Source organism: Streptomyces sp. NPDC054783 (assembly GCF_053611725.1).
On the sequence record NZ_JBSHAY010000048.1, the window covers coordinates 1 to 51,530 of the forward strand.

A 51,530-nucleotide genomic window follows, 5' to 3' on the forward strand; every position below is an offset into this window, starting at 1 on the left:
CGTCGACGGAACGTTCCGTCGACGGGCGCCGGAGGGTCGTAAACCAGTCACGCCGGTGAAAGGCGCGGTTCAGTCAACCGTCCGCTGCTGCGGACCGTTCAGTGGATGATCCCCGTGCGCAGGGCCACGGCCACCATGCCGGCCCGGTCGCCGGTGCCCAGCTTGCGGGCGATGCGGGCGAGGTGGCTCTTGACGGTCAGGGCGGACAGGCCCATGGAGACGCCGATCGCCTTGTTCGACTGGCCCTCCGCGACCAGCCGCAGCACCTCGACCTCGCGGCCGGACAGCTCGCGGTAGCCGCCCGGGTGGCTCGGGGCACCCGGGGGGCGGCGGTGCATCCGGGTGGCGCCGAGGGGAGCGGCGCCGGGCCGGGTGGGCAGGCCGAGGTTGGTACGGGTGCCGGTGACGACGTAGCCCTTGACCCCGCCCGCCAGCGCGTTGCGCACCGCGCCGATGTCGTCGGCGGCGGACAGCGCCAGCCCGTTGGGCCAGCCCGCGGCGCGGGTCTCGGACAGCAGGGTCAGGCCGGAGCCGTCGGGCAGATGGACGTCGGCGACGCAGATGTCGCGCGGGTTGCCGATGCGGGGACGAGCCTCCGCGATGGACGAGGCTTCGATGACATCGCGCACGCCGAGCGCCCACAGATGGCGGGTGACGGTGGAACGGACGCGCGGGTCGGCCACGACCACCATGGCGGTCGGCTTGTTCGGGCGGTAGGCGACCAGGCTTGCGGGCTGCTCGAGGAGAACGGACACCAGGCCTCCTGGGTGGGGGGACGGGGCCGGCTTGTGGGGAAGAAGCCGGGACGAACCGTGCTTTCAAGGTCACAGTCGTCTTCGGCAGCAAACTCGTCCGCCTTTAGAGAATGATCACGATCTAGTGAGTAACAATCTGTGCAATTCGGACACGCGATCGATCATCGGAAGATCGAGTCGGTTCAAGCCGATGCGATTCGGGGACGGAAAGTGGCCGTATCGACAAAGAGATGGTCAATAAGGCGCCCATGCGGATGAAACCCCGGTCCGACCGGTTCGCTCACCGTGACTGCGGGCCCCTGCGCTGTGGCAGGGTCACCACCGAGGCGTCGCCCGGACCGGCCGGCGGCAGCCCCGCGACCTGGGCCAGCAGATCGCACCAGGAGGCCAGGTGGGAAGCCGTGTCCGGCACCCCGCCGAGGCCCTCACGGGGCGTCCAGGACGCCCGGATCTCGATCTGTGAGGCCGCCGGCCGCTCGGCCAGCCCGCCGAAGTAGTGCGAGCTCGCGCGCGTGATCGTCCCGCTCGGCTCGCCGTAGCCGAGCCCCCGCGCCTGCAGCGCCCCGGTCAGCCACGACCAGCACACCTCGGGCAGCAGCGGATCGGCGGCCATCTCCGACTCCAGCTCCGCACGCACCAGCGTCACCAGCCGGAAGGTTCCGCGCCAGGCGTCGTGCCCCGCCGGGTCGTGCAGCAGCACCAGCCGGCCGTCGGCCAGTTCCTGCTCGCCGTCGATCACCACGGCCTCGAGCGCGTACGCGTACGGGGCGAGCCGCTGCGGGGCGGGCGTGGGTTCCACCTCGACCTGCGGCCGCAGCCGGCTGCTGCGCAGGGCGTCGACCGCGGCCCGGAAAGCCGGCGGGTCCGGAGTACCGGAACGCCGGTCCGCCTCCTCGGTGTCCTTCACGTCGTCCATTCCGTCAGCGCTGTCCGACATTCGTCCGTGAGCCGCAGCCATGCGGGGAAGAGTAAGGGGAACCGCGGCTTTGTGCAGGGCAAGACACAGCAGGTGGCCGCGGGCAGTCGTGCCATGGGCCGGCGACCCCGGCACCGCGCGAGGCCCGCTTCTGCGGCATGCGAAACTTGCCCCGTGACCGCCAAGACCAGCATGCAGCCGACAGCGACGTACGACAGTGCCTTCCTCAAGGCGTGCAGGCGCGAACCCGTGCCGCACACGCCGGTGTGGTTCATGCGCCAGGCCGGCCGCTCCCTGCCCGAGTACCGCAAGGTGCGCGAGGGTATCCCCATGCTCGAGTCCTGCATGCGGCCCGAGCTGGTCACCGAGATCACGCTGCAGCCGGTGCGCCGCCACAACGTGGACGCGGCGATCTACTACAGCGACATCGTCGTCCCGCTGAAGGCCATCGGCCTCGGCCTCGACATCAAGCCGGGCGTCGGCCCGGTCGTCGAGGAGCCCATCCGCACCCGCGCCGACCTGGCCCGGCTGCGCGACCTCACGCCCGAGGACGTCTCCTACGTCACCGAGGCGATCGGCCTGCTCACCAAGGAACTCGGGCAGACCCCGCTGATCGGTTTCGCGGGCGCGCCTTTCACCCTCGCGAGCTACCTGGTCGAGGGCGGTCCCTCTCGCACGTACGAGAACGCCAAGGCGATGATGTACGGCGACCCCGAGCTGTGGGCCGACCTGCTGGACCGCCTCGCCGACATCACGGCCGCCTTCCTCAAGGTGCAGATCGAGGCCGGCGCGAGCGCGGTCCAGCTGTTCGACTCCTGGGTCGGCGCCCTCGCCCCGGCGGACTACCGGCGCTCGGTCATGCCCGCCTCCGCGAAGGTCTTCGAGGCCGTCTCCGGCTACGGCGTACCCCGCATCCACTTCGGCGTCGGCACCGGTGAGCTGCTGAAGCTCATGGGCGAGGCCGGCGCGGACGTGGTCGGCGTCGACTATCGCGTCCCGCTGGACGAAGCGGTGCGCCGCATCGGGCCCGGCAAGGCGCTGCAGGGCAACCTCGACCCGACGGTCCTGTTCACCGGCAAGGACACCGTCGAGGCCCGGGCCCGCGAGGTGCTGGACGCGGCCGCCGGTCTGGAGGGCCATGTCTTCAACCTCGGCCACGGCGTGCTGCCGAACACCGACCCGGACGCGCTGACCCGGCTCGTGGACTACGTCCACACCGCGACCGCCCGCTGACTCACCAGGTGTAACGGGGCCGCGCCCGCCTGCCGAACAGCAGGCCGCGCGGCTCCGGCGGGGGCGGCGTGCCCGGCTTGAGCGGCCAGGCCAGCAGCATGCCGGCCACGAATCCGACCACGTGCGCCGCGTACGCCACCGTGCCCGCCCCGGACACGCCGTGTCCGGACGAGTAGACCGCCTGCAGCAGGAACCAGAAGCCCAGCACCAGCCAGGCGGGCAGCCTGAGCGGAAGGAAGACCAGGAACGGGACGAGGACCCACACCCGCGCCCTGGGCCACAGCACGATGTAGGCGCCGAGCACCCCCGCGATCGCGCCGGACGCGCCGATCAGCGGGTCGCCCGAGGCGTCGTTGAGCAGCGCGAAACCGTATCCCGCCGCGTAACCGCAGACTACGTAGAAGAGGAAGAAGCGGATGTGGCCCATCCGGTCCTCGACGTTGTTGCCGAAGATCAGCAGGAAGAGCATGTTTCCGAGCAGGTGCAGCCAACTGCCGTGCAGGAACATCGCCGTGAAGACCGACAGCGGCGGCGACTTGTCGTAGTGCGGCGGTCCCACGACACAGCCCGGGCCGCGCGGGCCCACGCCGACGCCGCCGGTCGGGACCAGTCCGGGTATCTGATGGTGGATCAGCTCTCTGGGGACCGCCGCGTAGTGGTCCATGAAGGCGTGCAGATGGCACAACTGCGCCAGGTCGCTGCCGCCGGCCACGGAACCGGCTATGCCGGGCGTGCTGACGAACACCAGGACGTTCGCGGCGACGAGGGCGTACGTCACCCAGGGGGTGCGGCGCACCGGGTTCACGTCATGGACGGGGATGACCACACAGAAGTAGTGCCCGGGATGCGGCGGGCGAATCGGTGAACGGCGCGGGGCGGGGGTGCGTATCTCTCCTCAACCGACGTGAGGACAGGCGATGAGCGAACGAATCACTCCTCCGATGCATGCGCTGCCCGACGGCGAGGCGGAGGTCTCCCTGGTCGTACGGCTCCCCTGGGAGGACGTCGCGCGGCTCGGCCAGGAGGCCGGACGGCTGGCTTCGCAGATGCAGCGGCCCGTGACACTGGACGAGGCGGTCAGCTACCGGTTGCGGTCGGCCCGGCCGACCGCCACGCACGCGAAACCGGCGGGGGAGCAGCCGCAGGCGGCCGTCTCCGCGCTGCCGCGCATCAGCGGAACCGCCTAGGAGACGCGTACCTTCGCCGCCGCCTTTCTCGCCGCCACCAGGACCGGGTCCCACACCGGGGAGAAAGGCGGGGCGTAGCCCAGGTCCAGGGCCGTCATCTGTTCCACCGTCATCCGCGCGGTCAGCGCCACCGCGGCGATGTCGACCCGCTTCGCCGCCCCCTCCCTGCCGACGATCTGGACGCCGAGCAGCCGGCCCGTGCGGCGTTCGGCGAGCATCTTGACCGTCATCGGCGAGGCGCCGGGGTAGTAACCGGCGCGGCTGGTGGACTCGATGGTGACGGTCTCGTACCGCAGGCCCACCCGGTCGGCGTCCTTCTCGCGCAGACCGGTGCGGGCGATCTCCAGGTCGCAGACCTTGCTGACCGCCGTGCCGACCACGCCCGGGAACGTGGCGTAACCGCCGCCGGCGTTGGTGCCGATGACCTGGCCGTGCTTGTTGGCGTGGGTGCCGAGCGGGACGTACTGGTCCTGGCCGGAGACCAGGTTCAGCACCTCCACGCAGTCGCCGCCCGCCCAGATGTTCCCGTAGCCGCGCACCCGCATCGCGAGGTCGGTGAGCAGGCCGCCGTGGGCGCCGAGGGGGAGGCCCGCGGCCCTGGCGAGCGCGGTCTCCGGGCGGACACCGATGCCGAGGACCACCACGTCCGCCGGGAACTCGGCGTCCTGCGTGACCACCGCGCGGGCCCGGCCGTCCTCTCCGGTGAGGATCTTGGTCACCTCGGCGTCGTTGACCATGGTGATGCCGAGGCCCTCCATGGCCCGGTGCACCAGGCGCCCCATGTCCGCATCGAGCGTCGACATGGGCTCCTTGCCGCGGTTGACGACCGTCACCTCGTAGCCGCGGTTGATCAGCGCCTCGGCCATCTCCACGCCGATGTAGCCGGCGCCCACGACCACCGCTCTGCGGCCACGCGTGCGTGTCAGCGTTTCCAGCAGGGCCTGGCCGTCGTCCAGGGTCTGCACGCCGTGCACCCCGGGGGCGTCCACGCCGGGCAGGCCGGGGCGGACCGGGCGCGCGCCGGTCGCGATGACGAGCTTGTCGTACGACGTCCAGGACTCGGCGCCGGAATCGACGTCACGCGCGCGTACCCGCTGTCCGGCCGCGTCGATCTCCGTGACCTCGGTGCGCAGCCGCAGATCGATGCCGCGCGCCCGGTGCTCCTCGGGCGTGCGGGCGATCAGGTCGTCGCGCCCGGGGACGTCGCCGCCCACCCAGTACGGGATGCCGCACGCCGAGAAGGAGGTGAAGTGGCCGCGTTCGAAGGCCACGATCTCCAGCTCGTCGGGCTTCTTCAGCCGGCGTGCCTGCGACGCCGCGGACATGCCCGCGGCGTCGCCGCCGATCACGACCAGTCGTTCCGTGCCGCCCCGCCCGTCACCCATGCTCATGGGAACACGCTACGGGGCCCGGGCATTTCAGTCCCGGTCCGGCCGCTCCTCGGCAGGTTCCGGCGCCGGGCGGGCCGACGGCAGCGGGCCCGGAGCGGTCGTCGCGGGCGCGGGCCCCCGGCGGTGCGGCAGCCGGGTCCGTACGACCCGCAGCCACAGCAGCGTCAGCAGCGCCGTGCACACCGCGAACGGCAGGGCGGCGCCGAGCGCGAGGACGATCCGGCGCAGCATGGTCACGAACACGTGCCAGCCGCCGGACAGGGCGTCGACGACGCCGGGGGAGCCGTCACCGGACGCCTTCTCCACCGGCGTCCCGGACAGCGACAGCGTGATGGTGGCGAGGCTCGTGCGGTCCTTCAGGGACGCCTGCCGGGCCGGCAGCGCTTCCAGGGCGCCCTGACGGCTGCTCAACTCGCCCTCCAACTCGCCCTCCAGCTCGACCACATCGCTCAGCCTGTTCGCCCGGGCCATCAGCGCACGGATCCGGTCGACGCCGGCCCGCTGCGGCCTGACGCGGCTGTCGACGTCACACCACCTGGTCGGTGACGTCCTCCGCCTGGGCCGTACGGTCGATCAGCCGGCCCGTCCCCTGGAGTCCGGCGAGCACCTCGTCGTACTTCGCGCTGGGCACGCGCAGCACGACCCGGGTGTGCTCATGGCAGTGCGGATGATCGCGTTCTGGGTGAGCCGCGGTGTCCTGGGTGCCACCGGCTTGGCGCCGTCGGCCGCGCCCGGTCCGGCGGCCGCGTCGGCGCCGTTCGCCGCCGACTTCCCCGAGGCACCGCCGCCCGGGTCGTCCGCGCCGCCGCATCCGGCGAGGGCGAGGGCGGCGGCGAGCAGGATTCCCGCCAGGGCCCTGGCGGGGCGTGCGGGCCGTGCGGAACGTGAAGTGCGCATGGGCGGTACCCCCGAGGGCTCTGCGGCCGATGACGCTCCTACGACGGCCGGACGTGCCGGAACGTTCGGCCAACGGCCGCCGGTGCGCAGGACCTCCGGCCCTGGCTGGAGTGTCGGTGGCGTCTGAGAGAGTGGGAGGCATGAACGCAACGGGTTCACGTACGGGGCATGTCGTCGTCATCGGAGCCGGTATCGCCGGACTGGCCGCCGCCCACCGGCTGCTCGGGCGCGGCACGCGCGTGACCGTGCTGGAGGCCACGGACCGGGTGGGCGGCAAGCTGCTGCCCGGCGAGATCGCGGGCGTGCGGGTCGACCTGGGCGCCGAGTCGATGCTCGCCCGCCGCCCCGAGGCCGTGACCCTCGCCCGCGAGGTCGGCCTGACCGAGCGGCTCCAGCCGCCGGCCACCGCGACCGCCTCGATCTGGACCCGCGGCGCCCTGCGCCCCATGCCCAAGGGCCATGTGATGGGCGTCCCCGGCACCGCCGCCGCGCTCGCCGGCGTGCTCTCCGACGAGGGCCTGGCCCGCATCGATCGCGACGCCGACCTGCCGCGCACCGAGATCGGCGACGACGTGGCCGTGGGGGAGTACGTGGCCGCACGCCTAGGCCGCGAGGTCGTCGACCGCCTGGTCGAGCCCCTGCTCGGCGGGGTGTACGCCGGCGACGCGTACCGCATCTCGATGCGCTCGGCCGTCCCGCAGCTCTTCCAGGCCGCCCGTACCCACACCTCCCTCACGGAGGGCGTCCGCGAGATCCAGGCCAAGGCGGCCGCCAACCAGCAGACCGGGCCGGTCTTCATGGGCATCGAGGGCGGCGTGGGCACCCTGCCGCTCGCGGTCGCGGAGTCGGTGCGCGCGTGCGGCGGAGAGATTCTGACCGGCACGCCGGTGCGGGAACTGCGCCGGGCCGGCACGGCGGAGCCGAGCGCCGCGCGCGAGTCGTCGGCCGCCGGCCGTGCGGGCGTGCCGGGGGGCGCTGGTGCGTCCGAGGGCCCGCACGCGGCATGGCGCGTCGTCGCCGGGGACCGGGTGCTGCACGCGGACGCGGTCGTCCTCGCCGTCCCGGCCGGTGCGGCCGCCGGCCTCCTGCGTGCCGAGGCCCCGGCCGCGGCGGCCGAGCTCGCCGCCGTCGAGTACGCCTCGATGGCGGTGGTCACCCTCGCCTACCGGCGCGCGGACCTGAACCTGCCGGAGGGCAGCGGCTTCCTCGTGCCTCCCGTCGACGGCCGCACCATCAAGGCCTCGACCTTCGCCTCCCAGAAGTGGGGCTGGATCGCCGAGGAGGACCCGGACGTGTTCGTGCTGCGCACCTCCGTGGGCCGCCACGGCGAGACGGAGATCCTCCAGCGGGACGACGCCGGCCTGGTCGAGGTCTCCCGGCACGACCTGCGCGAGGCCACCGGCCTGGACGCCGTACCCCTCCGGACCCGGGTCACCCGCTGGACCGACGGCCTGCCGCAGTACCCGGTCGGGCATCACGCGCGCGTGGCCCGCATCCGCGAGCACGTCGCCAAGCTGCCGGGCCTCGCGGTGTGCGGCGCGCAGTACGACGGCGTCGGCATCCCGGCATGCATCGCCGGCGCGTACGCGGCCGTCGACCAGCTCGACGGCGACCTGAGCGGAATCCGGGAGCTCACGGCCAACCCGGTGCAGAGCCTCCACGGCGGAGCGGGAGAATAGGGACCATGAGTGACGACGCCCCCACCACCGAGTCCGGCAGGATCCCGAACAAGGGCAAGCTGGCCAAGGACCTCAACGAGGTCATCCGCTACACCCTCTGGTCGGTCTTCAAGCTGAAGGACGTACTGCCGGAGGACCGCACGGGTTACGCCGACGAGGTCCAGGAGCTGTTCGACCAGCTCGCCGCCAAGGACGTGAAGATCCGCGGCACCTACGACATCTCCGGCCTGCGCGCCGACGCCGACCTCATGATCTGGTGGCACGCCGAGACCAGCGACCAGCTGCAGGACGCGTACAACCTCTTCCGCCGCACCAGGCTGGGCCGCGCCCTCACTCCGGTGTGGTCGAACATGGCGCTGCACCGCCCCGCCGAGTTCAACCGCTCGCACATCCCGGCGTTCCTCGCCGACGAGACGCCCCGAAACTACGTCAGCGTCTACCCCTTCGTGCGCTCCTACGACTGGTACCTGCTGCCCGACGAGGACCGCCGCCGCATGCTCGCCGACCACGGCAAGATGGCCCGCGACTACCCGGACGTGCGCGCCAACACGGTCGCCTCGTTCTCCCTCGGCGACTACGAGTGGATCCTGGCCTTCGAGGCCGACGAGCTCTACCGCATCGTCGACCTCATGCGCCATCTGCGCGGCTCCGAGGCCCGCATGCACGTCCGCGAGGAGATCCCGTTCTTCACGGGCCGCCGCAAGGACATCGGCGACTTGGTGGCGGGCCTGGCCTGAGGCGCCCGCCCCGCAAGGGGCGCGGGGCTGTGTCGATATGCGGCTCCGCCGCGTGGGCAGTCAGCTCCGGCCGCTCTTCGCAGAGGCTCGCTTGGACTGTTTTGCCGGCCCGACCGCCGGAGGCAACCGGTGCGGCGCGCACGACGCGCGCCGCCCGGAGACGCGGCCCTCCAGCAGGTAGGCGTCGAGGTGACCGTTGACGCACGTGTTGGGCCCGCCCCCGATCCCGTGCGTCCCCGCGTCCCGCTCGGTCACCAGCACCGAGCCGGCCAGCCGCCGGTTCATGTCCAGCGCCCCCGGGTACGGCGTCGCCGCGTCCCGCTCGGCCGCCAGGATCAGGACCGGCGGCAGTTCGCCCCGCCCCGTCCGCACGTCCAGGGGCCGCTGCCGGGGCGCCGGCCAGTAGGCGCAGGGCAGGTTCATCCACGCGTTGTCCCACGTCTCGAACGGCGCCACCCGGGCGAGCCTGGTGTTGTCCCGGTCCCACACCTTCCAGTCCGTGGGCCAGGGCGCGTCGTTGCACTCCACGGCCGTGTAGACCGCGTTGATGTTCTCCGCCTCCGCGGCCGCCGCGGCGCTCGGCGCGGCCAGCCGGACCAGCGGCTTCGCATCGCCGCGCAGATAGGCCGACAGCGCCTCGGCCCGGCTGGGCCAGTAGCTGTCGTTGTACCCGGCCTGCAGGAACGCGCCCTGCAGCTGGCCGGGACCGACCTTCCCGCCGGCCGCCTTCCCGGCCAGCCGCTCGCGCGCGGTGTCGTAGCTGCGCTGCACCTTCTCGGGGGTGTCGCCGAGTTCGTAGACGTCGTCGTGGCGGGCGATCCAGTCCCGGAAGTCCGCCCAGCGCTGCTCGAACGCGGCCGACTGGTCGAGGTTGTTCCGGTACCAGATCTTCTCCGGGGCGGGGTCCACCGCCGAGTCCAGCACCATGCGCCGTACGTGCGAGGGGTACATCGCCGCGTACAGCGCGCCGAAGTAGGTGCCGTACGACGCTCCCATGAACGTCAGCCGGTCCTCGCCCAGCGCGGCCCGCAGCACGTCCAGGTCCCGGGCGTTGTTCAGTGAGGTGTAGTAGCGCAGCTTGCCGCCGGAGCGCCGGTCGCAGCCGCGGGCGTACGCCTTGGCCTGGGCGATGCGCTGCCGCTTGTACGTCTCCGTCGGGCGCGCCGGCGACGCGGTGGGCCCCTTGACGAAGCTCTTCGGGTCCTCGCAGGACAGCGGCGCGGAGCGGCCCACGCCGCGCGGGGCGTAGCCGACCAGGTCGTAGGCGGCGGCGATCCGCTGCCACTGCGGGACAGCGCCGACCAGCGGGAAGTACATGCTGGACCCGCCCGGGCCGCCCGGGTTGTAGACGAGGGCGCCCTGCCGGGGGACCCTCCGCTTGCTGTTGTGCGGGTCCTTCTGCGACGCCGGGATCCGGCTGACGGTCAGTTTGATCTGTGTGCCGTCCGGGTGGGCGTAGTCGAGGGGGACGGTCACCGTGCCGCACCGCACACCGCTGGGCGCCTTCGGCACGTCGGCCGGGGAACACGTGCCGAAGTCGATGCCCGCCGCCCGGGAGCGCGCCACGGCCACCTCGGTGCCGCGCAGCTCGGCCGTGCCTGGGGCACCGGGCGCGCCGGCCGCCCCGCCTGCCGGTGCGGCGGCCAGGGTGGTCAGGAGCAAGGACCCGGCGGCCGAGTACAGAGCGGCAGCTCTCATCGCGTATCCCTTCGGTGCGGAGGCGGCGATGGCACGGCTGCCATGTCCCGCGACAACAAAAGGGATATTTCGTTCGGCTGTCGGCGAAGGCAAGCACCACCCGGCCGGTGTCGGCGCCAATGCCCCCTATGCGCCCCTCGGAGAGGCTCTCACTCCCGCCAGGGCTGGTCGCGGTGGGTGAAGGCGGCGCGCAGCTGCGGCTCGCCGATCGCGCGGATCCCGCGTACGGCGACCGAGGTGAGAAACGACCGCTCGTCGCCGGCGGGCCTGCGTACCAGCGCGCCCAGCAGCCGCTGTCCGGCCGGGGAGGCCCAGCGCGAGTACGGATGCACCTCGAACCGGGCGATGGCGAGGCAGCTCAGCGAGAGGATGAGGGGCAGGGCGAACCACAGTCCGACCAACAGCCGTGGCGTCCCGGTCCGGACGGGCAGCAGCAGCGCGGTCACCCCGAGCACCGCCACGGCCGGCACGGCGGCGCGCACCTGACGGACGGCGGCGCCCACGGTCGCACCGGCGCCGTCGGGGACGGCGAGACCGGCGCGCACCAGCCGGTCGGCCAGGCGCCGTACGGCGTCGGCGCCGGCCGCCCGGGCCCGCGCGGGTGCGATGCGCGACTGCCCTTCCGGGCCTATGGCCCCTATGACGGACTGCTCCATCTCGTCGTGTCCCTCGGGGTCCACGACGGTGGCCCAGCCGGTGTGCGCGAGCAGCAGGCGTCGCTGGCGGGCCATGGAGACCATCGTCACATCGGCGACCCGGGCCGGGCCGCCGGAGAGGAAGGCCGCCTCGTACAGCGTCAGATCGTGCTCCCGGTCCGCCGTCATGGCATGCGCGTCCAGGGCTGCCGCGCGGACGGCCGCCAGGCACAGCCGGGTGCACGCCGTACCGGCGAAAGCCCAGGCCAGAAGCAGGAGAAGGACCCAGAACATGACGTGTTTCTATGCCAGAGGCCTGGGTGAACGCCATGCCCTGTTCATCATCCGGACACAGTGTTAGCGGTCTGTGACGTTCCGTTTCCCGCCCAGGTCAGAAGCCGCTCGCCGTCGTCGGCGGCGGCGGGCTGGTGGTGGCGGGCGGCAGGGAGTACGACTCGGCCGGCGACGGGGTGACCGGCACGGCGGCACTCGGGTCGACGGCCGGCGGCGTCGGTACGGGGGTGGGCGAGGAGGCCAGGTCCCGCGCGAGCGCGGCGAAGTCGACGTAACCGGTCGCCTCCAGCACCTTGATGTGGTCCAGGATCGTCGCGTTCGCGTCGTCGGCGAGATCGCGGACCAGGGAGTTCTGGGTGCCGGCCCGGACCTGGGCGGCCAGCGCGAGGACCCGGCCGTGGGCGAACCGCACGAGGCCGGCGAACCGGCGGTCGAAGTCCTGCCCCTGCGCCGTCTTCAGGGTGGCGAGCCACTGCTGCTGCTGTTCGTCCGGCTCGTTGGGCAGCGGTACGCCGAGCTGGGTGGCGACGGTGCGGACATGGGCGTCCAGCGAGGTGTGCCCGTCGACCAGGTGCCCGCCCGCCGTGCGTACGGCCGCCGTGGTCCCCTTGCGCTCCGCCAGCTCGCCGGCGGGCAGCCCCCACAGTCCCGCCAGCCGGACCTTGGCGATGAAGTCCCGGTCCTGCGCGGACAGGGGGCCGTAGGGAGTCGTCACGGTCTGGGCGCTCAGGACGGTCGCACCGGCCGCCGGGCTCGGGCGGTCGGCGTAGGACCAGAGCGGGTAGAGCAGCGCCGCCGCGGTTGCCGCGAGGGCCGCGATGACGAGGCCTGTGCCGCTGAATATGCCTCGGCCCTTGATCGGGGGTCGGGGTCGCATGACGCCTCCTGTAGCGCACCACACGCGAGTGTGCAGGGGGGTGGGGTGCGGGCGGCATATTACTCGGCCTCGTCCGGCGGCTGCCGGGCTCGGGTGGGTGATGCGTGGCCGCCGTCGGGGTGCGGGGCGTCGGCGACTGCGTATGCGTTGTGGCTGGTCGCGCCCACGCGGGCGAAGCCGGGGGCCCTGGGGTTGCAGTCGTCGCACCCGCATGCGCGCCGGAGCCGCGGGCAGTCGTGCCGCTGGGGGCGGCACGGGCGGGCGCAGCGGCACCCCGCCGGCGCCGGTAAACGGCCCCCACCCCGGCCCAGCCGCCGGCCGGGCACCCGCTCACGCCGTTCTCAGTACTCTCCGTGCCAGCCGGGCCACCCGTCGTCCGGGCCTCGGGCTCGGGCCCGCCCGGTCCAGCCACCACTCCCGGAGCTGCCGACGGGCCTCCGCGTCCTGCGGCCGGCCGGACCCGAGCAGGTGCCCGGCGAAGTCCAGGGCATCCCGGCGGTAGCCCCCCGTCATCGGCCGCACCCGGGCGTACTCCAGGAACGCCGCCCGGTACCCGTCGCCGAGAACGACCGGCAGCTCGGGTGCCACCTTCGCCACCACGTCCGCCCGCTTCGAGGCGAGGGCCCGTGCCTGCACCCCCATCCGCACCCGGTCGAACCCCTCGGGCACCGGCGTCCCGGCCACCAGTGAGGACAGTACGGCGGCCTGGGCGACAGCGAGCCGTTCGCGCGCACGGACCGTCGGCCTCGCCAGGACGGCGACACACCCGCCGCCCGCGCCACCGGCCGCACCGGTCCCCGTACCGCCGTCGGCCCGCCCGCGCCCAGCCGTCACCGCTTCCCGGATCATCGTCAACTCCCGCTCCAGCTCGGCCGGTTCGGGGAAGTTCTCGTCCCGCTCCAGGAGGACGCCGGGCGGCGCGGTGCGGGAGGCGAGGTCGGTCAGGATGTCGAGCACCGGGCGCGGCACGGGGTGGGCGTGGCTGTCGTGCCAGACGCCGTCCCGCTCGAAGCCGCCCGCGACATGGACGTAGGCGATCGCCTCCACGGGCAGCGCGGCCAGCGCCTCGGCCGGGTCCTCTCCCCGGTTGACGTGGTTGGTGTGCAGGTTGGCCACGTCGATCAGGAGCCGTACGCCGGTGCGCTCGACCAGTTCGGACAGGAACTGCCCCTCGGTCAGTTCCTCGCCCGGCCAGGAGAACAGCGCGGCGATGTTCTCCAGGGCCAGCGGCACGGGAAGGGCGTCCTGCGCGATGCGCACGTTCTCGCAGAGCACGTCGAGGGCGTCCCTGGTGCGCGGCACCGGCAGCAGGTGCCCGGCCTCCAGGTGCGGGGAGGCGGTGAGCGGGCCGCCTGCGCGGACGAATGCGATGTGCTCGGTGACCAGGGGAGAACCGAGGGCCTCCGCACGCTCCGCCAGTGCCGTCAGCCTCGCCTCCTCGGGGCGGTCGGCGCCGCCGAGGCCGAGGGAGACGCCGTGCGGGATCACGGTCGCGCCGCGCTCGCGCAGCCGCAGCAGCGACTCGGGAAGGTGGCCGGGGCAGACGTTCTCCGCCACGACCTCCACCCAGTCGATGCCCGGCATGCGCTCCACGGCGTCCGCGATCTCCGGCCGCCAGCCGATCCCCGTGCCCAGTCGCCGCATGGTCCCCCTCCTCCGAGTGACGTGCCCTCCCTGGCGAATGACGGGGGTATGGCCCCGGCGGCCGGACCCGAACCTCCTCCGTGCCGTGTTCAGAGCAACATTTGAGCTTCAGCCCCGGACCGGCCACCGCTCCGGACGGCGCCCCAGCAGGCGCAGCGCCTCCTCCAGCGGGCCGGAGCCCTCGGGCACCTCCAGCGCCGGGGCGAAGGGGGAGCCAGGGCCGCGCCGGGCCGGGTCGGTCGGCACCCGCCGGGCCACGCCGAGCGCCGCGACGCTGACGGCTTCGGGGAATGCCGGCGTGGTGCCGAGGGCGGCGGCGACGTCCCAGGCGTGCACCACATAGTCGACGAAGTGGAAGCCGACGGCTCGGCCGCCGGGGATGCCACCGAGGTCCGGCAGCATGAACTCCCTTTCCTTCACGCCCGGTTCGGCGAAGGCCGCGAGCACTGCGGCCGCGGCCGACCGGTGCGCCCGGGCGGGCTCGCCCGTGTCGTCCTGCTCCCGCCAGTACTCCGGCTCCCGGCCCGCTCCGCGCGCCGCGGCGGCGAACCCGAGGTGCTGTGCGGTCATGTGCGCGACCAGCCGTCGCAGGGTCCAGCCCGCGCAGGGGGTGTCCCGGGCCCAGTCCGTGTCCGTGGCCAGGTCCACCACGCGCACCGCCTCCTGGACGGCGATCCGGTCGAGTTCGACGAAGTCCGCTCCGGTCAGAGTCATGACCCGAGCATAAAACAAAGCGAACGGACGTGCTTATTCTTTTTCGCCGTGCTGCCCCTGAACTGCACCGGGCATCAAGGGACTTGGGGAAGTGGGAAACCCTCCGCAGCCGCACCGCGCAGCCGCTCCGCGATGGCCACCCGTGCCCTGCCGTACGCGCTCTCCTCGTCGTGCAGCACCGACAGGGCGTTCGCCGTCTCCAGCAACGCGACCAGCTCGAAGGCGAGTTGCGCGACATCGGTGCCGGTGCGCAGCTCACCCGCCGTACGGGCCTCCTCGACGGTGCGCTCGACATGGGCCGACCAGTCGCGCTGCGCACGGACCACGGCGTCGTGCATGGGCCCCGTCCGCGCGTCGAACTCGGCCATGGCGCCGTAGAAGAAGCAGCCGCCCGGGAACACCCGGCTCCGCGAGTACTCCAGCCACAGCTCGCACAGCCGCCACACCCGGCCGAGGCCGGGCGGGGTCTCGGCGGCGGGCCGGAGCACCCGCTCGGTGTAGATCCGGGCGGCCTCCCGAACGGTGGCCAGCTGCAGTTCCTGCTTGGAGCCGAAGAGCGCGAACACCCCGCTCTTGCTCAGCTCCAGCTCGGCGGCGAGACGGCCGACGGTGAGCGCCTCCAGGCCCTCGACCGAGGCGATGTCCACCGTGCGGCGCAGCACCAGCCGGCGGGTGCGGTTGCCCCGTTCGACCCGCCCGTCGACCCGTGTCATCGGCCCTCCTGGCGCAGCGCCGGGTGGTCGGCGACGACCGTGCAGCTGCCCGGCGCGATCTCCGTGAAGCCGGCGTCCCGGACGAGCGGCAGCCCGCTGCCGGTCAGCCGTGCCCAGTCGGCGGGGTCGGCCGTACGCACGGCCAGCGCGAAGCCCGCGTCCCGCCAGGTGGCGCGCTCGGCGTGGGAGAGCGCCCACCAGGCCAGCTGGGCGCCGTGCCCGGCCTGCGCCATCGCCTTTCCGGCCGACATCTCCAGCCCGGGGTTCAACCACAGCACCGGCTGGGCCGGGTCGGCGGCGACGGGCGGCTCCGGGTCGTCCAGCTCGGTGCCGGACACCTGGAGCTTGGCCAGGTCCTTGGGCCAGCCGTCGAGCGGGATCGGCGGGAACACACGTACCTCGGCGGCCTTGCCGGTCATCGTGATCCCCGGCAGTGCCTCGGCCCGCCGCCACTCGGCGCCCCGGGCCCGCCGGACGACCTTGCGGATCCGCGCGTCCTCCCAGCTCCGCACCGCCTCGGCCCACGCGCCGTCCCCGTGCGCCCGCTCGTCCCCGAGCAGCACCAGCACCGCCCGCGCGGCCGTCTCCAGCGCGTCGGTACGCGCCGGCGGCGCGCTCTTCTCGATCCGTACGACGAGGGGCAGCACGAACTGGGGGGCTTCGTCGCGTGGATTGCGCTCGGAGGTGAAGGGACTGTCTCCGGGGGAGGCTGAAACGTGGCTCACACCAGCCAACCTTAAAGGGGGTGGGACGGTCCCGGTCCCCGGCTCCGCCGCGCGGGCTCGACCAGCCACAATGCCCCCATGCAACATGACCTACGACTGACCGCCGTAGGCCGCCGCTACGGCATCCGCGGCCCCTGGGTGTTACGAGGCGTCGACCTCACCCTCACCCCCGGAACCCTCACCCGCATAGAAGGAGCGAACGGCACCGGAAAGTCCACCCTGCTCCGCCTGCTCGCCCGCCTGGACGCGCCGACGGAGGGCCGCGTCACCGGCCGCCCCCGCACGGCGTTCGTCCCGGAACGCTTCCCCTCGGCCCTCCCCTTCACCGCCCTCGGCTATCTCACCCACCTCGGCACGGTGCACGGCCTGACCCGCCGGACGGCACAGCGCGCCGCAGGAACCTGGCTGGAGCGCTTCGGTGCCGGGGCGTACGCCGGTACGCGCATGGCGCAGCTGTCGAAGGGCAGCAGCCAGAAGGTGGCCGTCGCGCAGGCCCTGCTCGGCGATCCGGAGCTGCTGGTGCTGGACGAGGCGTGGACCGGACTGGACGCGGCGGCGCGGGCCGAGCTGGAGCGGGCGGTGGCCGAGCGGACCGCCGCCGGGGGCGCCGTGGTCTTCGTCGACCACGACCCGCGCCGGCTGGCCGGGGCGCCGGAGGCGACGTACACCGTGCTCGACGGCGGACTCAGGCTCCGTACGGACTCGGGGAGTTCACCGGCCGGGCCGCTCACCCTCGTCACCGTGCGCGGACCGGCCGGGGGGCAGCTGCCGCCCGACGCGGCCCGGGCCGCCGCCTCCGCCGAGGAGACCGCTCCCGGCACCTACCGCCTCGGCGTCGCCGCCTCCCGCTCCGACGTCGTCCTGCGCACCCTGCTCACGGCGCGCCCGCCCTGGCACGTCGTGAGCGTCGCCCCGCCCCCCGACGACCCCGCACCGAACCCCGGAAGCCGCCCATGACCGCGCTTCTGCGCTACCAGGCCGACCTGCTGCTGCGCTCCCAGCGCTGGCTGCCGCCGGTGATCCTGTACGCCGCGTTCCTCGGGATCGGCGTGCAGAGCGGCCAGCCCGTCCTCGACTCGCTCGGTTACACGGCCGCCGGTCTGCTTCCGGTGGCCGCGTGGCTGGTGCGGATCTGTGTCACCGGCGAGCCGGACGCGGCCCGCGCCTGTGTCGCCGCCGCCCGGGGCCCCGCCCGGGCGCACCTCGCCTGCCTGCTGACCGCGCTGCTCGCGTCGGTGACGCTCGGGGTGGTGGCGACCGTGGTGGTGACGCTGATCAGCGATCCGGCGAGCAACGGGCACCAGATCCGCGTACCCCTGCTGCGGGCGGCCGCGGCCGGACTGCCGGCCACGCTCACCTGTGCGCTGCTCGGCGCGGCCGTCGGCGCGCTCACCAACCGGCCGCTGTTGCGCTCCACCGGCCGCGCGGTGCCCGCGATGCTGCTGGGCGCGCTGCTGGCGGTGGTGCTCACCGGCTCCCCGGCGCAGGCCGCGGTCAGCGGCCTGGTCGGCGGTTCGCGGACCGGCCGGGCGCCGCTGCCGCTGCTGCCGCTGGCCGGCGCCGCCCTGCTCACGGCCGTGGCCTTCGCCGTGGCGGCCCGGCTCACCGCCCGCCGGTCACCGTGAACAAGCCGTGCGCTGCGCCTCCCGCCACTCGCACACCGGGCACAGCGTGATGCCCTTGTACGACTCCGGGTACTCCGTCGGCTCCCGGCACAGCACAGTCCCCCACTCCCGGCTTCGCTCGAGCGGGGGACCCCCATGGCATACGGCGGCCCGTCCGCCGTGGGCGGTGTCGCCGCCTGGACGACCGTGCAGTGGTCCTCGTCGCTCATGCCTCCGGCGCAGGACCGTCAGCGGTGTCCGCTGGTCTCGCCGATCAGCTCGGAGACCTTCACGAACCGGTAGCCGCGCCTGCGCAGTTCCGGTACGACCGCGCGGACGACCCGCTCGGTCGTCGGGGCGGCGCTGCGGGTGCAGTGCATGACGACCACCGAGCCGGGCTTCACCCCGTCCAGCACCTGCCGGGTCACGGCGTCGGCGTCGGTGGCGAACGCGTCGCCGCTCACCACGTCCCACTGCACCGCGGTCACCCCGAGCCCGCTCAGCGCGCGCAGCGCCCGCCCGTCGTAACAGCCGCCGGGGAAGCGGAAGTACGGCAGCGGGTGCGGCACACCCGCCTTGCGCAGGGAGGCGTACGCCCGCTCCACGTCCGACCGCATCCTGCCGGCGTCGACGACCGGCAGGCCGTAGCAGTCGGCGGTGAACGCGTAGTGGCTGTAGGAGTGGTTGGCGACCTCGAACTGCGGGTCGTGGCCGAGGCTGCGGGCCTCGGTCGGGTACTCGTCGGCCCAGCGGCCGGTCATGAAGATCGTCGCCGGCACCTTCAGCGCGCGCAGGGCCCCGATGAGGTCCGGGTTGTCGAAGTGCTCGCCGGCGGCGGCGCGGGGCCCCTGGGCGGCGGTCATGTCGGCGTCGAAGGTCAGCGCGACCGTCTTGCCCAGGGTGCGCGGGCCGTGCGCGAAGACCGGGGTCAGGCCGGCCGGGCCCGGGGCCAGCACGGGCGGGCGCGAGGCGGACGGGGAGGCGGAGACGAGGGACGGTGCCGGGGCCTGACGGACACTGCCCGCGGGGCCCGCGCCACCACAGGCGGCGAGAGCCGCGCCCAGGACACAGACGGCGGTGATACGGCGTACTCGTGGGGTCACCGTATGAACGTAGGACTGAATGACCAGTTGTATGGTGATATGTCCGGTGTTGCGGTGGCGGGGTCACCCGCGCGGCCTCACAGGTCACGCCGCTCCAGCGGTCGCACCGCCGGGCCCTGGAGCACCGTGCCGTCGACGGCGAAGCGCGAGCCGTGGCAGGGGCACTCCCAGGCGCGTTCGGCCCGGTTGAAGGCGACCAGACAGCCGAGGTGGGTGCAGCGGGCCGAGACCGCATGCAGGGCGCCCTCCTCGTCCCGGTGCACCGCGAGCCGGCCGCCGTCCGCCCGGACGACCGCCCCGTCGCCGGGCGCCAGGTCGTCCACCGAAGCGGGCGGTTTCAGCCGGTCGCCGACGAAGTGCCGGGCCACCTCCGCCTGTGTCCTCAGCAGCGAAGGCGCCTCGCGCACGACCGACTTCAGCCGCCGCGGGTCGTACAGCTCGCGCCAGGCGCAGCCCCGTCCGGTGATCAGCGAGGTCAGCAGTAGCCCGGCCATGATGCCGCCGCTCAGTCCCCAGCCGCCGAAACCGGTGGCGACGTAGGTGTGCCGGGCGGCCGGGTGGAAGGGGCCGACCAACGGCACGGTGTCGGTGGAGTCGTTGTCCTGGGTGGCCCAGGCCTGGTCCAGGTCCACCCCCGGGAAGTGCTCCTCGGCCCACGCGGCGAGGCCGTCGAAACGGGCCCGCACATCGCCGGTGCCGGGCGTGAAGTGCTCCCCGGTGACGACCAGCAGCCGCTGCCCGTCCGCGCCGTAGGGCGCCGTACGCACCGAGCGGGTGTTCTCTTCCGGCGTGATGTACATGCCCTGCGGATCGGGGCCCTCGCCGAGCGGGCCCGCGACGACCAGCTCCCGGCGCGGGGAGAGCCGGGCGAAGAGCAGGGCCCGGTCGAACACCGGGTAGTGGGTGGCGATCACGACGTCCCGGGCGGTGACCGTGTGGCCCGCCTCGGTCGTCAGGCGGCAGGGCTCGCCGCCCTCCTGCAGGCCGACGACCCGCGTCCGCTCGTACACCTGACCGCCGCGCGCCACGAGGTCGTCGGTGATCGCCCGCAGGTACTTGACCGGGTGGAACTGTGCCTGCCCGGTCACCCGGACCGCGCCCGCCACCGGGAACGGCAGCCCGGTCTCCGTCGTGAACGCGGCCGGCAGCCCCGCCTCCCGCGCCGCGTTCGCCTCGGCCCGCACCTCGTCCACGCGCGACCGGTCCCGCACATACGTGTACGCGTTCCGTGTCTCCCACTCGCAGTCGATGCCCAGCTCGGCCACCAGTGCCGCCGCGTGCTCGATCGCCTCCGACTGCGAGCGGGCGTACAGCCGCGCGCCCTGAAGGCCGCGGGTACGCCGCAGCCGGTCGTAGACGAGGGTGTGCTGGGCGGTCAGCTTGGCCGTGGTGTATCCGGTGACCCCGGCCGCCGCCCGCCCGGCCTCCAGCACCGCCACCCGCAGCCCGGCCCGGGCCAGTTCGTGCGCGGTGCTCAGCCCGGCGATGCCCGCGCCGACGACGGCCACCTCCACGTCCAGGTCCTCGCTCAGCGCGGGACGGGACGGCCCCGGTGCGGTCCGGAGCCAGTACGAGTCGGTGATGTGCCGCCACGTCTGCATGGCGGCCGGGTACCCGCCCGGGCGTGCCGCTCACCGTGTCCGGGCGGCGCCGCGCCGCGGGGTGGTCCAACGGGCGCGGCGACCCCACGCGCGCATGATGGATGCTCCACCGTGCATCCCGTGCGCGCGTGAGGTCGCCACACATTCCATGCCGGCGGCGGGTGGGGGGCCGGCCACCGGATGCCCGGCCCGCCACCGCTGTCCGCCGTCATGGGGTCTGAGTCGGCCCGTTACCTGCCGGCGCTGTTGTTGCAGCCCATGGTCGAGCCGATGTGGGTGGCCTGGGCGCCCGGGTCGCCCTCGCCGTTGAGCGCGTTGCCCAGCAGACCGTTGAGGATGCCGACCTCGCCCAGGACGTCGAGGTTCAGGTCGTGGTCCTTGCAGTTGGAGCTCTGCAGGACCTTGCCCTCGTCGTCGTGCCCGCCGCCGGCGTAGGCGGGGCCGGCGGGCAGGAGGCTCACGCTGCCGAGCGCGGCGAGCAGGACGGCGGCCTTGCGAAGTCTGCGCATGTCATCTCCATGGGTGTGAGTGTGGATGCGGTGCGTAATGGGTCGACCGCTTACAGTCATGGAGATTAGTGTGAAAATATCGCGAAATGTGCAGCGACGCGCCGGTTTCAGGCACCCTTCAGCAGCCGCTCCCGGCACTCCGCCACGTCGAAGCCGGACTGCGGATAGCGCGGGTCGAGCTCCTCCAGGTGCTCCAGCAGCAGGCGGTTGATCGCCCAGTTCCGGTACCACTTGCGGTCCGCCGGGATCAGGTACCAGGGCGCGTACGGCGCCGCGCAGCGCTCCAGGGCCAACTGGTACGCCTCCTGGTAGGCGGGCCACAGGGCGCGCTCGTCGATGTCGCCGGGAGCGAACTTCCATTGTTTGTCGGCGCGTTCCAGGCGGCGCAGCAGCCGGCGCCCCTGCTCCTCGTAGGACAGGTGGAGGAAGCATTTGACCAGGGTCACGCCGTCCTCGGCGAGGGACCGCTCGAAGTCGTTGATGAGGCCGTAGCGGCTGCCGATCTCGGCGGGGCGGGCGAGATGCCGGACGCGGGCGATGAGGACGTCCTCGTAGTACGAGCGGTCGAAGATGCCGATCTCGCCGGGCCGGGGCAGGGCCGCGCGCACCCGCCAGAGGAAGTCGTGCCGCCGCTCCTCCTCGGTGGGCGCCTTGAACGCCTGGATCCGGCAGCCGGCCGGGTTGAGCCGACCGGTGACGTGCTTGACCGTGCCGCCCTTGCCGCTGGTGTCCATGCCCTGCAGCACCAGCAGCACCCGCCGCCCGTCCCCCGCCGTGCTCGCCGCCCACAACCGCACCTGCAGCTCGGCCAGCCGCTTCCCCGTGGGCGCGGTGTCCTTGAGGGCCGCCGCCCTTCCGGCGGGGGCACCGGGGGTGGCCCGGGTTCCGTACGCGCTCAGGTCGATCGGCTCCCCGGGCGGGAGGCGCAGCGCCTCTCGCAGGTCCCTGCCGTTCTTCTTCGTCACGGCGCTCCTTCCCTCCGGATTCCCGCATCCGAAAGAAGGCCCGGTACGGCGCTATCCCCGGCCGTATCGGCCCGTCAACGTGCCCTCGGCGAGCGTGTGCCCGGAAAGCGCCCGCAGCAGATCCGCCGCCGAGGCACCCGCGCCCGGCGACACCCGGCGGTCCGCGGCGTACACCGTGAGGACATAGTGGTGCGGCCGGTCCCCGCGCGGCGGGCAGGGACCGCTGTACCCGGTCTTCCCGAAGTCGTTGCGACCCTCCGTCGCCCCCGGTGGATGCTCCCCGGCGGACAGCCGCGTGGTGTGCGGGGCGACGTTCCACACCAGCCAGTGCGTGAACGTGCCGTGCGGGGCGTCGAGGTCCCGCAGGAGCAGGGCCAGCGAGGCCGTGTGCGCGGGTACGGCGCCGAGGGCCAGCGGAGGCGAGACGTCGGCGCCGTCGCAGGTGTTCCGGCGCGGGACGGTGCCGCCGTCGGCGAAGGCCGTACTGGTGACGGTCAGCCGGCGGGCGGCGGTGGGGGAGGGTGAGTCGGCCGGCGTGCCGCCGTCGCCGCAGCCCGCCACGAAGGCCGTCGCGGCCACGGCGATCACCCAGCTCCTGCGCATACCCGGCACGTTATCCGGAGCGGAGCTCTCCGCCATCGTCCGGCGCGGTCTGCTGCTCGCCTGTCTGCAGGCGGAGTTCCCCGTCGTCGTGCGGCACGGTCTGCTGCTCGCCTCTCTCCCCGCGGAGTTCCCGGTCGCCGTCCGGCCCGGCCTGCCGGTTGCCGCGCTCGAGGAAGTGCAGCAGCTCCACCGGGATGGGCAGGACCAGCGTGGAGTTCTTCTCGGCGGACACCGCCATCACCGTCTGCAGCAGCCGCAGCTGGAGGGCCGCGGGGGTGTCGGCCATCTGCTGGGCGGCCTCGGCCAGCTTCTTGGAGGCCTGGAACTCGGCGTCCGCGTTGATGATCCGGGCCCGGCGCTCCCGGTCGGCCTCGGCCTGGCGGGCCATGGACCGCTTCATCGTGTCCGGCAGCGAGACATCCTTGATCTCCACCCGGTCGACCTGGATGCCCCAGCCGACGGCCGGGCTGTCGATCATCAGCTCCAGCCCCTGGTTGAGCTTCTCGCGGTTGGAGAGCAGATCGTCCAGGTCGCTCTTGCCGATGATCGACCTCAGGGACGTCTGGGCCATCTGCGAGACCGCGAACTTGTAGTCCTCCACCTTCACCAGCGCGCTCTCCGCGTCGACCACCTTGAAGTAGACGACCGCGTCCACGCGGACGGTGACGTTGTCGCGGGTGATGCCCTCCTGGGCGGGGATCGGCAGCGTCACGATCTGCATGTTGACCTTCTGCAGCCGGTCCACGAAGGGGATGATCAGCGTCAGGCCCGGTGGCCGTGCGTCACTGGCGACGCGCCCGAGGCGGAACAGCACGCCCCGTTCGTACTGCTTGACCACGCGGGCCGCCATCGCCAGGTACACCAGTCCGGCGCACCCCGCCCCGGCGATCGCTCCCAGCAGTTCCTGGACCATGATGACCTCCTCACCGAGAGGCCTGTGTTTGTCCGCTGCTGTAACGATATGCCACTTCCGCCCGAACCGAGTCAGGGGGGTACCAGGGGCCGGAGCACCCTGGTACCGCCACCGCGGGCGAGCTACCCCACCGGCACCGTCAGCCTCACCGGCTCCGTCCCCACCGCGCTGTGCCGCTCGGCCCAGTTCTCCAGGGCCGTACGGCAGGCGTGGTCGAGGTGGTGCAGGCCGGACAGGTCCAGGCGGACCGGGCGGTCCTGGGGCAGCGACTCCAGGCTGTCCAGGATCTTCGGCAGCCGCAGGAAGGTCGCGTTGCCCGAGAGGTGGGCCTCGACCGGGCCCGCGCCCTTGTCGACGACCTCCAGCCTGACGTGCGAGGCCTGCCAGGCCGTCTTGACCACGGCCATCGCCAGGCCGATCAGCACACCCTCGAACATGCTGACCGCCACGATCGAGACCGCCGTCACCGCCAGGATCAGCGCCTCGCCCCGGTGCTCGCGCCACAGCACCGCCAGCGCCCGGACCGGGACCAGCTTGACGCCCGAGTGGATCAGGATGCCCGCGAGGGCCGGGATCGGGATGTGGGCGAGCACGGCCGGCAGCAGCGCCGCGAACAGCAGCAGCCACACCCCGTGCAGGACGCGGGAGGCCTTGGTGCGGGCGCCCGCCTGGACATTGGCCGCGCTGCGCACGATCACCGCGGTCATCGGCAGCGCACCGAGCAGCCCGCACACCGTGTTGCCGGCGCCCTGGGCGAGGAGCTCCTTGTCGTACTCGGTGCGCGGTCCGGAGTGCAGCCGGTCCACGGCGGCTGCGCTGAACAGCGACTCGGCGGAGGCGATCAGCGTGAACGCGACGATCGTGCCGAGCATCCCGACGCCCGCCAGCTCGCCGAACGCGCTCAGCGGCGGCGGCTGGACCGAGCCCAGCAGACCCCGCACCTCGACCGTGGCCACCGGCAGGTCCAGCGCGAACACGGCAACCGTGGCGAGGCCGACCGCGGCCAGCGGGCCGGGCAGCGTGCCCAGCCTCGCCGGGACGTGCTTCCACAGCAGCAGCACCGCGATCGTGCCCGCGCACACCGCGAGCGAGGCCACCGCCCTGCCGTCACCGAGGGCGTCCAGGAACGCCCCGGGCAGCCCGGCGATCTTGTCCAGGCCGGAGTCGGGGGCCTTGGCCGCCAGCGCCGGATACAACTGCCCGGCGACGAGCACCAGTCCGATTCCGGCCAGCATGCCCTCGACGACGGAGACCGAGATGGCACGGAAGTAGCGGCCCAGCCTCAGCAGCCCCATCGCCACCTGGAGGAGCCCGGAGGCGAGCACGATCACGCCGAGCGCCGGCAGCCCGAACTCCTTGACCGCCTCGAAGACGAGCACGGTCAGGCCGGCCGCCGGCCCCGACACCTGCAGGCTGCTGCCCCGCATCAGTCCGGTGACGAGGCCGCCCACGATGCCGGTGACCAGGCCGAGTTCGGCCGGGACACCGGAGGCGACGGCCACGCCCACGCACAGCGGCAGCGCGACCAGGAAGACGACGAGGGAGGCGGTGAAGTCCTGCCGCAGATACGGGAACCGGGATATGAGGGTGGTGTTCTCACTGGTCATCGGCGCGCTCACAGGGACTCGAAGGTGTCGGTCTGCGGGCGGTGCGCCCGTACGGTGCCGGTGTGCACCTCGTAGTACCAGGCGTGCAGGCGCAGTTGACCTCCGGTCAGCTTGCGCTCGACGCACGGGTAGGAGCGCAGCCGCAGCAACTGGGTCAGCACATGGGCCTGTACGCCCTCGGCGACCTCCGGGTCCTCGGCCTGGCCGGCCGGGCGCGGGGTGGCGTGGGCGAGCCAGTCGCGTACGGCGGGTACGGCGTCGAGGTCGTCGCCGCGCACCAGTGCGCCGACCGCACCGCAGTGCGAGTGACCGCAGACCACGATGTCGCGGACGCCGAGCACCTCCACGGCGTACTCGATGGTGGCGGCCTCGCTGGTGGGGTGCTGTGAGGTGTGGGGCGGGACGATGTTGCCCGCGGTGCGCAGCTCGAAGAGCTCGCCGGGGCGGGCGCCCGTGATCAGGGCCGGGACGACCCGGGAATCGGAGCAGGTGATGAACAGCACCTGCGGGGACTGGCCTTCGGCGAGCTTGGCGAACTCCTCAGGGCGCTGTCCGAAGGTACGGGCGTTGTCGATGAGGGGCTGCATGTATGTGGTTCCTCCTGGCGCGCCTGAGCGGCGCGTCGGACTTGAACGACGGGTTGTGGGGGTAAGGCTGAGCGCCTGTCAGCAGCGGAAGACCTGAAGTGCTGCCGGGGCGTGGGCTCTGGAGGCTGTGGGAGCCGGGCCGCGCACGGTGCCGGGTGTGTGTGAGGGGCCGGCACCGGCTGCCCGGCCGGCTATCAGCGGGTGGTGCCGCGCGCAGCGGGAGGCGGGGCCGCGGACCGCGTCCGCCTCGTCGCCCGCCGGCAGTTCGGACGACGCGGTTCCGGCCTCGGCCTTGGCCGTTGCTTCACCGAGAGTGTGCGCAGGTGCGAAGGATTCCGTGGGTGCCGGGGAGAGCAGGGCGAGCAGGATGACGGTCAGGGCGACGAGCACGGTCCTGGTCGTCGTACCTCGGAACATGCGCCCCCCTTCCGGAAGTCCACGTCTCTCGCGCGCGCCAAGCATTGGTCAATGCTTGGTCAAGAAACACATTAACCCTGCAAAGTCCTTTGCAGGGTTAACCGCGCGTTACGCGCGCAAGAGAGCGTGAAAAGTGCCGGTCGGTGGCGTGATCTCGCCCTTGACTAGGAGCCGACGAGTCCCTTCCCGTCGCGGGCCAGCGCGGTGAGCCGGGATATCGCGCGGAAGTACTTCTTGCGGTAGCCGCCGTTCAGCATCTCCTCGCTGAACAGCTTGTCGAACGGCAGCCCCGAGGCCAGTACCGGGACCTCGCGGTCGTAGAGCCGGTCCGCGAGCACCACGAGCCGCAGCGCCGTCGACTGGTCCGGCACCGGCCGCACATCGGTGAGGCACACCGCCGTCACCCCGTCCGTCAGCGCGCCGTACCGGCTCGGGTGGACCTTGGCCAGGTGCTCCAGCAGATGAGGGAAGTCGTCCAGCGAGGCGCCCTCGGTGGCGTAGGCGGCCTTCGTCACCTCTTCGTCGGTGAAGGGCTGCGGTGCCTCGGGCAGGCCGCGGTGGCGGAAGTCCTCGCCGTCGATGCGCAGGGCGCGGAAGTGGGCCGACAGGCCCTGGATCTCGCGCAGGAAGTCGGCGGCCGCGAACCGGCCCTCGCCCAGCTTGCCCGGCAGCGTGTTGGAGGTGGCGGCGAGCGCCACGCCCGCCTCGACCAGCTTGCCGAGCAGGGTCGACACGAGGACCGTGTCGCCCGGGTCGTCCAGCTCGAACTCGTCGATGCACAGTAGGCGGTGGCCGGAGAGGGTCTGCACGGTCTGCTGGAAGCCGAGGGCGCCGACCAGGTTCGTCAGCTCCACGAAGGTGCCGAACGCCTTGAGCGCCGGCTCGGCGGGGGTGGCGTGCCACAGGGAGGCGAGCAGGTGGGTCTTGCCGACGCCGTAGCCGCCGTCCAGATAGACCCCGCGCGGGCCGGCCGGGGTCTTCGGCGCCCTGGCCCTGCCGAAGCCGAAGAAGCCGCGCCTGCCGGCGCCGGAGGCGTGCGCCCCGCCGAGCCCGCCCGCGAAGCCCTCGAGCACCTGCACGGCCTCGCTCTGGCTGGGCTGGTTCGGGTCCGGTATGTACGTCGAGAAGCGGACCGAGTCGAAGCGTGGGGGCGGGACCATCTCGGCGACCAGCCGGTCCGCGGGGACATGCGGCTCGCGGGTGCACAGGGACTGGGGGCCCGCATCGGTCAGAGGGCTGGATCCGGGGGCGGTGATGGAGGACGACACGGTTATCCATGCTAAGCGCCGTGTCACACTGCACGACATGCGACGCCTGTTCCCTGTGACCGACGAAACAGCAGCCCAGGCCTCCGGCGGGACGGCCGAGAGAGAGGGGACGAGGGGGGTTGCCGGGGCGCTGGTGGCGCACGTGCCCGGCGGCGCCGGCGGCCACGTGGACCATGACGCCCACGTCGATCGCGAGTGGAGCCTCGGCGAGCTGGCCGCCGCCTACGCCTACCCGGAGCCGCCGGGCCCCCCGCGGCCGTGGCTGCGGGCCAACATGGTCTCCACGCTCGACGGCGCCGCCCAGCACGAGGGTCGTTCCCAGCCCGTCTCCAGCGCCGCCGACATGCGGATCTTCGGCACGCTGCGGGCGCTCGCGGACGTGGTCGTGGTGGGCGCGGAAACGGTGCGCCAGGAGGGGTACCGCCCCGCACGCGCGCGTGCGGAGTTCGCCGAGGCCCGGGAAGCCGCCGGACAGGGCCCGGCCCCGGCGATCGCGGTCGTCACTGCGAGCCTGGATCTGGACTTCTCGCTCCCGCTGTTCACCTCGCCCCTGGTGCCCACGCTGGTCCTGACCGGCTCCGGGGCCGCCCCCGACCGTGTCGCCGCCGCGGAGAAGGCCGGCGCCAAGGTGGTGATCGCCGGTGAGGGTGGCGGTGTCGACCCCGTGCGGGCGGTGCGGGCCCTGGCCGGCCTCGGCCACACCCGGCTGCTCACCGAAGGCGGTCCCCGGCTGCTCGGTCAGCTGGTCGCCGCCGAGGTGCTGGACGAGCTGTGCCTGACCCTGTCGCCCATGCTCACGGCGGGCGACGCCCAGCGCATCGCCGGAGGGCCGTCGGTCGCCGTGCCGCACCGGTTCGAGCTCGTGTCGCTTCTCGAGGACGCCGGATTTCTGTTCGGTCGTTACCGTCGGTCCTGAAAACAGCGGAATATACCGTTCCGTTTAGCTTCCGGAGGGCAGACTTAGTCCGGCACAATCCGTGCGATCACGGGGCAGGATGGTTTCCGCAGGGGCCTTGTCAGGGCCCACGGAGGAGAAGAGGCGTTTGGTGTTCACCAGCGTTCTGATGATCGAGAAGGCTTTGACGTCCGCCGACGTGGAGTTCGTCACCACCTTGCACGGAGACGAGCCGGTCGCTTTCCATGTGCTCCTCCAGCCGCGTGGCGACCAGGCGGACCGCCTGCTGCGGGCCATCGACGACATCGCGCTCGGCGAACTCGACGAGGCGGTCCGCGAACACGAGACGCCCGAGGGGGAGGACGCCAGGAGCGTCGGACAGCAGGCCCTGGACGTGTCGGTGCAGGCGCTGCGGGCCGCCGGGAGCCAGGCGGAGGGGCAGATGGTGGAGGACCATCCGCTGGACGCGCTGAAGTCCCTCGTCGCCGAGGTGAGCGCGGACGAGGTGATCGTCCTCACCGACCCCCACTACGTGGAGGAGTTCTTCCACCGGGACTGGGCCTCCCGGGCGCGGCACAGGGTGGGGGTGCCGGTGCTGAAGCTGTTCTCGCACAGCAAGGCGTAGCGCCGCCGCCCTTGCTGCTCCGCCGCACACCTGGCACTCCGCCGGCACTCCTGGTGCGCCTAGTGCTCCGCCCGGCTCCTCGCCTCCGCCTCGGCAATGGTCCGGGCCTCCGCCTCGGCCAGGGCGATGGCCACGCCGAAGGCCTGCGCGATGTGGCTCGCGGCCGACATCACGCGCGCCGTGCCGACCACGGGGGCGATCGCGACCAGGACGTCCTGGAGCTGTTCCACGGTCAGCTCCGCCTGGATCGCGGGATCGACGTGTGCGAGGTAGGACACCGGCGGTGCGTCCATCGCCACGAGCGCGGCGATGCGGGTCAGGATGAGCGTGCGCTGGTCCAGACCGCAGCGTTCGATGGAGTCGATGGTCATGGCGGCGAGTGTGTCGAGGACGGGAGCCTCTGATGCGGTGGCCATGTCCGGACCGCCTTCCTTGGCGTGTCGACTGCTTGCTCGGCCACCGTACGAGCCCGCCGCGCCTCCTCGCCTCACCCCTGCCGGGTGAAGGCAGGCCGCGGCCTCGGGTGGTGCGATACCGGCATGAGCGGGACCGGGGATCGGCCGGCGGCGTCGGCGCCGGAGAGCCGTCCGGGTGCGGACGGCCTCGAACGGGCCGTCGCCGTGGGTGTCACGCGCGTGGTCGTGGGCCTCGCCGACATGGCCGCGCAGGCGGTCGCCGTGGCGCGCCCGCGGGCGCTGCAACCACCGGGCGGGTCGGCGTCCCTGCCGGACGCCGTGCTCGGACTCGCTCTCGCGGTCCAGCGGCGATCGGTGTCCGCGGCCCTGGACACGGCGGACCGGGCCGGGAGCTGGGCGCGTGCCGCGACCCGGGCGTTCGTGCCGCCGGCCGTGCGGGGCACGGTGGTTCGCCGGATCCGCGACTGGGGTGTGCGGGGAGCCCTGGAACGGGCCCAGGCGCGGGAGGAGGCGCGCTCCGTCGCGCGGGCGCTCGTCCGGACCCTGACGGCGGCCGTGGTGGACGAGATCGACCTCGACGCCGTGGCCGACCGGCTGGACGTCGACCGCGTGGCGCGGCGCATCGACCTGGACGCCGTTCTCGGGCGCGTGGACGTGGGTGCGGTGGTGGACCGGGTGGATGTGGACCGCGTGGTCCGGCGCATGGATCTGGACGCGTTGCTGGCGCGCGTGGACCTCGATGCGGTCCTTGCCCGGGTCGACCTGGACTCGGTCCTGGACCGGGTCGACTGGGACGCCGTCCTTGCTCGTGTCGACGTGGACGCGCTCCTCGGCCGTGTCGACGTGGCGGCCCTCCTGAGCCGTGTCGACGTGGATGCCGTTCTCGGTCGCGTGGACGTGGGTGCGGTGGTGGACCGGGTGGATGTGGACCGCGTGGTCCGGCGCATGGATCTGGAGGCCCTGACGGCGCGCGTGGACCTCGACGGGGCTCTTGCCCGGGTCGACCTGGACTCGGTCCTGGACCGGATCGACCTGGACGCCGTCCTCGACCGCATCGACCTGGACGCGATGGTCGACCGGCTGGACGTCGACCGGGTGGTACGGCGGGTCGACGTCGACGCGGTGCTGGCCAGGGTGGATCTGGTGAGCTGGGCGGAGCGGGTGCTCGAAGAGGTGGACCTCGGGCGGATCGTCAGGGACACCGGCGGCAGCATCACGGCGGAGACGCTGGACGCGTTCCGTGAGCGGAACGCCCGTGCCGACGGGCTAGTGGACCGGATGACCGACCGGCTGCTGCATCGCGACGGGCCCGACGGGGCGGCCCCGCGGCCGGGCACGGGGAAGAAGGCGTCATGACCTCGGTGGCCCGCCCTCGGGGCCCGGTGGCCGTCCAGGGGCGGCCGGCCGGGATCGTCACGCGCCTGGTCGCGGCCGGCGTCGATCTGCTCGTCGTACTCGCGACGGTCGCGGCCCTGGATCTCGGCTACGCGGCACTGAGGTACCTCCTGCTCGGGCCGCCGTTCGTCCTGCCCGACCTGGGCCCGTGGGGGGCCCTGGGATACGGGGCCGCCGTCATGGCGGGCTATCTCGCGGTCAGCTGGGGCACGGCCGGGCGTACCGTCGGCGACCACGTGCTGGGCGTGCGGGTGACGAGCCGGTCGGGGGCCCTGCTCACTCCTGTCGCCGCGGTGCTGCGGGCCGTCCTGTACGTGATCTTCCCGCTCGGACTGCTCTGGGTGGCCGTCGGCCGGCGCCGGGACTCCGTGCAGGACCTCCTGGTCCGCAGTGTCGTGGTGTACGACTGGTACGGCCACGCCGGGGCCACCGTGGCCCGTCCGCACGCCTGAACCCGGGACCGGTGATGTCCGGGCCGTCCCCCGGTCCGCCCGGCCGGCCCAGGTGCGCGGTTCCACGCGGATGTGTGGAGACAGCGCGCGCAGGAAGTCCCGTGCCGGGAACATCGCGCCCGCGGAGGCGACACCGACCGTCGGGGTCCGCCCCGTCAGGATCCGGTGCACCGCCTCCACCACGAGCGGCGCCGTGCCGGCGTGGATGTCCCGCCCCCGGGCCACGGCACGCCGTTCCGCGCCGCCGGAGCGGACCACGACGTAGACGAGGAAGGTCTGCGCGGACCGCCCGCGTGGGGTCGGCCGGCACCGGGGCCGTGTGTCCGGGTCCGCCAGGCCCTCGCCGCCTCGGCGGACGTATGGCCGACGTATAGACGTATGGCCGACGTATAGGTGCACACCTCGGGGACCGGCAGATGACTCGGCACCGTGACGACATCGGCCATGCCGAATTCCCCGATGACCGGCCGGGGCCCCAGCGGCGCGGGAAACTCCCAGGTCAGCGTGGGCGCGTCGCCGTCCCGGTACTCCAGCCGGCGGATCCGCCGCGCCCAGAACTGCTGGAGGCCACCGACACCGGCATCGAGGCCATCGCGACGGCCACCGGCATGGGCACGGCCACGACACTGCGCCGCCACTTCCACCGCACGGTCGGCGTGGCCCCCCGGACACCTTCCGCCGCACCTTCCGCGCACGCACCCCGGAGCCGGGCGAGCCGCGGCCGGCATCGCGCCTCGCCCCTTGCACGGGGCCCGGCACCCGAGCGCATAGGCTAGGGCGCGCTCAGCCCGTACCGGAATCTTGGGGAGAACCACATGGCACCCGGCCTTCCTACCGCCATGGACCGACCGCACTTCATCGGCATCGGCGGCGCCGGGATGTCGGGCATCGCCAAGATCCTCGCGCAGCGCGGGGCGAAGGTCGCAGGCAGCGACGCCAAGGAGTCGGCGACCGCCGAGGCGCTGCGGGCGCTCGGCGTGAGCGTGCACATCGGGCACGCCGCCGAACACCTCGCCGACGACGCGAGCTGTGTGGTCGTGTCCTCGGCGATCCGCGAGGACAACCCCGAGCTGGCCCGCGCGGCCGAGCTGGGCATCCCCGTGGTGCACCGCTCCGACGCGCTCGCCGCGCTGATGGAGGGGCTGCGCCCGATCGCCGTGGCCGGCACCCACGGCAAGACGACGACCACCTCGATGCTGGCCGTCTCCCTCACCGAGCTGGGCCTGAAGCCGTCGTACGCCATCGGCGGCGACCTCGACGCGCCCGGCTCCAACGCGCTGCACGGCGAGGGCGACATCTTCGTCGCCGAGGCGGACGAAAGCGACCGCAGCTTCCACAAGTACGCGCCCGAGGTCGCCATCGTCCTCAACGTCGAACTCGACCACCACGCCAACTACGCCTCGATGGACGAGATCTACGAGTCCTTCGAGACCTTCGCCGGGAAGATCGTCCCGGGCGGCACGCTGGTGATCTCCGCCGACCACGAGGGCGCACGGGAGCTCACCCGGCGGCTCGCGGGTGCGGTGAGGACGGTGACGTACGGCGAGGCCGAGGACGCCGACGTACGGGTCCTGTCGATCGTCCCGCAGGGGCTGAAGAGCCAGGTCACCGCGGTCCTCGACGGGCAGGAGCTGACCTTCACGGTCTCCGTGCCCGGCCGCCACTACGCCCTCAACGCCGTCGCCGCGCTCACCGCCGGTGCCGCCCTCGGCATCCCGGCCACCGGCCTGGCGCCCGCGCTCGCCGCCTACACCGGCGTCAAGCGGCGTCTGCAGCTCAAGGGCGAGGCCGCCGGGGTGCAGGTCATCGACTCCTACGCCCACCACCCCACCGAGATGACCGCCGACCTTGAGGCCATGCGCGCCGCCGCCGGCGGCTCCCGGATCCTCGTCGTCTTCCAGCCGCACCTGTTCTCCCGCACCCAGGAGCTGGGCAAGGAGATGGGCCAGGCCCTCGCCCTCGCCGACGCCTCCGCGGTGCTCGACATCTACCCGGCCCGCGAGGACCCGATCCCGGGCGTGACCAGCGAGCTGATCATCGAGGCCGCGCGCGGCGCCGGCGCCGACGTCACGGCCGTGCACGACAAGGACGGGATCCCCTCGGTGATCGCGGGAATGGCGAAGCCCGGCGATCTCGTTCTCACCATGGGCGCGGGCGACGTGACGGACCTGGGCCCGCTGATCCTGGACCACCTGTCGCAGTAAAGGGGCTGAGGCTCATGTCGTACGACGTCGAGAAGCCGGACGAGCAGTGGCGCGCGGAGCTGAATCCGGCCGAGTACGCCGTGTTGCGCCAGGCCGCCACCGAGCCGGCCTTCACCGGTGAGTACACCGACACCAAGACCAGGGGCGTCTACTCCTGTCGCGCCTGCGGCGCCGAACTGTTCACCTCCGACACCAAGTTCGCGTCGCACTGCGGCTGGCCGTCCTTCTACGACCCGAAGGACACCGACGCGGTGGAACTGGTCGAGGATCGCTCCCACGGCATGGTCCGCACCGAGGTGCGCTGTGCCCGCTGCGGATCGCACCTCGGGCACGTCTTCGAGGGGGAGGGGTATTCGACCCCGACCGACCAGCGGTACTGCATCAACTCCATCTCCCTGCGGCTGGCGCCCACGGAGGACTGACCCGTCCTTGATCCCCGCTCCGATCGATCGACACTCCGAATCTGGCAAAACGCATCCTCGACAGGGCTCGTCCGGTCGAAGATGAACCCCGTCGGATACCGGAGCGGGGCTCATGTTTTGTGCTGGGGCCCGCCGAGGGCACTGGGACGGAAGAGGCTGGTGCCCGACTTGCTCCGGTTTGAGATTCTGTGAGGGTGTTGGGTGTGGCGCGCTGGATCCAGTCCCGTCGCAGGCCTGTGCCCGCCGACAGCGGTCGCCACCGCGGGGACGAAGGCGGGCACGACGCGACGGCGATATCCGCGCGGGCCGGTGATTCCGCGGGTGTGGGGGGCTCCGCTGATGTCGCGGGACCCGCTGATGCCGCGGCCCCTGCGGAGGCGGCGGGCCCTGCGGAGGCGGCGGGCTCTGCGGGGGCGGCGGGCTCTGCGGGGGCGGCGGGCTCTGCGGGGGCGGCGGGCTCTGCGGGGGCGGCGGGCTCTGCGGGGGCGGCGGGCCCCGCGGAGGCGGCGCAGACCGTGCCGGCCTCCGATGCCATGGCGGCCGGCGGCGAACCGCTGAGCCTGCTGCGGGACGCGCTGGCCGGGATAGGCACCACCCTCGACGAGGCCACGACCTGCGCCGAGCTGACCCGGATCGCCGTACGGCTGGCCGGCGGCACGGCCGCCGTGCTGCGCCTGACCGGCCAGACCCTCTCCGGATACGAGGCGATCACGGGGGACGCCGACGCGCTGCCCGACGCCCGGTGGGCCACCGCGGCGGCCCGCGAGGCCGGGATACCGGCGATCGACGCACCGCCGGAGCCCTGGCTGGAGTACGTGGGCGCCCCCCGCTCCCGGATCGCGCTGTGCACGCCGCTGACCAGCGGCGAGGACGGGTACGGCGTCCTGGTGTGGGCCCGCTCCGGGCAGCCGCTTCGCCGCGCGGAGGCCGAGCTGCTCAGCCTGCTCGCCGAGCGCGCCGCCTCCCACATCCGGCACGCCCGCGCCTACGCGAGCATCAACCGCACCGCAGGCGACCTGCAGCGCGCCCTGCTCGCCGAGCCCGGCCGCCCGCACCCCAACCTGGACGTCGCCATCCGCTATCTGCCGGCCGGCGGCGGCGTGCTGGTCGGCGGCGACTGGTGCGAGACCGTACGGCTGCACTTCGGGCGGACCCTGCTGGTCGTCGGCGACGTGATGGGCCACGGCCTGGAGGCCGCCGTCGACATGAGTGCCTACCGTTCCTCCCTGCGCTACATCGCCTCCGCCGACCTTCCCCCGCACCGGGTGCTGCGGCAGATGGACGAGATCGCCTCCCGAGAGGCGGACCTCAGGCCCGCCACCTGCCTGCTCGCCCGCGTCGACCCCGGCCGCCACCAGGTCACGCTGGCCAGCGCCGGGCATCTGCCGCCCGCGCGGATCACCTCCGGCGGTGAGGCCTCGTTGCTGAACGTCCCCGTGGGACCACCGCTCGGCACCGGACTCGGCGGCTACGAGTCGGCCACCCACCCGCTGGCCGAGGGGGAGACGCTGGTGCTGTTCACCGACGGGTTGGTGGAACGGCGCGGGGAGGACATCGACCAGTCCCTGGCCCGGCTGTCCGCCCTGCGGTTTCCCGGCGGCGACGGACTGGAGAACGTGCTGGACCTGATCCTCAGCCGGTTGGACGCGAGGCATGCGGAGGACGATGTCGCTGCGTTGGCCTGCCGGCCGCACCGCCGACAGGGGCCGTCGGCCGACGCGGTCTCGCCGTAGGGGGTGCGGTCGTGCGGCGACTTGCGGTCCGTTGTGGTTGCCCGCGCAGTTCCCCGCGCCCCTTCAGGGAGTTGCAGTCACCGGCAGTCGTAGTGTGAACGCCGTCAAGTCGGCCTCCCGGGCCAGGCGCAGTGCGCCGCCCGGGCCGGCCGAGAGGGTCACGGAGACCTTCGTGCCGGGCGGGGCGGCGACGCCGTCGCGCGCGGTGAGGAACACGACCGGCACCGTCGCCCCCGAGCGGCGCAGTCCATCCAGCACGCCGAAGCCGTCCACCTCGGGCAGCATCAGGTCCAGGACGACGGTGTCCGGCCCGAACTCGGCGGCCCGGGCCGGCGCCTCCTGCCCGGAGTACGCGGTGACCGCCTCCCAGCCCTCGTAGCGCGCGACCGTGACCACCAGGTCGGCGATCGGCGGGTCGTCGTCCACGACCAGCAGTCGTACTTTCTCCACCCGCCCATCCTCGTGCACCCGTCCGGCCCAGCCGGAGCTGCCGGCCCCCACCGGTCACATCGATACTCAAGTGAAAGTCGTCCGACAGGAAAACGGCAACAACCCCGGGCGAAGCTCGTCATCCAGGACCCGATCAAGGAGCCGCGTCCGTGACGACCCTCCAGACACGTCTCGAACCCCCCACGACCATCCGCCCCCGAGTCGTGGCCCGCACCGGCCTGTACACCCTGCTGGCCGTCAACGCGGCCGTTGTGGCCTGGTTCTTCGTCCAGGCCGGATTCGCCTCGAACACCCTCATCGTGCTGGGCCGCCTCGCCGGCCTGAGCGGCGCCCTCCTCATGGCCTTCCAGCTGCTGCTGGTGGCCCGGCTGCCCTGGCTGGACCACCGGATCGGCATGGACCGGCTGACCTCCTGGCACCGCCGCACCGGCTTCGGCATCCTGTGGACCCTGCTCACGCACGCGGTGTTCATCACCTTCGGCTACGCCCAGGCGTCCTCGATGGACCCGGTCAACCAACTCGTGAACCTCGCCGAGACCGTCGAGGGCGTGCTGCGCGCCGTCGTCGCGCTCGCCCTGATCGTCCTGGTCGGCGCCGTCTCGGCCCGCTGGGCACGCCGCCGACTCGCCTACGAGACCTGGCACTTCATCCACCTGTACACCTACGCCGCCGTGGTCCTCGCCTTCACCCACCAGGTCGCGGCCGGTACGACCTTCACCTCCTCGCCCGCCGCGAGGACGTACTGGTACTCGGTGTGGGGCACGGCCCTCGGCGCGGTCCTCGCGGGCCGGCTGGCGCTGCCGCTGTGGCGGAACCTGCGGCACCGGCTGCGGGTCTCGGCGGTCGTACCCGAGTCCGACGACGTCGTCTCCGTCTATGTCACCGGCCGCCACCTGGACCAACTGCCCGCCCGCGCCGGCCAGTTCTTCCTCTGGCGGTTCCTCACCCGGGACCGCTGGTGGCAGGCCAACCCGTTCTCCCTGTCCGCCGCCCCCGACGGCCGCACCCTGCGCCTCACCGCCAAGGCGGCCGGCGACGGCAGCGCCGCCCTGCGGCACCTCAAGCCCGGCACCCGCGTCTTCGCCGAGGGCCCCTACGGCGCCTTCACCACGCTGCACCGCACCCGACCGGAGTCCGTGCTGATCGCCGGCGGCGTCGGCGTGACACCCATCCGTGCGCTGCTGGAGGACCTTCAGGGCCACGCCGTGGTCATCTACCGGGTGGCCACCGACCGCGACGCCGTCCTCTACGACGAGCTGTGCGACCTCGCCCTCGCCAAGGGCGCCGAACTCCACCTGGTGACCGGCCCGATCGTCCCCGACCGGCTCGCCCCCGACGAACTGGCGCGGCTCGTCCCCGACATCGGGGCACGGGACGTCTTCCTGTGCGGGCCGCCCGGGATGATGACCGCCGTGCTGCGCAGCCTGGCCGAGCTGGGCGTGCCCAAACGGCAGATCCACTTCGAGCGCTTCAGCCTCGCGGGCTGAGAGAGGGCGTTTGACCGTGAAACGAGCCATTCCCGTCTTCGTCCTGACCGTCGCCGGACTGATGCCGGTCTGGCGCTACCACCCCTCGGCCGGGACCGTGGACACCGCACAGCCGGCGTCGACACCGCCCCCCGTGCCGTCCGCTGCCGCCTCCTCGCCTTCCGCGTCGTCCTCCGCGGCCTCCTCGAAGGTCGTCCCGGGCACCGCGGTCAGCACCACGAAGGGCGTCTTCCAGGTGGAGGTGACCTTCCGGGGCGACCGGATCGCCTCCGTGCGAATGCTCCAGGCGCCCCACCATCCGCAGACCCGGTGGGCCGTACCGGAGCTGATCGCGGAGACGCTCAAGGCGCAGAGCGCCCACATCGACACGGTGTCCGGGGCCACGATCACGAGCCAGGGATACCGGGAGTCGCTCCAGGCCGCGCTCGACGCCAAGGGCTCCTGACGTGCGCCGGGTCGAACACGTCATGGGGTTTCCGGTCTCGCTGCGGATCGACGACGAGGGCGACTTCGGCGCGGCCGCCGACGAGGTCTTCGCCTGGCTGCGCCAAGTCGACGCCCGCTTCAGCCCGTTCAAGTCCGGGAGCGAGGTGTCGCGGTACGGGCGCGGGGAGCTGGCGGAGGACGAGCCGAGCGCGGACCTGAGGGAGGTCCTCGGCCTGTGCGAGCGGTACCGGGCCGCCACCGGCGGTGCCTTCGACATGCGGCTGCCCGGCCGGGGCCTCGATCCCTGCGCGGTGGTCAAGGGCTGGTCGGTGCAGCGGGCGGCCGGGCTGCTGGCGGCGGCCGGGGCGCGACGGTTCTGCCTCAACGCCGGCGGGGACGTGGTGGTCTCCGGCGGGCCGTGGCGGGTGGGCATCCGGCATCCGGAACAGGCCGACCGGGTCTGTTCCGTGCTGGCCGTCACCGACGCGGCCGTGGCGACCTCCGGGCGGTACGAACGCGGTGACCACATCCTCGACGGCCGCACGGGACGCCCCGCCACGGGGCTGCTCAGCCTCACCGTGGTGGCCCCGACCCTGACGGAGGCGGACCCGACCGCGACGGCCGCCTTCGCACTGGGCACCGACGGTCCGGCCTGGGCCGCCGCGCGCCCCGGCTGCGAGGTGTTCGCGGTGGACACCGCACGGCGCGTGCTCCGCACGCCGGGACTGCCGGTCGCCTAGCCATTCACCCGCCAAAACGCTGAAACACTCGAGGTCTAGACTCTCCCCGCAACGGGCTGCGCAGCGACGACAGTGGCCGAAAGCGGGCGGAAATCCGCCAAACCCGAAGGGCATTCGGCGTTTTGATACGGATAGAGTCAGTCACGAAGCGGTATCCGGACGGCACGGTCGCGGTCGACCGGCTGTCGCTGGAGATACCGGACCGCGCGATCACCGTCCTCGTCGGGCCCTCGGGCTGCGGCAAGACGACGACTCTGCGGATGATCAACCGGATGGTGGAGCCCACCGAGGGCAGCATCCTCCTCGACGGCACGGACATCCGGCAGCAGCCGGTCAACACCCTGCGCCGTTCGATGGGTTACGTCATCCAGAACGCCGGACTCTTCCAGCACCGCACCATCCTCGACAACATCGCCACCGTGCCCCGGCTGCTCGGCTGGAGCAAGCAGAAGGCCCGCGCGAGAGCCGCCGAGCTGATGGAGCGGGTGGGGCTCGACGCCGCGCTCGCCAAGCGGTATCCGTACCAGCTCTCCGGCGGCCAGCAGCAGCGCGTCGGCGTGGCCCGGGCACTCGCCGCGGATCCGCCGGTCCTGCTGATGGACGAGCCGTTCTCCGCCGTCGACCCCGTGGTGCGCAAGGGACTCCAGGACGAACTGCTGCGCATCCAGGACGAGTTGGGCAAGACCATCGTCTTCGTCACGCACGACATCGACGAGGCGATCAAGCTCGGCACGATGGTCGCCGTGCTGCGCACCGGCGGGCGGCTCGCCCAGTTCGCCCCGCCCGCCGAACTGCTCAGCGCACCCGCCGACTCCTTCGTGGAGGACTTCCTCGGCGCCGACCGGGGCATTCGCCGGCTGTCCTTCTTCCCGTCCGCCGGCCTGGAACTGCAGACCGCGCCGATCGTGGCCATCGATGCCGACGCCGGCCTGCTCGCCTCCCGCGCCGACGCCCCCTACCTCCTGGTCACCGACCCCGACGGCAGGCCGCTCGGCTGGAGCGAGCCGGACCGGCTCACCGCCCAAGCCGTCGACCGGGCGCAACTCCTGGACCACGGGCGGCCGTTCATGCCCGGCAAGGACTCGCTGCGCACCGCGCTCGACGGCGCGGTGCTCTCACCGACCGGCTGGGCCGTCGCGGTGGACGACGAGGGACACGCCGTGGGCGTCGTCTCCCAGCAGACCATCGGCGAGGCCATCCGCGCGGCACACAGCCGGGCCGCGGACGGCACCCGGGCCGCGCGTGGCCGAACTGAGGATGGCGGCGACTCCGAGCCCGGCACCGAGGCCGAGCGTGGTCAGGCCGCGGACGGCGCCGAGGCCGAGCGCGGCCGGGTCGACGACGGCGGCGCAGTGCAGAGCCGGGCAGCGGGCGGCACCGAGGCCGCGCCGGGCCGGTCGGCGGACGGCACCGACGCTGCACAGGACCGCTCGGCGGACGGCGCCGAGGCCGAGCGCGGTCGGGCCGCGGACGGCGCCGAGGCCCAGCGTGGTCAGGCTGTGGACGGCTCCGACGCCGCGCAGGGTGGGCCCGCCGACGGTGTCGACCTCAAGGCCGCGCAATGAACGGCTTCTTCGACCTTCCGAGCGATCTTCAGCACAGCTATCTGGGGCTCGTCGGCCTGCATGTGCGGGAGGGCCTGCTGCCGGTGCTGGTCGCGCTGCTCGTCGCGCTGCCCGTGGCCCAGCTCTGCGTACGCTTCCGCTGGGTCTACCCGCCCGTCCTCGGCGTCACCACCGTGCTCTACTCCATCCCGTCGCTGGCGTTCTTCGTCGTGCTCATCGACTACTTCGGGCAGAGCGAGACCACGGTGATGATCCCGCTCGCGGTCTACAGCCTGGTGGTGCTCGTGCCCGGGATCGTGGACGGCGTCCGCTCGGTGCCGCAGGAGACCCTGGCCGCCGCGCAGTCCATGGGCTTCGGCCCCGTACGCCGTTACCTCCAGGTCCAGTTGCCCATCGCCGCACCCGCGATCATCGCGGGCCTCAGGGTCGCGGTCGTCTCCAGCTTCTCCCTGGTCAGCGTCGGCATGCTCATCGGCAACCAGGGCGCGCTCGGCAACATGCTCAACGACGCCACCACCTACCACCGGCCGGCCCTGGCCGTGAACTCGGTCCTGACGACGGCGCTGCTGGGCATCCTCGCCGACGCCCTGCTGGTCCTCCTCCGCCGTCTCCTCACCCCCTGGATGCCGAGGAAGGGTGCCACCCGGTGAACGTCCTGAACTTCGCACACGCCTTCTTCAGCGACAGCGCCCACTGGCACGGCTACGACGGCATCCCCACCCGGCTCGCCGAGCACGTCAAGTACTCGCTGGAAGCACTGCTGTTCGCCGCCCTGATCGGACTGCCCGTCGGCCTGGTCACCGGCCACTACGGCCGCGGCGGCAACGCCCTCGCCCTGATCGCCACGGCGGGCCGGGCGCTGCCCAGTTTCGGTCTGCTGGTCCTGATGTTCATCTGGATCGGGTTCGGTCTGCTGCCGGTGATGATCCCGCTGGTCGTGCTCGCCGTACCGCCGATCCTGGTCACCACCTACGAGGCGGTCCGCTCCGTCGACCCCTCGCCCGTGGACGCGGCCCGGGGCATGGGCATGCCCGAGGCACGGGTGCTGTTCCAGGTCGAGCTGCCGGTCGCGCTCCCCCTCATCCTGAGCGGGCTGCGCACGGCGGCCATCCAGATCGTCTCCACCGCCACCATCGCCGCCTACGTCAGCCTCGGCGGGCTCGGCCGCTACATCATCGACGGTCTCTACCAGAGGAACTACGAGAAGGTCGTCGGCGGCGCCACCCTGGTCGCCGGACTCGCCCTGACCACCCTCGTGGTGTTCTGGGCGGCCTCCCGGATCACCGTCTCGCCGGGGGTACGGCGGAGCAGCTGACGCCTTCCCCGCCGGTGCGGGCCGACAGGGCGCGGACAGTCGTACCGGCGGGCTGTGCCCACAAGTGTCCGCAGATCGAGGCCAATCGGTGATCTGCGGCCCTTGACTGACCGAGAACCGGCTGGATTGGATCGGCGGGTGACTTCCAACAACCGCATCAGCAGGTCCATCCGGAGGAACCGAGGCGCGGCGGTGGTCGCCCTCGCGGCGGCGACGGCTCTGCTGGCGGGCTGTTCCTCCAACGACGGAAAGTCCGGCGGCAACCCGCTGACGGACAGCAAGGCGAGCGGCGACACCGTGGTCGTCGGATCCAACAACTTCCCCGAGAGCACCCTGCTCGCCGACATCTACGGCGAGGCCCTCAAGGCCAAGGGGATCAAGGTCAGTTACAAGCCGAACATCGGCAGCCGGGAGACCACCTACGGGCTGATCAAGAACGGTGCCATCAAGGTGCTGCCCGAGTACAACGGCGCCCTGCTGGCCTACCTCGACCCGAAGGCCAAGCCCACGACGGCCGAGGCCACCACGACGGCCATCGAGGCCAAGCTGGACTCCAAGCTGACCCTGCTCAAGCCGGCGGCGGCGGAGTCCAAGGACTCCGTGACGCTCAACGCGGCCACCGCGAAGAAGTACCACCTCACCGGCAAGTCGACCATCGCCGACCTGAAGGGCATCGCGAAGGACCTGGTCATGGGCGCCTCGCCGGAGTTCCAGACCCGGCAGCAGGGCCTGGTGGGGCTGAAGTCGGTCTACGGTCTCGAGTTCAAGTCGTTCAAGGCGCTCGACGCGGGCGGCCCGCTCACCCAGGCCGCGCTGAACAAGAACGCCGTGCAGGCCGCGGACATCTTCACCACGGACTCGACCATCTCCAAGGAGAAGTTCGTCGTCCTGCAGGACCCGAAGAACCTCTTCGGGTTCGAGAACGTCCAGCCGCTCGTCCGCAAGGGCGCCCTGTCGCAGAAGGGCGTCGACGCGCTCGACGCGGTCTCGGCCAAGCTCGACACCGCGACCCTGCTGGACCTGGACACCCAGGTGCAGGTCCAGGGCAAGGACCCGCTGGACATGGCCAAGGCCTGGTTGCAGTCCGCCGGTATCGCCTGACGTTCCGTCTCCCTTCGACACGACCCTGCACTGCCGACGCGGGTGCTCCCGAGGACCGGGGGCACCCGCGTCGTGCTGTGGGATGTGCGATGTGGAATGTGCGGGATTTCTTCACGAACAGCGCGGCCGATGGAAGAAATCCGCATGCACACCGCTCCTGCTGGAGCCCCTCTCCCTCGCTCTCGCACGCTGGCCCGGGGCCGGTCCCGGTCTCCGCACCGAGCGCGAGAGGAACAGCTGAACACCCATGACCACAGCACACGTGGCTGTCGCCACTCCCTGCCGAAGGCGGTGGCCCGGCCTGGCCGCCCTGCTGCTCGGCGAGGCGATGAACCTGCTGGACTCGACCGTCGTACAGGTGGCCGCGCCCGCCGTCCACGCCGACCTGGGCGGGCCGGTCTCCGACGTCCAGTGGTTCGGCGCCGCCTACACCCTGCCGTTCGCGGTGCTGCTCATCACCGGCGGGCGGCTGGGGGACATCGCGGGCCGGCGCCGCATGTTCGTCCTCGGCGTCACGCTGTTCACGGCGGCGTCCGTGGCCTGCGCTCTGGCGCCGTCCCCGGGGCTGCTCATCGCCTTCCGGGCCGTGCAGGGCGCCGCGGCGGCGCTGATCATCCCGCAGACCATCGGGCTGATCAAAGCGATGTTCTCGGGCGAGGAGACGGCGAAGGCGCTGGGCAGCATCGGACCGGTGATGGGCCTCGCCGCCGTCTGCGGACCCGTCGTCGGCGGAGTGCTGACCCACGCCGACCTGTTCGGCTCGTCCTGGCGGTCCGTGTTCCTGGTGAACGTGCCGGTGGCCGCGCTGGTGCTGGCCCTCGCCCGCAACCTCCCGGAGAACCGCGCCCCGCGCCGCCCGGCCCTCGACCGGCCCGGCACCGCACTGGCCGCGCTCGGCACCGGGCTCCTGGTGTACCCGCTGATCGGCGGCAGCCTCCGCCAACTGCGCGCCGCCGACTGGCTGTTGCTCGGCACGGGACTGCTCGTACTCGCCGGCTTCGCCCGACACCAGCGGCGCACGGCACGTCCCCTGCTGGAGCCCAGCCTGTTCACCCACCGCGGCTTCCCGGCCGCTCTCGTGACCTCCACCGCCTTCTTCGCGGTGACCAACGGGCTGACCGTCGTGGTCGTCCTGCAGCTCCAACTCGACGCCGGAACAGGCGTGTTGGCGTCGGGACTGAGCCTGCTGCCGTGGTCCGCCGGTCTCGCCCTCGCCTCCTGGTGGGCGGGCTCGCGGCTGGTACGGCGGCACGGGCGGCGGGTCATGCCGTACGGGCTCGGGCTGATGCTGGCCGGGCTGCTCGCCGCCGTGGCCGCGTACCGGTCGACCGCGCCGGGACACTACCCGGTCGCGCTGCTGCCGGCCCTCGCCCTCGTCGGCCTCGGCGCCGGCCTTTTCACGCCCGCCTTCTTCACCCTCGCCCTGCACCCCCTGCGTCCCCAGGAGGTCGGCTCGGCGGCCGGCCTGCTCAACGCGGTGCAGCAGCTGGGCGCCACGCTGGGAGTGGCGGTCCTCGGCAGCGCCTACCTGGCGGGAACGGGCCCGGCCGCACCCCAGGGCGCCTGCTGGGTGGCGGTGGGACTGCTGGGCGTGGCGTGGGCGGCGAGTGCGCGGGTCGGAACGGGGGAGGGAACTTAGACGCCGGTGGCTGAGTGCCCCAAGGGGCGCGGGGCTGTGCCGATATGCGGCTCCGCCGCCCGGGCGCGACCAGCCCCCACGCCCGCAGCCGCGTACGGCCTCAACCACCCCGCCGGGCGGGCGCCACCCGGTGCCCGGCCTTCAGCGCAGGACTCGCCGCTTTCAGTGTGCGCAGCACCGGGCTGGTCTCCAGCGTGTCGATCTCCCGCAGCGCGCCGAGCCGCCGGGTGAGGTAGCGGTGCAGGTCGGCCGGGTCGCGGCACAGCGCCTGGGCGACCAGGTTGGTGCGGCCGGTGGTCGCGGCCACGAAGGCGAGCTCGTCATGGCCGGCCAGGGCGACCGCGACCTGCTCCAGGTCCGCCGGCCGCACCGACAGCCACAGCAGGGCCCGGGTGCGGACGCCGAAGAGCCCGGCGTCCACCTCCACGTCGAAGAACAGGGCGCCCGACGCGCGCAGTTCGGCCACCCGCCGGGCCACGGTCGTGGGCGACCAGCCGGTCGCCCGGGCCAGCTCTCCCTGCCCGGCCCGCCCGTCCCGCTCCAGCGCTGCGAGCAACTCGGCGTCGTCCGGGCCAGGTTGCCGTACCCCCTCGGCGTTCTCCCGGTACTCCAGGGCCGCCTGCTGCCGATCGTCCAGGGCCTGGGCGCTGCGTCGCCAGTTGGCGGGGCCGCCCAGATAGGTGTGCAGCAGGCAGTGCGCGGAGACGGCCGTGATGCCGCCGGTGCGCGGAACGTCGTGCAGCAGGAGGGAGCCGGGGGAGGCGTCCACGGCCGGGGCGTGGATCACCGCGGTGATCTCGGTGCCCCCGGAAGTGAGCTTCACCCAGGACGTGTCCGGCCGCCGCACCAGCGCCCCGGCGATGTCCTGCGCCGAGCGTGCCGTCGCCGTCAGCCGGACCAGCCACTGGGCGCGGCCCGCCCGGTCCGGGTCGGCGAGGCCCACCACGCGCAGCCCCGCCTCGGTGCGCAGCCGGCGGTAGCGGCGGGCCACGGTCTGCGCCGAGACCCCGAGGACCTCGGCGATCCTGCTGAACGGCGCCCGGCCGTCCAGGTGCAGGGCGTGGATGAGGGCACGGTCGAGGTCGTCGAGCATGCCCCCATCCTCGCGCGGCCCGACGGGCTCGGAGTGCCTGCCCGCCTACACTTGATTCCCGCACACGGACGGCACAGACGGCACAGACGGACCGCAGGACGACGCGGAGGGAAGGCGACAGTGGCGACAGGGCCCGGCACCGGCTACCAGGACCCCTCCGCCGAGGTGCTCACCGAGGCGGCCGCCGCCTTCGGACTGCTCGCCTCGCCCGCCCGGCTGCACATCGTGTGGGCGCTGATCCAGGGGGAGAGCGACGTCACCGGGCTCGCCGGGCGGGTCGGCGGCGCGCTGCCCGCCGTCAGCCAGCACCTGACCAAGCTGAAGCTCGCCGGGCTGGTCCGCTCCCGGCGCGAGGGCCGCCGCCAGGTGTACTTCGTGGACGCCGCGGGACAGGCCGCCGTCGTCGACGTCGTACGTCTCCTCGTCGGCCGGCTCGCGGAACGGGCCGCGGACGCACCGGCCCCGGCCCGCCGCCTTTATGGCCTCTGAGACCCCGACGGGCCCGGCGGGCGGACCCGCGACCGGTCGGGTGGGCGGACCGGCGACCGGCCCGGTGGGTGGCACGCCGCTCCAGGTGCTGCGGCACCTCGACACCGGCCCGCGCGGACTCACCGACGCCGAGGCCGCCGCCCGGCTCGCCACCCACGGCGAGAACGCGCCGCCCCGCCCGCGCACCCCCTCCGCGCTCCGGCGCTGTCTGCGGGGCCTGCGCGACCCGTTCACCACCGTCCTGCTCACCCTCGGCCTGGTCTCGGCGTTCGTCGCCTCCTGGGGCACCGCCACGGTGATCCTCGCCCTGGTCGCCGTCAGCTGTGCGCTGCGCGCGGCCGGTGAGCGCCGCGCCGACCGCTCGCTCGCCGCCCTGCGCGAACTCGTCGCCGGCACGGCCACCGTGCTGCGCCGCACCGACGACACCGCCGCTCCGCGCACCCGCGAGGTCCCGGTGGCCGAACTGGTCCCCGGCGACGTCGTACGGCTCGGCCCGGGCGACCTCGTGCCCGCCGACGTACGACTGCTGCGCGCCCGCGGGCTGACGGTGTCCGAGTCCGCGCTCACCGGCGAGTCCGCGCCCGTGGCCAAGGCCGCCGCCGATCCGCCGGAGCCGTCCGCCGAATCCGCCCTGTGCTTCCAGGGCAGCGCGGTCGTGGCGGGCAGCGCCACCGCGGTCGTCGTGGCCACCGGGGCCGACACCCGGTTCGCCGCCGCGCAGCGCACGCCGGAGCCGCGCGAACCCAGCGCCTTCGACCGGTCCGTGCACGGCATCGCCTGGGTGCTGGTCCGGTTCATGCTGCTCACCCCGCCGCTGGTGCTCATGGCCGGCGCGGCGCTGCGCGGCCAGGCGCTGCAGACGCTGCCGTTCGCCGTGTCCGTGGCCGTCGGGCTCACCCCGGAGATGCTCCCGGTGATCGTCACCACCTGCCTGGCCCGGAGCGCCGCGCTGCTGGCCCGCACCCGCCGGGTCGTCGTACGGCGGCTGCCCGCACTGCACGACCTCGGCGCGATCGACGTGCTGTGCGTGGACAAGACCGGCACCCTCACCCAGGACCGGCCGGTCGCCGCACGCTCCCTCGGACCGGACGGCCGGGACGATCCGGAGGTGCTGCGCTGGGCGGCCGTAGGCGCCTGGTGGACCCTGCAGCTCGCCGAACTGCCCGCCCCCGACGCCCTCGACGAGGCGCTGCTCGACGTCGCGGGAGCCGTGGGAGAGGAGTACGACGGGCTTGCCGCGCTGCCCGTCGCGCCCGGCCGGCGCCTCGCGACCGCCGTCGTCGCCGGCCGGCTCGGCCACCACCTGCTGATCACCAAGGGGGCCGCCGAGGACGTCCTGGAGCGCTGCGACCTGCCGGACGCCGAGCGGCAGCGACTGCTGGCGCTCGCGGCACGCGAGGCGGAGACCGGGCAGCGGGTACTGGCCGTCGCCACCGCGGAACGGCCCGCCCGCACCCGCCCGTACACCCCCGCCGACGAACGCGGGCTCACCTTCCGCGGCCTGGTCACCTTCCACGACGAACTCGCCCCCGGCGCCGCCGAGTCCCTGCGCAGCCTCGCCGCCCTCGGCATCCAGGTCCACGTCCTCACCGGCGACCACCCCGCGACCGCGGCCCGGGTCTGCCGGGAGGCGGGGCTGGAGCCCGGGGAGGTGCGGACTGCCGGGGGCGGGAGCCCGGATGTGGCCCACGGGACCACCACGGTCGTCGCCCGATGCACCCCCGAGGACAAGGCCCGTGTCGTCGCCGGGCTGCGCGCCGCCGGGCACACCGTCGGATTCCTCGGGGACGGCGTCAACGACGTGGCCGCGCTGCTCGCCGCCGACGTCGGGATCGCGCCGCGCGGGGCCGTCGCGGTGGCCCGGGAGAGCGCGGACGTCGTGCTGGCCGAGAAGGACCTCACCGCGATCGGACACGCCGTCACCGCCGGCCGGATCGGCAGCGCCAACATCGCCGCCTATCTGCGGGTGACCCTCTCCTCCAACCTCGGCAACGTCCTCGCCATGCTCGCAGCCGGACTGCTGCTGCCCTTCCTGCCGATGCTCCCCGTGCAGGTGCTCGCGCAGAACCTGTGCTTCGACGCCGCCCAGCTCGCCTTCGCCCACGACCGCCCGGCCTTGAGCGAGCTGCGCCGGCCGACCGTGCTGCGGCCGCCGGCCTTCCTGCGGTTCATCACCGGCTTCGGCGTGCTCAACGCCTTCGCCGACCTCGCCACCTTCGAGGTTCTCGCGCTCGCCCTGAACGGCCCGGACGCCCTGGACGACGAGGCCGTCTTCCACTCCGCCTGGTTCACCGAGAACCTGCTCACCCAGGCGCTGGTCATGCTGCTCCTGCGCGACGGCAGGCGCCTGACGCGCGGCGGCCGTCCGGGACCGGTCGGCCGGGCCGCCGTCTTCCTCGCCGCCGTCGGACTCGCCGTACCGCCCAGCCCGCTCGGCGCCGCGCTCGGCATGACCGCGCTGCCCGCTCCGTACCACCTGTTGCTCGCCGCCGTCCTCGGGCTGTACGCCCTCGCCCTCATCGTGGTGACGGCCCGCCACGCGCGGTGCCGGCCCCGGCCCGCAGATTGCACAGTTGCGCAAAACAGCAAGCTTTCCCGGAAACAGCAAGCATTCCCAGCAGGGGGACGGTCGTGCTCCGCAACGGACTCGAGCCCTGGCACCTGTTGATCGTCGCCATCGTCTTCATCGTGCTGTTCGGCTCCCGGAAGCTCCCGGACACCGCGCGGGCGCCGGGCAAGTCCATGCGCATCCTCAAGAGCGAGGCGAAGGCGATGAAGGACGACACCGGCGCGGCGGGCGCCGCCGGCACACTGGTCGTGGAGCCGTCGCAGGTCATGCCCGCGAGTGACGTCCGCGCGTCGACGGCGGAGCGTACGGCCGCGGAGGCGCCGAGGCCCACCGATGCCCCGGCGAGCGCCGGCTGAGTCCCGGCGCCTGATCGGTCAAGCGGCGGACACGGCCCTCGGCTTGCCTCGCCCTCGGCTTGCCTCGCCCTCGGATGGCGCGTCCGAACGCGGCAAGCCGGCCGCTGTGTCCGCCGTACCGGAGACCTGCGTGCGCCGTACCGGACAGCTGTGTCCGGTGCACCGGGGCGTCGGGCCGTCAGGCGGTCAGGCCCTCCGCGCCCTCCGGGCCCGTGGTCCCCTCGGCCCCTGCGCGTGCCGCCGCCCTCGCCTGCCTGCGGCGCTCGCGGCGGCCGACCCGCGGCTCCTGGTCGGGGAGCCAGCCGAAGGCGAGGCAACTGCCGGTCACGCCCAGCAGGAGGCCGATGAAGAAGCCGCCCAGGTTGGACGTGACCCAGGTGCCCAGGGAGAGCAGGACGCCGGTGATGGAGTAGAAGAGCCGCTGCGCCGGGTTGAAGAGGATCAGCAGGCCCAGCAGTGCCATCAGGCCCGGCAGCAGATAGCCGGCCACCCCCTGCGTGCCGATGTGCATCACGACCTTGAGCGAGGCCTTCTCGGTGAGCAGGACCTCGCCGCCGGCCAGCGCGAGCAGCAGCCCGCCCCAGAACGGCCGCCGGGCCCGCCAGCCACGGAAGGCGGCCCGCGCTCCCCGGCGTGGACGGTCGGCCACCGAGATCAGCAACCCGAGTCGCTGAAGCGGAGCTTGAGACCGGGAAGCTTGAACACACCGGCCGTGGTCGCGTAGTTGGTCTGCCGCAGGTTGGCGATGTGCACGGTGTCGGCCTGCTGGCTGAACACACCGATCGGGCCCTTCACGCCCGCCTTGGTCAGCGTGCTGGCGTCGTTGCCGATCTCGATGTTGTTGAACTCGGCGTTGCCGGACAGCTCAGCGGAGTCCGTGGTCAGAGCGCTCGCCTGCACCTTGTCCGCGCCGCCGCCCGCCGTGATCATCAGGTTGGTGCCGCCGAGGTCGACGCTCTGGCACAGATGGTCGAGCGTGGCGTTCTTGATGGCGGAGGTCACCACGAGCTCCTGGCCCCCGGTGTCCCCGGCGTTCGGGCTGCCGTCCGCCATGTTGTCGAGGGCGCCGAACTGCTCGAAACCGGTTCCGTTCAGTTCCGTCGCGGTGACCGCGAACGGCATGCCGGAGATCGCGAACTGCACACCCAGCGCCCCCTGGGCGGTCAGCACCGCGAGACCGGCGGCGACGAGGGTGGCGGGTACGGCCATCACCGCGGCCCGGCGCGCCCGGACGCGGCCCCGCCTCTCGCCGGCGGCGACCTTGGCCGCGAGCGGCGCTTCGGAGGATCCGGAGGTCTCGGAGGGTGAACCGTTTCCCGGGTTCTCGGGGGTGTTGCCGACGGACGGGACGTCCGGGGACGAGGCCATGTCTGCTCCCATGGGCATGGATCAATGCGGGTTGGGCTTCAGCGGCGCGGTGTCCTGGCGCGGACAGCGACTGTCGCGTACGCCTCCTCGCATCCCGGCGGAGCAAGGGCTTTCTCGTTACGCGGCAGTAGCCTGCGAGGAAGTTACCGCCGGTTACTTCGGGGGGTCAAGGTGGATGTGAAAAAAGGGTGTCGGATGTGCCCGAGCTGCGATCGCATGCCGCAACTCCCTTTGCATCACTTGACGTTGACGGCTGATCAGGTCTACAACTTCCCCTGTTTTCACGGATCCGTGGCGCCGGGTCCGCCGAGCGGCACCGGATGCGTTTCCCGGTCTCTCACGCCGACCGCTCACCACGCCGACAGAAACCGCTCACACCGCCGCGGCCCCGCACGGCCCCTCCCCCGGCCGTGCCCGGCCGCCCCCTGCCGGCCCGGCCGAAGGCCTTCCCCCGGGTCTTCGGCCGGTGCCCGGACCGCCGCCGTCGCCGGACCGTCGCGTACGGAGAAGGCGCACGGCCCTGCGCCGGCGGCACCGCGCGCACCACCGCACCACGCCGCTACGGCATCACTCGCCATCCGCGCGCCGGCCCGCCATCTGCCCGCCATCTGCCCCCCATCTGCCACCCCCCCCATCTGGCCCCACCCCACCTCACCCGGACCCCACCCAGGAAAGAGGCACCCGCATGCGTACGCGATCCCTTCTCGCCCTCGCCGGCACCGCCACCGCGCTCACCCTCGCCGTGGCCGCGCCGGCCTCGGCCGACGGCAGCGCCGTCCTCACCACCGGAGGCGCGGGCGGCACCGCCGTCGCGACCGGCGACACCCTCACCGCGCCGCTGGCCTCCGGCACGTCCGCCACGCTCTACTCCAGCGCGACCGGCACCAGCGGCGTGACCTGCACGTCCTCCCAGTTCACCGCCGCGGTCACCGGCAACCCGACCGCCCCCGGCACGGCCACCGAGTCCGTCACCGGGCACACCTTCGACAGCAGCTCCTGCACCAGCAACGTCACCGGCGTCCTCGGGGTCGGCAGCATCACCGTCGGCAACCTGCCCTACACGGCGACGGTCGCCTCCGACGGCACCCTCACCGTCTCGGCGGCGAGCGGCTCCACCATCCAGACCACGGTCAAGCTGCGCACCCTGCTGGGCTCGATCACCTGCGTCTACCAGGCGCCCTCCCTGACCGGGAAGGCCGACAACGCCGACAACAGCATCAGCTTCACCAACCAGCAGTTCACCAAGACCTCCGGTTCGTCGCTGTGCTTCGCCAGCGGTTACTTCACCGCCAAGTACGCGCCCGTGACGGACGGCGGCGCACCGGTCTACGTCAACTGAGCGTCAAATACCGAGCAGAACCGTCGAGTTCAGCGTCGTCGTAGACGCGCTGTGAGGGCGGCGCCCCCGGTGAGCACCAGCACCGCGGCGGCGCCGCCCGCCAGCACGGGCGCCGAGGGGCCCGTGTCCCGGGCGGCCTGCCCGCTCACGACGGATGCCGGACCTGCCGACACGGCAGG

At 73.1% G+C, this 51,530-nt stretch carries 50 protein-coding genes and 5 pseudogenes; 26 read left to right on the top strand and 29 right to left on the bottom strand.

Annotated features, from left to right (window positions below; translation table 11 throughout):
- Positions 1-98 precede the first annotated feature (98 nt).
- Positions 99-755: a LuxR C-terminal-related transcriptional regulator gene (locus ACWGJ5_RS42285; protein WP_453314931.1), complete on the bottom strand. Its 657-nt coding sequence runs from the start codon at positions 753-755 to the stop codon at positions 99-101.
- A 280-nt stretch (positions 756-1,035) separates the two neighbouring features.
- Positions 1,036-1,713 carry a DUF3000 domain-containing protein gene (locus ACWGJ5_RS42290; protein ID WP_453314932.1) on the bottom strand — a complete coding sequence of 226 codons (678 nt, stop codon included), beginning with the start codon at positions 1,711-1,713 and terminating at the stop codon, positions 1,036-1,038.
- 150 nt (positions 1,714-1,863) lie between these two features.
- On the opposite strand from ACWGJ5_RS42290, the gene hemE reads away from it, so the two are divergent.
- On the top strand, positions 1,864-2,904 hold the full coding sequence (gene hemE / locus ACWGJ5_RS42295; RefSeq protein ID WP_453314979.1) for a uroporphyrinogen decarboxylase: 1,041 nt from the start codon (positions 1,864-1,866) through the stop codon (positions 2,902-2,904).
- A gap of 1 nt (position 2,905) precedes the next feature.
- On the opposite strand, the gene ACWGJ5_RS42300 is transcribed toward hemE, so the two are convergent.
- Positions 2,906-3,730, bottom strand: a complete 825-nt coding sequence (locus ACWGJ5_RS42300; protein ID WP_453314933.1) for a rhomboid family intramembrane serine protease — start codon at positions 3,728-3,730, stop codon at positions 2,906-2,908.
- A gap of 91 nt (positions 3,731-3,821) precedes the next feature.
- On the opposite strand from ACWGJ5_RS42300, the gene ACWGJ5_RS42305 reads away from it, so the two are divergent.
- Positions 3,822-4,091, top strand: coding sequence for a hypothetical protein (locus ACWGJ5_RS42305; protein WP_453314934.1), 270 nt, complete (start codon positions 3,822-3,824; stop codon positions 4,089-4,091).
- On the opposite strand, the gene ACWGJ5_RS42310 is transcribed toward ACWGJ5_RS42305, so the two are convergent.
- Both ACWGJ5_RS42310 and ACWGJ5_RS42315 read right to left on the bottom strand, forming a co-directional pair.
- Positions 4,088-5,482 (bottom strand): FAD-dependent oxidoreductase, encoded by a 1,395-nt coding sequence (locus ACWGJ5_RS42310; protein WP_453314935.1) that lies wholly within the window; start codon positions 5,480-5,482, stop codon positions 4,088-4,090. The two genes, ACWGJ5_RS42305 and ACWGJ5_RS42310, sit on opposite strands and share 4 nt — an antisense overlap.
- A gap of 27 nt (positions 5,483-5,509) precedes the next feature.
- Positions 5,510-6,379, bottom strand: a pseudogene (locus ACWGJ5_RS42315) (DUF4349 domain-containing protein).
- Positions 6,380-6,519: 140 nt separating this feature from the next.
- On the opposite strand from ACWGJ5_RS42315, the gene hemG reads away from it, so the two are divergent.
- Positions 6,520-8,058: a protoporphyrinogen oxidase gene (hemG, locus tag ACWGJ5_RS42320; protein WP_453314936.1), complete on the top strand. Its 1,539-nt coding sequence runs from the start codon at positions 6,520-6,522 to the stop codon at positions 8,056-8,058.
- A gap of 5 nt (positions 8,059-8,063) precedes the next feature.
- On the top strand, positions 8,064-8,795 hold the full coding sequence (gene hemQ, locus ACWGJ5_RS42325; RefSeq protein WP_453314937.1) for a hydrogen peroxide-dependent heme synthase: 732 nt from the start codon (positions 8,064-8,066) through the stop codon (positions 8,793-8,795).
- A 60-nt stretch (positions 8,796-8,855) separates the two neighbouring features.
- Here the strand turns inward: hemQ and ACWGJ5_RS42330 are convergent, their stop codons facing one another.
- From ACWGJ5_RS42330 to ACWGJ5_RS42360, 7 genes are all read right to left on the bottom strand, one after another.
- Positions 8,856-10,493 (bottom strand): alpha/beta hydrolase, encoded by a 1,638-nt coding sequence (locus tag ACWGJ5_RS42330; RefSeq protein WP_453314938.1) that lies wholly within the window; start codon positions 10,491-10,493, stop codon positions 8,856-8,858.
- Between the two features lie 149 nt (positions 10,494-10,642).
- Entirely contained in the window at positions 10,643-11,422 is a 780-nt protein-coding gene (locus ACWGJ5_RS42335) for a TIGR04222 domain-containing membrane protein (protein WP_453314939.1), read from the bottom strand.
- Between the two features lie 97 nt (positions 11,423-11,519).
- Positions 11,520-12,299: a DUF4142 domain-containing protein gene (locus ACWGJ5_RS42340; RefSeq protein ID WP_453314940.1), complete on the bottom strand. Its 780-nt coding sequence runs from the start codon at positions 12,297-12,299 to the stop codon at positions 11,520-11,522.
- 330 nt (positions 12,300-12,629) lie between these two features.
- Entirely contained in the window at positions 12,630-13,943 is a 1,314-nt protein-coding gene (locus tag ACWGJ5_RS42345) for a DUF692 domain-containing protein (RefSeq protein WP_453314941.1), read from the bottom strand.
- A gap of 108 nt (positions 13,944-14,051) precedes the next feature.
- Positions 14,052-14,657 (bottom strand): TIGR03086 family metal-binding protein, encoded by a 606-nt coding sequence (locus ACWGJ5_RS42350; protein ID WP_453314942.1) that lies wholly within the window; start codon positions 14,655-14,657, stop codon positions 14,052-14,054.
- Between the two features lie 74 nt (positions 14,658-14,731).
- Positions 14,732-15,370, bottom strand: coding sequence for a TetR/AcrR family transcriptional regulator (locus ACWGJ5_RS42355; RefSeq protein WP_453314943.1), 639 nt, complete (start codon positions 15,368-15,370; stop codon positions 14,732-14,734).
- The gene (locus ACWGJ5_RS42360) at positions 15,367-16,095 is read right to left on the bottom strand and encodes an aminoacyl-tRNA hydrolase (RefSeq protein ID WP_453314944.1); all 729 of its coding nucleotides are present in this window, start codon (positions 16,093-16,095) and stop codon (positions 15,367-15,369) included. The genes ACWGJ5_RS42355 and ACWGJ5_RS42360 overlap by 4 nt, the downstream gene beginning before the upstream one ends.
- A gap of 78 nt (positions 16,096-16,173) precedes the next feature.
- On the opposite strand from ACWGJ5_RS42360, the gene ACWGJ5_RS42365 reads away from it, so the two are divergent.
- Together ACWGJ5_RS42365 and ACWGJ5_RS42370 are read left to right on the top strand one after the other, a co-directional pair.
- Positions 16,174-17,052 carry an ABC transporter ATP-binding protein gene (locus tag ACWGJ5_RS42365; protein WP_453314945.1) on the top strand — a complete coding sequence of 293 codons (879 nt, stop codon included), beginning with the start codon at positions 16,174-16,176 and terminating at the stop codon, positions 17,050-17,052.
- Positions 17,049-17,720 (top strand): ABC transporter, encoded by a 672-nt coding sequence (locus ACWGJ5_RS42370; protein ID WP_453314946.1) that lies wholly within the window; start codon positions 17,049-17,051, stop codon positions 17,718-17,720. The genes ACWGJ5_RS42365 and ACWGJ5_RS42370 overlap by 4 nt, the downstream gene beginning before the upstream one ends.
- On the opposite strand, the gene ACWGJ5_RS42375 is transcribed toward ACWGJ5_RS42370, so the two are convergent.
- From ACWGJ5_RS42375 to zapE, 11 genes are all read right to left on the bottom strand, one after another.
- Positions 17,712-17,951, bottom strand: a complete 240-nt coding sequence (locus tag ACWGJ5_RS42375) for a hypothetical protein (protein WP_453314980.1) — start codon at positions 17,949-17,951, stop codon at positions 17,712-17,714. The two genes, ACWGJ5_RS42370 and ACWGJ5_RS42375, sit on opposite strands and share 9 nt — an antisense overlap.
- Entirely contained in the window at positions 17,948-18,802 is an 855-nt protein-coding gene (locus ACWGJ5_RS42380; protein ID WP_453314947.1) for a polysaccharide deacetylase family protein, read from the bottom strand. Before ACWGJ5_RS42380 ends, ACWGJ5_RS42375 begins: the two co-directional genes overlap by 4 nt.
- 77 nt (positions 18,803-18,879) lie before the next feature.
- Positions 18,880-20,403 carry an FAD-dependent oxidoreductase gene (locus tag ACWGJ5_RS42385; RefSeq protein ID WP_453314948.1) on the bottom strand — a complete coding sequence of 508 codons (1,524 nt, stop codon included), beginning with the start codon at positions 20,401-20,403 and terminating at the stop codon, positions 18,880-18,882.
- 230 nt (positions 20,404-20,633) lie between these two features.
- Positions 20,634-20,912 carry a hypothetical protein gene (locus ACWGJ5_RS42390; RefSeq protein WP_453314949.1) on the bottom strand — a complete coding sequence of 93 codons (279 nt, stop codon included), beginning with the start codon at positions 20,910-20,912 and terminating at the stop codon, positions 20,634-20,636.
- 107 nt (positions 20,913-21,019) lie between these two features.
- Positions 21,020-21,877, bottom strand: coding sequence for a PPK2 family polyphosphate kinase (locus ACWGJ5_RS42395; protein WP_453314950.1), 858 nt, complete (start codon positions 21,875-21,877; stop codon positions 21,020-21,022).
- A 51-nt stretch (positions 21,878-21,928) separates the two neighbouring features.
- The gene (locus tag ACWGJ5_RS42400; protein WP_453314951.1) at positions 21,929-22,480 is read right to left on the bottom strand and encodes a YbhB/YbcL family Raf kinase inhibitor-like protein; all 552 of its coding nucleotides are present in this window, start codon (positions 22,478-22,480) and stop codon (positions 21,929-21,931) included.
- Positions 22,481-22,490: 10 nt separating this feature from the next.
- Positions 22,491-23,393, bottom strand: coding sequence for a slipin family protein (locus tag ACWGJ5_RS42405; RefSeq protein ID WP_453314952.1), 903 nt, complete (start codon positions 23,391-23,393; stop codon positions 22,491-22,493).
- A gap of 122 nt (positions 23,394-23,515) precedes the next feature.
- Positions 23,516-25,000, bottom strand: coding sequence for a SulP family inorganic anion transporter (locus ACWGJ5_RS42410; protein ID WP_453314953.1), 1,485 nt, complete (start codon positions 24,998-25,000; stop codon positions 23,516-23,518).
- 8 nt (positions 25,001-25,008) lie between these two features.
- Positions 25,009-25,587 (bottom strand): carbonic anhydrase, encoded by a 579-nt coding sequence (locus ACWGJ5_RS42415; protein WP_453314954.1) that lies wholly within the window; start codon positions 25,585-25,587, stop codon positions 25,009-25,011.
- 78 nt (positions 25,588-25,665) lie between these two features.
- Positions 25,666-26,004: a hypothetical protein gene (locus ACWGJ5_RS42420; RefSeq protein ID WP_453314955.1), complete on the bottom strand. Its 339-nt coding sequence runs from the start codon at positions 26,002-26,004 to the stop codon at positions 25,666-25,668.
- A gap of 164 nt (positions 26,005-26,168) precedes the next feature.
- Positions 26,169-27,272, bottom strand: a complete 1,104-nt coding sequence (zapE, locus tag ACWGJ5_RS42425; RefSeq protein WP_453314956.1) for a cell division protein ZapE — start codon at positions 27,270-27,272, stop codon at positions 26,169-26,171.
- 37 nt (positions 27,273-27,309) lie between these two features.
- On the opposite strand from zapE, the gene ACWGJ5_RS42430 reads away from it, so the two are divergent.
- Both ACWGJ5_RS42430 and ACWGJ5_RS42435 read left to right on the top strand, forming a co-directional pair.
- Entirely contained in the window at positions 27,310-28,188 is an 879-nt protein-coding gene (locus tag ACWGJ5_RS42430; protein WP_453314957.1) for a pyrimidine reductase family protein, read from the top strand.
- Positions 28,189-28,318: 130 nt separating this feature from the next.
- Positions 28,319-28,792, top strand: a complete 474-nt coding sequence (locus ACWGJ5_RS42435; protein ID WP_453314958.1) for an indole-3-glycerol phosphate synthase — start codon at positions 28,319-28,321, stop codon at positions 28,790-28,792.
- Between the two features lie 59 nt (positions 28,793-28,851).
- Here the strand turns inward: ACWGJ5_RS42435 and ACWGJ5_RS42440 are convergent, their stop codons facing one another.
- Complete coding sequence (locus ACWGJ5_RS42440) at positions 28,852-29,208, bottom strand: carboxymuconolactone decarboxylase family protein (RefSeq protein ID WP_453314959.1); 357 nt, start codon at positions 29,206-29,208, stop codon at positions 28,852-28,854.
- Between the two features lie 123 nt (positions 29,209-29,331).
- Here ACWGJ5_RS42440 and ACWGJ5_RS42445 point away from each other — a divergent pair, with 123 nt between their 5' ends.
- On the top strand, positions 29,332-30,564 hold the full coding sequence (locus tag ACWGJ5_RS42445; protein WP_453314960.1) for a hypothetical protein: 1,233 nt from the start codon (positions 29,332-29,334) through the stop codon (positions 30,562-30,564).
- On the top strand, positions 30,561-31,055 hold the full coding sequence (locus ACWGJ5_RS42450) for an RDD family protein (protein ID WP_453314961.1): 495 nt from the start codon (positions 30,561-30,563) through the stop codon (positions 31,053-31,055). Before ACWGJ5_RS42445 ends, ACWGJ5_RS42450 begins: the two co-directional genes overlap by 4 nt.
- Before the next feature lie 60 nt (positions 31,056-31,115).
- Here the strand turns inward: ACWGJ5_RS42450 and ACWGJ5_RS42455 are convergent.
- Positions 31,116-31,603 (bottom strand): annotated as a pseudogene (locus ACWGJ5_RS42455) (saccharopine dehydrogenase); the annotation flags it as partial.
- Positions 31,604-31,609: 6 nt separating this feature from the next.
- Here ACWGJ5_RS42455 and ACWGJ5_RS42460 point away from each other — a divergent pair.
- The 4 genes and pseudogenes from ACWGJ5_RS42460 to ACWGJ5_RS42475 form a co-directional block, all read left to right on the top strand.
- Positions 31,610-31,767, top strand: a pseudogene (locus ACWGJ5_RS42460) (AraC family transcriptional regulator); the annotation flags it as partial.
- 103 nt (positions 31,768-31,870) lie between these two features.
- On the top strand, positions 31,871-33,259 hold the full coding sequence (gene murC, locus ACWGJ5_RS42465) for a UDP-N-acetylmuramate--L-alanine ligase (RefSeq protein WP_453314962.1): 1,389 nt from the start codon (positions 31,871-31,873) through the stop codon (positions 33,257-33,259).
- Positions 33,260-33,273: 14 nt separating this feature from the next.
- On the top strand, positions 33,274-33,681 hold the full coding sequence (gene msrB, locus ACWGJ5_RS42470) for a peptide-methionine (R)-S-oxide reductase MsrB (RefSeq protein WP_453314963.1): 408 nt from the start codon (positions 33,274-33,276) through the stop codon (positions 33,679-33,681).
- Positions 33,682-34,196: 515 nt separating this feature from the next.
- Positions 34,197-35,414, top strand: coding sequence for a PP2C family protein-serine/threonine phosphatase (locus ACWGJ5_RS42475; RefSeq protein ID WP_453314964.1), 1,218 nt, complete (start codon positions 34,197-34,199; stop codon positions 35,412-35,414).
- A 186-nt stretch (positions 35,415-35,600) separates the two neighbouring features.
- Here the strand turns inward: ACWGJ5_RS42475 and ACWGJ5_RS42480 are convergent.
- A pseudogene (locus ACWGJ5_RS42480) lies at positions 35,601-35,864 on the bottom strand (response regulator); the annotation flags it as partial.
- A 149-nt stretch (positions 35,865-36,013) separates the two neighbouring features.
- Here ACWGJ5_RS42480 and ACWGJ5_RS42485 point away from each other — a divergent pair.
- The 8 genes and pseudogenes from ACWGJ5_RS42485 (at position 36,014) to ACWGJ5_RS42520 (ending at position 44,137) form a co-directional block, all read left to right on the top strand.
- Complete coding sequence (locus ACWGJ5_RS42485) at positions 36,014-37,351, top strand: ferredoxin reductase family protein (RefSeq protein WP_453314965.1); 1,338 nt, start codon at positions 36,014-36,016, stop codon at positions 37,349-37,351.
- Positions 37,352-37,367: 16 nt separating this feature from the next.
- Positions 37,368-37,796, top strand: coding sequence for an FMN-binding protein (locus tag ACWGJ5_RS42490; protein WP_453314966.1), 429 nt, complete (start codon positions 37,368-37,370; stop codon positions 37,794-37,796).
- 1 nt (position 37,797) lies between these two features.
- Positions 37,798-38,517 (top strand): FAD:protein FMN transferase, encoded by a 720-nt coding sequence (locus tag ACWGJ5_RS42495; RefSeq protein WP_453314967.1) that lies wholly within the window; start codon positions 37,798-37,800, stop codon positions 38,515-38,517.
- Between the two features lie 122 nt (positions 38,518-38,639).
- A pseudogene (locus tag ACWGJ5_RS42500) lies at positions 38,640-39,767 on the top strand (ABC transporter ATP-binding protein); the annotation flags it as partial.
- A 311-nt stretch (positions 39,768-40,078) separates the two neighbouring features.
- A complete protein-coding gene (locus ACWGJ5_RS42505; RefSeq protein ID WP_453314968.1) occupies positions 40,079-40,732 on the top strand; it encodes an ABC transporter permease in 654 nt (217 codons plus the stop codon).
- The gene (locus ACWGJ5_RS42510) at positions 40,729-41,397 is read left to right on the top strand and encodes an ABC transporter permease (RefSeq protein ID WP_453314969.1); all 669 of its coding nucleotides are present in this window, start codon (positions 40,729-40,731) and stop codon (positions 41,395-41,397) included. The genes ACWGJ5_RS42505 and ACWGJ5_RS42510 overlap by 4 nt, the downstream gene beginning before the upstream one ends.
- A 138-nt stretch (positions 41,398-41,535) precedes the next feature.
- On the top strand, positions 41,536-42,498 hold the full coding sequence (locus tag ACWGJ5_RS42515) for an ABC transporter substrate-binding protein (protein ID WP_453314970.1): 963 nt from the start codon (positions 41,536-41,538) through the stop codon (positions 42,496-42,498).
- Positions 42,499-42,745: 247 nt separating this feature from the next.
- Positions 42,746-44,137 (top strand): MFS transporter, encoded by a 1,392-nt coding sequence (locus tag ACWGJ5_RS42520; protein WP_453314971.1) that lies wholly within the window; start codon positions 42,746-42,748, stop codon positions 44,135-44,137.
- A 100-nt stretch (positions 44,138-44,237) separates the two neighbouring features.
- Here the strand turns inward: ACWGJ5_RS42520 and ACWGJ5_RS42525 are convergent, their stop codons facing one another.
- The gene (locus ACWGJ5_RS42525; protein WP_453314972.1) at positions 44,238-45,230 is read right to left on the bottom strand and encodes an Lrp/AsnC family transcriptional regulator; all 993 of its coding nucleotides are present in this window, start codon (positions 45,228-45,230) and stop codon (positions 44,238-44,240) included.
- A 120-nt stretch (positions 45,231-45,350) separates the two neighbouring features.
- Here ACWGJ5_RS42525 and ACWGJ5_RS42530 point away from each other — a divergent pair, with 120 nt between their 5' ends.
- From ACWGJ5_RS42530 to tatA, 3 genes are read left to right on the top strand one after another with little or no spacing between them, the layout of a single operon-like run.
- Positions 45,351-45,719 carry an ArsR/SmtB family transcription factor gene (locus ACWGJ5_RS42530; RefSeq protein ID WP_453314973.1) on the top strand — a complete coding sequence of 123 codons (369 nt, stop codon included), beginning with the start codon at positions 45,351-45,353 and terminating at the stop codon, positions 45,717-45,719.
- Positions 45,709-48,387 carry a cation-translocating P-type ATPase gene (locus ACWGJ5_RS42535; protein WP_453314974.1) on the top strand — a complete coding sequence of 893 codons (2,679 nt, stop codon included), beginning with the start codon at positions 45,709-45,711 and terminating at the stop codon, positions 48,385-48,387. Before ACWGJ5_RS42530 ends, ACWGJ5_RS42535 begins: the two co-directional genes overlap by 11 nt.
- The gene (tatA, locus tag ACWGJ5_RS42540) at positions 48,351-48,644 is read left to right on the top strand and encodes a Sec-independent protein translocase subunit TatA (protein ID WP_453314975.1); all 294 of its coding nucleotides are present in this window, start codon (positions 48,351-48,353) and stop codon (positions 48,642-48,644) included. The genes ACWGJ5_RS42535 and tatA overlap by 37 nt, the downstream gene beginning before the upstream one ends.
- A gap of 178 nt (positions 48,645-48,822) precedes the next feature.
- Here tatA and ACWGJ5_RS42545 read toward each other — a convergent pair whose 3' ends face one another.
- The gene (locus ACWGJ5_RS42545; protein WP_453314976.1) at positions 48,823-49,293 is read right to left on the bottom strand and encodes a DUF6114 domain-containing protein; all 471 of its coding nucleotides are present in this window, start codon (positions 49,291-49,293) and stop codon (positions 48,823-48,825) included.
- A 5-nt stretch (positions 49,294-49,298) separates the two neighbouring features.
- On the bottom strand, positions 49,299-50,012 hold the full coding sequence (locus ACWGJ5_RS42550; protein ID WP_453314977.1) for a DUF6230 family protein: 714 nt from the start codon (positions 50,010-50,012) through the stop codon (positions 49,299-49,301).
- Positions 50,013-50,697: 685 nt separating this feature from the next.
- Between ACWGJ5_RS42550 and ACWGJ5_RS42555 the strand changes: the two genes are divergently transcribed.
- Entirely contained in the window at positions 50,698-51,351 is a 654-nt protein-coding gene (locus ACWGJ5_RS42555; RefSeq protein ID WP_453314978.1) for a Tat pathway signal sequence domain protein, read from the top strand.
- Positions 51,352-51,530: the final 179 nt, after the last annotated feature.

What these genes read in the sequence shown, in the direction of transcription:
- murC (WP_453314962.1), top strand. Translation starts at nt 31,871, where the DNA reads ATGGCACCCGGCCTTCCTACCGCCATGGACCGACCGCACTTCATCGGC.
- hemE (WP_453314979.1), top strand. Translation starts at nt 1,864, where the DNA reads ATGCAGCCGACAGCGACGTACGACAGTGCCTTCCTCAAGGCGTGCAGG.
- ACWGJ5_RS42355 (WP_453314943.1), bottom strand. Translation starts at nt 15,370, where the DNA reads ATGACACGGGTCGACGGGCGGGTCGAACGGGGCAACCGCACCCGCCGG.
- ACWGJ5_RS42350 (WP_453314942.1), bottom strand. Translation starts at nt 14,657, where the DNA reads ATGACTCTGACCGGAGCGGACTTCGTCGAACTCGACCGGATCGCCGTC.
- hemQ (WP_453314937.1), top strand. Translation starts at nt 8,064, where the DNA reads ATGAGTGACGACGCCCCCACCACCGAGTCCGGCAGGATCCCGAACAAG.
- ACWGJ5_RS42505 (WP_453314968.1), top strand. Translation starts at nt 40,079, where the DNA reads ATGAACGGCTTCTTCGACCTTCCGAGCGATCTTCAGCACAGCTATCTG.
- ACWGJ5_RS42410 (WP_453314953.1), bottom strand. Translation starts at nt 25,000, where the DNA reads ATGACCAGTGAGAACACCACCCTCATATCCCGGTTCCCGTATCTGCGG.
- ACWGJ5_RS42535 (WP_453314974.1), top strand. Translation starts at nt 45,709, where the DNA reads ATGGCCTCTGAGACCCCGACGGGCCCGGCGGGCGGACCCGCGACCGGT.
- hemG (WP_453314936.1), top strand. Translation starts at nt 6,520, where the DNA reads ATGAACGCAACGGGTTCACGTACGGGGCATGTCGTCGTCATCGGAGCC.
- ACWGJ5_RS42385 (WP_453314948.1), bottom strand. Translation starts at nt 20,403, where the DNA reads ATGCAGACGTGGCGGCACATCACCGACTCGTACTGGCTCCGGACCGCA.
- ACWGJ5_RS42400 (WP_453314951.1), bottom strand. Translation starts at nt 22,480, where the DNA reads ATGCGCAGGAGCTGGGTGATCGCCGTGGCCGCGACGGCCTTCGTGGCG.
- ACWGJ5_RS42365 (WP_453314945.1), top strand. Translation starts at nt 16,174, where the DNA reads ATGCAACATGACCTACGACTGACCGCCGTAGGCCGCCGCTACGGCATC.
- ACWGJ5_RS42390 (WP_453314949.1), bottom strand. Translation starts at nt 20,912, where the DNA reads ATGCGCAGACTTCGCAAGGCCGCCGTCCTGCTCGCCGCGCTCGGCAGC.
- ACWGJ5_RS42520 (WP_453314971.1), top strand. Translation starts at nt 42,746, where the DNA reads ATGACCACAGCACACGTGGCTGTCGCCACTCCCTGCCGAAGGCGGTGG.
- ACWGJ5_RS42415 (WP_453314954.1), bottom strand. Translation starts at nt 25,587, where the DNA reads ATGCAGCCCCTCATCGACAACGCCCGTACCTTCGGACAGCGCCCTGAG.
- ACWGJ5_RS42555 (WP_453314978.1), top strand. Translation starts at nt 50,698, where the DNA reads ATGCGTACGCGATCCCTTCTCGCCCTCGCCGGCACCGCCACCGCGCTC.
- ACWGJ5_RS42550 (WP_453314977.1), bottom strand. Translation starts at nt 50,012, where the DNA reads ATGGCCTCGTCCCCGGACGTCCCGTCCGTCGGCAACACCCCCGAGAAC.
- ACWGJ5_RS42420 (WP_453314955.1), bottom strand. Translation starts at nt 26,004, where the DNA reads ATGTTCCGAGGTACGACGACCAGGACCGTGCTCGTCGCCCTGACCGTC.
- msrB (WP_453314963.1), top strand. Translation starts at nt 33,274, where the DNA reads ATGTCGTACGACGTCGAGAAGCCGGACGAGCAGTGGCGCGCGGAGCTG.
- ACWGJ5_RS42340 (WP_453314940.1), bottom strand. Translation starts at nt 12,299, where the DNA reads ATGCGACCCCGACCCCCGATCAAGGGCCGAGGCATATTCAGCGGCACA.
- ACWGJ5_RS42370 (WP_453314946.1), top strand. Translation starts at nt 17,049, where the DNA reads ATGACCGCGCTTCTGCGCTACCAGGCCGACCTGCTGCTGCGCTCCCAG.
- ACWGJ5_RS42450 (WP_453314961.1), top strand. Translation starts at nt 30,561, where the DNA reads ATGACCTCGGTGGCCCGCCCTCGGGGCCCGGTGGCCGTCCAGGGGCGG.
- ACWGJ5_RS42345 (WP_453314941.1), bottom strand. Translation starts at nt 13,943, where the DNA reads ATGCGGCGACTGGGCACGGGGATCGGCTGGCGGCCGGAGATCGCGGAC.
- ACWGJ5_RS42290 (WP_453314932.1), bottom strand. Translation starts at nt 1,713, where the DNA reads ATGGCTGCGGCTCACGGACGAATGTCGGACAGCGCTGACGGAATGGAC.
- ACWGJ5_RS42430 (WP_453314957.1), top strand. Translation starts at nt 27,310, where the DNA reads ATGCGACGCCTGTTCCCTGTGACCGACGAAACAGCAGCCCAGGCCTCC.
- ACWGJ5_RS42405 (WP_453314952.1), bottom strand. Translation starts at nt 23,393, where the DNA reads ATGGTCCAGGAACTGCTGGGAGCGATCGCCGGGGCGGGGTGCGCCGGA.
- ACWGJ5_RS42440 (WP_453314959.1), bottom strand. Translation starts at nt 29,208, where the DNA reads ATGGCCACCGCATCAGAGGCTCCCGTCCTCGACACACTCGCCGCCATG.
- ACWGJ5_RS42445 (WP_453314960.1), top strand. Translation starts at nt 29,332, where the DNA reads ATGAGCGGGACCGGGGATCGGCCGGCGGCGTCGGCGCCGGAGAGCCGT.
- ACWGJ5_RS42310 (WP_453314935.1), bottom strand. Translation starts at nt 5,482, where the DNA reads ATGAGCATGGGTGACGGGCGGGGCGGCACGGAACGACTGGTCGTGATC.
- ACWGJ5_RS42335 (WP_453314939.1), bottom strand. Translation starts at nt 11,422, where the DNA reads ATGTTCTGGGTCCTTCTCCTGCTTCTGGCCTGGGCTTTCGCCGGTACG.
- ACWGJ5_RS42525 (WP_453314972.1), bottom strand. Translation starts at nt 45,230, where the DNA reads ATGCTCGACGACCTCGACCGTGCCCTCATCCACGCCCTGCACCTGGAC.
- ACWGJ5_RS42305 (WP_453314934.1), top strand. Translation starts at nt 3,822, where the DNA reads ATGAGCGAACGAATCACTCCTCCGATGCATGCGCTGCCCGACGGCGAG.
- ACWGJ5_RS42330 (WP_453314938.1), bottom strand. Translation starts at nt 10,493, where the DNA reads ATGAGAGCTGCCGCTCTGTACTCGGCCGCCGGGTCCTTGCTCCTGACC.